Here is a 45980-nt window from a genome sequence, read left to right as displayed (position 1 = left end):
CCGTACTGCTGGTAGACGCCGACTCCGCGTACGGTCGGCTCGCAGACCAGCACGGAGCCGTCGAAGCGCGAGAACAGCCCCCAGGCGAACGAGTCGGCACCGGCGGTCATGTCCACCACCACGTACTCGCCGGGGCCGTCGAGCATGTGGTTGAGCAGCAGCTCCACCGCACCGACCTTGGAGTGGTAGCAGGCGACCCCCAGGTCCTCGGCGGTGAACTCGCCGGTCACCGCCAGCCGCACCTCACCGACGGGCGCCACACAGCTCGTGTAGATCGGGTTCTCCTCGTCCACCCGGAGCAGGCGTGACCCCCGCCCCGCCGGGGTGGTCTTCACCATCTCGGCGGCGGAGCCGATGCGCGGGTTGTCGCCGCGCAGGTACTCCTTGATCTCGGCGAGGTGGGCGCCCAGCGCCGGGATCTTGGCGGCCTGGTCGTCGTCCATGCCGAGCGCCGCGCCGAGGTGCTGGTTGATGTCGGCGTCGATGGCGACCACCGGCAGCCCGCGCAGCGCGAGGTGCCGGACGAACAGCGACGAGAGGGTGGTCTTGCCGCTGCCGCCCTTGCCGACGAACGCAACCTTCACGAATGCCCCCGTTTCGGATATGAAAACCGTTGCCATTTTCTCGGAGCACCGAGTCTGGCGGAGGGGCACCGGCGAGGCAACCGGAACGGCCGAAGCCGCACCGATCCGTCCGCGGATCCGGTCGGAGACCGGCCCGAAGACCAGCCCGAGAGACCGGTCGGAGACCGGCTCAGTCGAAGATCGGGTCCCGGGTGCGGGTGCGCTTCAGCTCGAAGAATCCATCGGTGGAGGCCACCGCGACGACGCCGTCCCACAGCTTCACGGCCGCCTCGCCGCGCGGGATCGGCGACACGACCGGGCCGAAGAACGCGCTGCCCTCGACCTCGATCACCGGGGTGCCGACCTCCTGGCCGACCCGGTCGATGCCGTCCTTGTGGGAGGCGCGCACCGCCTCGTCGTACGCGGTGGACTCGGCGGCGTCGGCGAGCGCCGGGTCGAGGCCAGCGGCGGTCAGCGCGGCCTCGAAGTACTCGCGGTCGAACTTCTGCTTCTCGTGGTGGCGGCGTGTGCCCAGCTCCGTGTAGAGCTTGCCCAGCACCTCGGCGCCGTACTTCTGCTCGGCGGCGATGCACACGCGCACCGGCTTCCAGGCCTCGGCGAGGCCCTTGCGGTACTCCTCGGGGACGTCCTTGTCCTCGTTGAGGACGGCCAGGCTCATCACGTGCCAGCGCACCTCGATCGGGCGCTGCTTCTCGACTTCCAGGATCCAGCGCGAAGTGATCCACGCCCATGGGCACAACGGGTCGAACCAGAAGTCCACGGGTGTGGGAGCGTCCTGCGGCAACGTCGCCTCCTACGGCTGCTCGAGCGTCATCGGTGAGATCTCCCCACCGACAACCCGGCCCCCGCCGCACTGATTCCCGTCCGCGGGCGCGGAAAGGCCGTGGCGTGCGGACCTCGTACCCGGCCGGTTGGTAGACATGAGGTCAGCAAAGAAATAAGCCGACCAAGGAGTACATGTGGCAGGCAACCTCACGCGCGACGAGGCGCGGGAACGGGCCCGGCTGCTCACCGTCGAGTCGTACGCGGTCGAGCTGGACCTCACCACCGGCGACGAGCGGTTCGGCTCCACCACCGCGATCCGGTTCGGCTGCGCGGAGCCGGGCGCGTCGTCCTTCGTCGACCTGCACGGCGCCGTCGTCCGCGAGGCGACGCTGAACGGCGAGGCGCTGGACCCCGCGTCCTACGACGGGGAGAAGGGCCGCCTCCCGCTGCCCTCCCTGGCCGCGCAGAACGAGCTGCGCGTCGTGGCGGACTGCGCCTACTCCCGCTCCGGCGAGGGCCTGCACCGGTTCGTCGACCCGGTGGACGGGAGCGTCTACCTCTACACGCAGTTCGAGACGGCCGACGCGCACCGGATGTACACGTGCTTCGACCAGCCCGACCTCAAGGCGACCTTCGAGCTGGCGGTGAAGGCGCCGCAGGACTGGCAGGTCGTCACGAACGAGACCCCCGAGACCGTCGAGGGCGGGACGTGGCGCTTCCTGCCCACCCCGCAGATCTCCACCTACATCACCGCGCTCATCGCCGGGCCGTACCACGCCGTCCGCGACGAGTACCGCCGTGACGACGGCACCGTCATCCCGCTCGGCGTGTACTGCCGGGCGTCGCTCGCCGAGCACCTCGACGCCGAGGCCATCGTCGACGTGACGCGGCAGGGCTTCGCCTACTTCGAGAAGGTCTTCGGCCGCCCGTACCCGTTCAGCAAGTACGACCAGCTGTTCGTGCCGGAGTTCAACGCGGGCGCGATGGAGAACGCCGGCGCCGTCACGTTCCTGGAGGACTACGTCTTCCGGTCCCGGGTCACCGACGCCTCCTACGAGCGGCGCGCGGAGACGATCCTGCACGAGATGGCGCACATGTGGTTCGGTGACCTGGTCACCATGCGCTGGTGGGACGACCTGTGGCTGAACGAGTCGTTCGCCACCTACATGAGCGTGCTGTGCCAGTCCGAGGCCACCAAGTGGACGGGCTCGTGGACGACGTTCGCGAACCTGGAGAAGGCGTGGGCGTACCGGCAGGACCAGCTGCCGTCCACGCACCCGATCTCCGCCGACATCCCCGACATCCGGGCCGTCGAGGTGAACTTCGACGGGATCACCTACGCCAAGGGCGCGTCCGTCCTGAAGCAGTTGGTGGCCTATGTCGGCCGCGAGAACTTCCTTGAGGGCGTGCGCCGGTACTTCGACCGGCACGCGTGGGGCAACACCGTCCTCACCGACCTGCTGGACGCGCTGGAGGAGACGTCCGGCCGCGACCTGGCGTCCTGGTCGAAGGAGTGGCTGGAGACCGCCGGCGTCAACACGATGCGGCCCGAGTACGAGGTCGACGCCGACGGGAACTTCTCCTCGTTCGCCGTGTTGCAGGAGGCCAAGGCCGACTACCCGACGCTGCGCTCGCACCGCTTGGCGATCGGCCTGTACGACCGGACCGGTGACGGGCTCGTCCGGCGCGAGCGCGTCGAGCTGGACGTGGTCGGCGCCCGCACGGAGGTGCCGCAGCTCGTCGGGCAGAAGCGTCCCGACCTGGTGCTGGTCAACGACGACGACCTCACCTACGCCAAGGTCCGGCTGGACGAGCACTCGCTGAAGACGCTGGTGGAGCACATCGGCGACATCAAGGAGAGCCTGCCGCGGGCGCTGTGCTGGTCGGCGGCGTGGGACATGACGCGCGACGCGGAGATGGCGACGCGCGACTACGTCCGGCTCGTCGCGAAGGGCATCCGCGGCGTCACCGACATCTCGGTCACGCAGACGCTGCTGCGGCAGGCGCGGACGGCCGTCCAGCAGTACGCCGACCCGTCCTGGCGCAAGGAGGGCCTGGCGCTGCTCGCCGACACGCTCTTCGAGCTGGCCCGCGAGGCCGCGCCCGGCTCGGACCTGCAGCTGGCGTACACGCAGGCGTTCGCGGCGTCGGCTGTCAGCGAGGAGCACCTGGCGTACGTCCGGGCGCTGCTGGACGGCTCGCAGTCGCTCGACGGGCTGACGGTCGACACCGACCTGCGGTGGGCGCTGCTGCGCCGCCTGGTCGTCACCGGCAAGGCGGGCGAGGCGGAGATCGACGCCGAGCACGAGCGGGACCGGACGGCGGCGGGCGAGCGGCACGCCGCCGGCTGCAAGGCCGCGATCCCGACCGCCGAGGCCAAGGCCGCCGCGTGGGACCGGGTCATCGGCGGGACGCTGCCGAACGCCGTCTACCGGGCGACGCTCGGCGGCTTCGTGGAGCCGGACCAGGCGGACCTGCTCGTCCCCTACGTGGACAAGTACTTCGCCGAGGTCGGCCGGGTGTGGAAGGAGTGGACCAGCGACATGTCCCAGACGTTCGCGGAGGTCGCCTACCCGTTCCTGGTGATCGAGCAGTCCACGATCGACCGCACCGAGTCCTACATCGCGGAGGAGAAGCCGCCCGCGGCGCTCGCCCGGCTGCTGTCGGAGGGCCGTGACGGCGTGGCGCGCGCGCTGCGCGCGCGGGCGAAGGACGCCGCCGCGGGCTGACGCCGCCGCCCCTGTCGCAACCCCCGTGGCCATGCGATCGTTGCAGGGTCACGGGGGTCCGCGGAGAGGGGATGGTGGCGTGGAGACGGCGCGGGACGTGCTGACGGCGCTGGCACGGCGGTACGCGTTCGGGGACCTGGAGGCGCTGATCGCCGACGGGACGCTCGTCCCGGACGGGCGGGCGAAGGCCGTCGCGCCGCTGTGCGCGTTCGGGCAGCGCGTCCTGGACCTGGACGCCGAGGACTTCGGGATGCCCGAGGCCGCCGGGGAGGTGCCGCGCGACCTGCTCGACCGGGCCCGCGCGAGCCGGATGCCGCAGGCGCCCAAGGAGCGGCCGCGCGGCGCGCTGGCGAGCCTGCGGCCCGCCTACGCGCTGCTGCTGGAGGTCATCGCGATCCGCTGGCACCGGCGCGACATGGCCGCGCTGGTCGCCGCCGTGCACATCGCCAGCGAGTACCTGCCGCTGCTGGCGTGGGAGCCGGTCCTCGGGCACGCCGGCGACCCGGCGCTGATCGGCGCGTCGGTGAACGGGGACGGCAGCCGGTTCGGCGTCCCGATCGCGCCGGGCTCGCCGCGCGAGTGCGACCACACCCGCCCGGAGCGGTCGGCGTGCGAGCGGACGCTCCGCGTCGCCAAGGAGCCGCCGCCGGGCTGGCGCGCCTACCTGGACCGGCAGCACAGCCAGGTCGCGGCCGCCCTGGGCGACTGCGCGGCGCGCTGCCGCACGCCGTGCACCGTCATGACGCGGCTGGACGACCGGGTCCGCGAGGACCTCACCGAGCGCTGCCGGCTGGCGGCGGAGTTCACCGACGGCGCGCTGGTGAAGCTGCGGCACGCCGCGCCGGTGGGGCACGGCTTCGGCGTCCCCTCCCCCGAGGAGGTCGAGACGGCCTGGGCGCGGGCCCGCAGGTCCCTGTCCCACCAGCCGCTGGGGAAGGCTGCCCTGGACGGCCCGGACGACGACGGCTACCCGCTGCCGGGGCTGCCCGCGCTGTTCTCGGCGATCGCGTCGGCGCCGATCGTGCCGGACACGCTCCTGCACGACGTCACCAGGCGGATCATGAAGAGTCTCGGCTGATCCGTTCCAGCACGTCGCGGACCACCGGGTCCTCGACGAGGTCGTCCAGAAGGACGGGCCGGCCCTGCGCGTCGGCGAGGGGGACGCGCCAGTTCGGGTACTCGTCGATCGTGCCGGGCTGGTTCTGGGTGCGGCGCTCGCCGACCACATCGGCGAGCGAGACGCCGATGAGGCGGGCCGGGGTGCGGCCGAGGAAGGCGTGCAGGGCGGAGACCACCTGCCGGTCGTAGGCGTCCGAGCCGTCCGCGAGCGCCCGCAGCACCTCGCCGGGCGGGTCGGGCAGCAGGCCCTCGGCGTGGAGCACGCCGAGCCAGGCGGCGAGCTGCTCGCGGTGGTCGGCGGTCTCGTCGGCGAGGGGGCGGGTGAGCAGGCCGAGGCGGTCGCGCAGGGCGATGTGGTCGCCGTGCAGGAACCCGGTGATCGGCGGCATGTCGTGGGTGCCGACCGTCGCCAGCGACGGCTCCCGCCACTGCTCCGCCGGCTTCGGGCCGCCCTTCGCATCGCGCTCGAACCAGAGCAGCGACGTGCCGAGGACGCCCCGGTCGGCGAGGTCGTCGCGGACCTCCGGCTCGACGGTGCCGAGGTCCTCGCCGACGACGAGGGCGCCCGCCCGGTGGGCCTCCCACACCAGGCAGCCGAGCATCGCGTTCCGGTCGTAGCCGACGTACGTCCCCTCGGCGGGCGAGGCGCCCTCGGGGATCCACCACAGCCGGGACACCTGCATCGCGTGGTCGAGGCGGAGCCCGCCGCCGTGCCGCAAGGCCGCCGCCAGCATCTCCCGGTAGGGGACGTAGGCGTTCTCGGCGAGCGTCGTCGGCCGCCATGGCGGCTGCCCCCAGTCCTGGCCGCGCTGGTTGAACTCGTCCGGGGGCGCGCCGACGCTCATCCCCGACGCGAGCTCGTCCCGGTAGATCCAGGCGTCGGCGCTGCCCTGCGCCACCCCCACGGCCAGGTCGTGGACGATCCCGGCGGGCATCCCCGCGTCGCGAGCGGCCTTCTGGGCACCGGCGAGCTGCTGGTCGAGGCGCCATTGCAGCCACGCGTGGAAGTCGGCGCGCGCGTAGTGGCGCGGCTCGTCCAGGACGGCGCGCCCGTGCGCGTCCTGGAGGGCGGACGGCCATCGCCGCCAGTCGGTCGTCCCCTGCTCCTCGCTGATCGCGCACCAGGTGGTGAAGTCGCGCAGCGCGGCGCCGTGGCGCTCGCGGAAGGCGGCGAAGGCGGGGTCGTCGCGGACGCCCGGCGACGACCGGTACATCGCCTCCAGCGCCTCCAGCTTCGCCGTCCACACGGCGTCCCTGTCGAGCGGGCCGTCGAGCGAGCGCAGCCGCGCGGCCATGGCCGCGAACCGTTCCCTGCCTTCGGGGGGCAGTGCCGCGTACTCCGGCATGTCCTCGATGCGCAGGTAGAGGGGGGCGGGGAAGCGGCGGCTCATCGGCGAGTACGGCGACGGGCTGACGGGCGGCATCGGCTCCGCGGCGTGCAGCGGGTTCGCGACGACGAAGCCCGCGCCGAGGTCGCGGCCGGCCCAGGCCGCGAGGTCGGCGAGGTCGTGCAGGTCGCCGAGCCCCCACGACCCGCGCGACCGCAGCGAGTACAGCTGGACGGTCAGCCCCCACATCCGCGGCGGGCGCGGCAGGGACGCGGGCGCCACGAGGAGCGCCGCGCCGTCCTCCCGGTCCCCCTGCCGGACGCGGATGCGGTGCCATCCGAGCGGGACGTCGCCTTCGCTCCCGTCCAAGGGCACAGGGCTTCCCGGGGCGTGCTCGGCGGACGGCTCCGACAGGACGTCGGGCCCGCCGGGCTCGATCCGCACGTCCAGGTCACCGGCGGGCCGCAGGGTCCGGCGCAGCAGCGCGAGGATCCGGTCGGCGGTGCGCCCGCCGCCCGGGTCGCGGCGGACCACGATGGTCGGCGGCAGGGTCCGCGCCCGTTCCCGGTGCCGCTCCAGCTCGGCGCGGACGGCGGACGGGGACGAGGCGTCCACCCCGAGCGCGCCGAGGACCGCGACCAGGGTGCCGGGCGGGACGTCCGCCGCCCGGCCCCGCCAGTCGGTGTACCGCGTCGCGACCCGGTGGAGCCCGGCCAGCCTGTTCAGTTCGTCGTCAGCCACGCCTGCACCCATGCCCCGGCGGCGCCGGGCCAAGCGCGGGCCGGGACGGGCTCACGCGTCCCAGATGGGCGGCTTGCGGCCCGACCAGGGGCGCGCCTCCTCCAGCTGCGCGGACAGCGAGATCAGCGTCCCCTCGCCGCCGAGCCGCCCCGCGAGCATGATCCCGATGGGCAGCCCGTCGGCGTTCCAGTGCAGCGGCACGTTGACGGCGGGCTGCCCGGAGATGTTGTAGGCGGCGCAGAACGGGGTGAACAGCGTCTGGCGCCGGAAGTTCTCCTCGGGCTCCTGATCGTGGAAGTGGCCGACGGGGACGGGCGGCTGCGCGAGCGTCGGGTGCAGGATCGCGTCGAACCCGTCCATGACCGGGAACGCGGCGCGCAGCGCGCCCTGGAGCGCGGCGTGCGCCCGGAACAGCTGCGGCGCGGTCGTGGCGTTCCCGCGCTCGCGGAGCCACCGCGTGAGCGGCTGGAGGAGGTGCTCGCGCCCGTCCGGGACGGGCGTCATCGTGGCCATGACACCCCAGAGCAGCTCGAAGTGCGGGACCATCTCGGGCCCGAGCACCGGCGGCAGCTCCACGACCTCGTGCCCGAGCTCCTCCAGCAGCGCGGACGCCTCCTCGTAGGCGGCGACGCAGTCCGGGTGCACCTCGGCGCCGGGCACGGCGGGCCGCAGGCTGCGGGCGATCCGGAGCCGTCCCGGCGGGCGGCCGGCGTACGACAGGAACGTGCCCTCGACGGGCGGGGCCGCGTAGAGGTCGCCGGGCATCGGCCCGGCCATGACGTCCAGCAGCAGCGCGGCGTCCTCGACGCTCCGGGCGATCGGCCCGTTGGTGGACAGCCCGAACAGGTCGGGGACGATCGGCCCCTGGGAGATCCGGCCGCGGGTCGGCTTGATCCCGAACAGGCCGCAGACGCTGCTCGGGATGCGGATGGAGCCGCCGCCGTCGCTGCCCTGGGCGACCGGGGCCAGCCCCGACGCGACGGCCGCGGCGGCGCCGCCGCTGGAACCGCCCGCCGACCTGGCCGTGTCCCACGGGGTGCGGGCGGGCGGCGCGACGTCGCCCTCGGTGTAGCAGGGCAGCCCGAATTCCGGCACGGCGGTCTTGCCCGGCATGACCGTTCCGGCCGCGCGCAGCAGCCGCACGACGCTGTCATCCGCAAATCCGGTCAAATCGGCAAAAACGGATGAACCAGAAGTCATCCGCACGCCGTCCACCATGTTCAGATCCTTGACCGGAACCGGCACCCCGAGCAGCGGCGGCAGGTCCGCCGGGTCCGCGGCGTCCAGCACCGCCTTCTCGGCCCGCGCGGCCTGCTCGCGCGCCGCCTCCGCGGTGACCGTCACATAGGCGCCCACCTGCGCGTTCAGCCGTTCGATGCGGTCCAGGTAGTGGTCGGTCAGCTCGACCGGGGACAGCCGCCCCGAGCGGACGGCGTCAGCCGCCTCCCTAGCGCCGAGGTCATGGAGATGTGTCACGAACCGGAACGCTAGACCGCTCGACCGCGGGCATCAAAAAGCAGAGACTCTCTGCCAGGGAAGAGGTGGTAGAAGACTCACGTACCCGCCGTGCGCGGAAGTCAATCACTCACGTCCGGCGACAAAAGATTAACCCTGCATGACTAGTCGCCGACGCGCATGATGATTACTCTGCGCTCGGAGGATCATGCCCCCGATAGGAAAGGGATACGGAGCGTCACTTATGGCGATCACGGAGCGGGGCGACACGCAGCAGGCGCGGGGACAGCCCGTGGACGACCCCGAGCAGCTGGACGAGGCGCAGGAGCAGCCCCCCATGCAGGAGCCGGAGAAGCGTCCCCCCGGCGACCGGACGCCCACCGCGATGCTCGCCGACCCCCGGGTCCGGACCTGGGCGTGGCGGATCGGCGTCGCCGTGGCGGTGCTCATCGTCGTCACGCTGGTGTTCGGCGGCAGGCTCGGCATCACCGCGGCGGTCCTCGCGGTCGTCGTGGACGTCGTCCGCCGGTCCCGCCGGAACTCCAGCATCCCGGCCTGGCAGAAGTCCTCGGCCGCCGAACGGCGCACCGAGAAGCAGCTCAGGTCGCTGCAGCGCAACGGCTACCTCGTGCTGCACGCCCGGGCCGTCCCGCGCGACGACGAGGGCGTCAGCGACGGGCGGATCGACCACCTGGTGATCGGGCCGAGCGGCGTCTACGCCATCGACTCCGAGAAGTGGGACAAGCGCCTCCCCGTGCGCACCCTGTCCCACCGCAAGCTCTTCCACGGCCCCTTCAACAAGAAGGACCGGCTGGACGAGGCGCGCTGGGAGGCCGACCAGGCCAGCAAGATCATCGGCGGGCAGGTCGGGTTCGAGGTGCCCGTGCAGCCCTCGGTGGCCATCTACGGGCCGTCCATCCCGTGGAAGGTCATGCGGGTCAGGGACGTCGACGTGTACGCGGGCAACCGGGCCCGCTCGTACCTGCGCCGCCGCCCCAAGATCCTCACCGACACCGACGTCCAGCGGATCTTCCAGGCGGCGGAGAAGGCGCTGCCGCCCAAGTACGGCTGATCCCGCGGCGGCGGACCCCGTCACGACACCGGATCCCGCAACGGCGCGGGACTCCGTCACCCGGGGCGGCCCTGTCCCTGGGCCGCCCGAACGCTCGAAGCCGAGCCCACCGGGCCCCTCGCGGGCCCGGCTCCTTCCCGCCGGCCCACCGAGCCCACCGGCCCGCCGAGCACCCGGCCTCCGGCCTCCGGCCCCCTGACCCGATCGTCGCCGTGCCCGGCTTTTCCAAGCTCCGGCCCCGACCTTGTAGCATCGGATGACACAGGCCGGCCCGCGCGCGACCTCCGCTGAGCCGGCGGCAGCGTCGCGATCCGCCGCTGAGAGCTTCCACCGCGCACCGCTCGCTCCCGCCCGCCGACCCCGGCGCGGCGACGCGTCCGGCGGCACGGCACCACGGCACAGGTTGGAGAGGTCTTAAGATGCCCCCGCTCAGGTCACGTACGGTCACCCATGGCAGGAACATGGCGGGCGCCCGCGCGCTCATGCGGGCCAGCGGCGTCGAACGCGAGGACTTCGGCAAGCCGATCGTCGCGGTGGCCAACAGCTTCACCCAGTTCGTGCCCGGCCACGTCCACCTCGACGAGGTCGGCAAGGTCGTCGCCGGCGCCGTCCGCGAGGCCGGCGGCGTGCCCCGCGAGTTCAACACGATCGCGGTGGACGACGGCATCGCGATGGGCCACGACGGCATGCTGTACTCGCTGCCGTCCCGCGAGGTGATCGCCGACGCCGTCGAGTACATGGTCCAGGCGCACTGCGCCGACGCCCTCGTCTGCGTCTCCAACTGCGACAAGATCACTCCGGGCATGCTGCTGGCCGCGATGCGGCTGAACATCCCCACCGTGTTCGTCTCCGGCGGCCCGATGGAGGCCGGCAAGCCCGTCGAGGGCGTGATGGACGGCAACAAGCTCGACCTGATCGACCCGATCATCGCCTCCGCCGACGCGTCGCTGGCCGACGACAAGCTGCTCGAGATGGAGGAGAGCGCCTGCCCGACCTGCGGGTCGTGCTCCGGCATGTTCACCGCCAACTCGATGAACTGCCTCACCGAGGCGATCGGGCTGGCGCTGCCCGGCAACGGCACCGTCCTCGCCACCCACACCGCCCGCCGCCGCCTCTACGAGGACGCCGGCCGCACCGTCGTGGAGATCGCCCGCCGCTACTACGACGGCGACGACGAGTCCGTCCTGCCGCTGAACATCGCCACCCGCGACGCGTTCGAGAACGCCATGACCCTCGACGTGGCCATGGGCGGCTCCACCAACACGATCCTGCACCTGCTGGCCGCCGCCTACGAGGGCGGCGTCGACTTCGGCCTCACCGAGATCGACGAGCTGTCCCGCCGCGTGCCGTGCATCTGCAAGCTCGCCCCGGCGACCGGCAAGTACCACGTCGAGGACTGCCACCGCGCCGGCGGCATCCCCGCCCTGCTCGGCGAGCTGCACCGCGCCGGGCTGCTGCACGACACGGCGCGGTCGGTCCACTCGGCGTCGCTGACCGAGTTCGTCGACAAGTGGGACGTCCGCTCCCCGAACGCGCTGCCCGAGGCCGTCGAGCTGTTCCACGCCGCGCCCGGCGGCGTCCGCAGCACCTCCGCGTTCTCGCAGAGCGCCCGCTGGGAGGAGCTGGACCTCGACCGCGAGAACGGCTGCATCCGCTCCGTCGAGCACGCCTACACCGCCGACGGCGGCCTCGCCGTGCTGCGCGGCAACATCGCCCCCGACGGCGCGATCGTCAAGACCGCCGGCGTGGACGAGGAGCTGTGGACCTTCACCGGCCCCGCCGTCGTCTTCGAGTCGCAGGACCAGGCCGTCGAGGGCATCCTCGGCGGCAAGGTCAAGGCCGGCGACGTCGTCGTGATCCGGTACGAGGGCCCGAAGGGCGGCCCCGGCATGCAGGAGATGCTGTACCCGACGAGCTTCCTGAAGGGCCGCGGGCTCGGCAAGGCGTGCGCGCTGGTCACCGACGGGCGGTTCTCCGGCGGCACGTCCGGGCTGTCCATCGGGCACGCCTCCCCCGAGGCCGCCGGCGGCGGGATCATCGCCCTCGTCGAGGACGGCGACCGGGTGGTGATCGACATCCCGAACCGGACGCTGGAGCTGGACGTCCCGGCCGACGAGCTGGAGACCCGCCGCGAGAAGCTGCTCGCCGACCTCGGCGGCTACCGGCCCCGCAACCGGGACCGCAAGGTCAGCGCCGCGCTGCGGGCCTACGCCGCGATGGCGACGTCGGCGTCCACCGGCGCGGCCCGCGACGTCTCGCAGCTGGACTGACCGCGATCCCGGCGCAGGGGGCCTGGCCTGGCGGCCCGGCCCCTGGCCGTGCTCGGGCGAGCACGGCCGCCGGGGCATTACCCGTCGGGTAATCGCGGCCGTTCCCTTCCTGGCGGATAGTGGATCATGTCAGCGGGGCCGCCCCTCCGGGCGGCCCCGGGATCCACGTCCCGGAGGAGTCACGATGACCGCCTACGCCCTCGGCCACCTGCGCACCCAGTCGCCGATCCACGACGACGTGCTCACCTACATGGAGCGCATCCAGGCCACCATGGACCCGTTCGGCGGCCGCTTCATCGTGCACGGCGAGACCCCCGACGTGCGGGAGGGCACGTGGGAGGGCGACCTGATCCTGCTGGAGTTCCCGGACATCGAGAGCGCCCGGGCCTGGTACGACTCGCCCGCCTACCAGGAGATCAAGCACCTGCGCGCCGACCACGTCCCGGGCACGATCATGCTGATCGACGGCTGCGGCCCCGACCACGACAGCGCCGCCATGGCCGCCGGGATCCGCGCCGCGCTCGCCCAGCAGGGCTAGCGCGCCGTTGGACCGGGACAGCGCAAGACCGGGACAGCGCAGGGTCAGGGCAGCGCGTGGCCAGGACGGCACAGGGCCGCAGGGCCGGGACGGCGCGGGCGGGAGCGGGGGCTAGGAGCAGCAGCCCCCGCCGCAGCAGCCGCCGCCCGCGCTCGGCGGAGGCGCGGGGGCGCCGCCGCGGGACGTGCCGGTCACGGCGACCGTGGACAGCAGCTTCACCGTGTCGTCATGGCCGGCCGGGCAGGTCGCCGGGTCCGACGCGTTGATCATCGGGCGGGAGACCTCGAACGTCGACCCGCACGCGCGGCAGCGGTAGTCATAGCGTGGCACGAGGACAGGATACGGTCACGCGGCCGCCCCGGTCACGCCGCGGGCTCGGTCACGTACGGCGCCCACTGGGGGTCGCCGTCGTGGACGATGCCGATCAGCCGCCAGTGCGCCCCGCGCGGGACGCCGGGGGTCATCCCGAGCGTCCAGCCGAGTTCGGACAGCAGCCGGTCGGCCTTGCGGTGGTTGCAGGTCATGCAGGACGCGACGCAGTTCTCCCAGACGTGCTTGCCGCCGCGGCTGCGCGGATGGACGTGGTCGATGGTCTCGGCGCGGCGGCCGCAGTAGACGCAGCGGAAGTTGTCGCGGCGCATGAGGGCGGCGCGGGTGAGCGGGACGCGGGTCCGGAACGGGATCCGGACGTAGCGGCGGAGCCGGATCACCGACGGGACCTCGACCTCCATGGTCGCCGAATGCAGGGTGGCCCCCGAGACGTCGTGGTGGACGATCTCGGCCTTCTCCCGGAGCACGAGGCAGACCGCCCGCCGCAGCGGGAGCGTGGTGAGTGGTTCGTACGTCGCGTTCAGGAGAAGGACCTGTCTCATCAGACGGCCTCCGCCGGCGTGTCGGGTTTCGCCTCGGCGGACGCGGCTGACCGCGCCTCGCACCGAGGCCCGAATATTGTCTCCGGCACCTGCGCACTCGCCATGAGGACCTCCCCAGAGGCGAACCGACCTGGAATCAGTGTGGCGGCTGAGGGAGCCCGACCGCTACCCCAAATATCCCCATCGAAGGGCCAGATCGAACGCAAAAACCCAGGCATTGCGCGCCGGGCGCCCTGCCGGACGCCCTACAGACCGCCTTGCCGAGCCCTGCCGACCGCCCCGCCGGCCGCCGTGCCGGGCGGTTTGATCGGGCGGATGGCCCGCACCGGTGAATACAGTGCATCCATGACCGGAACGCCTTATCCGCCCGCGCGGCGCCAGGACATCGTCGAGGACATCCACGGCCACCGGGTCGCCGACCCGTACCGGTGGCTGGAGGACGCGGAGAGCGACGAGACCCGGGAGTGGCTCGCCGCACAGGACGAGCTGTTCCACAAGGTCACCGACGCGTACCCGGGCCGCGAGCGGCTGCGCCGCCGGCTCGGGGAACTGCTCGGCGCGGGCAGCGTCGGCTCCCCGGTCTGGCGCGGCGACCGGCGGTTCTTCACCCGGCGGACCGCCGAGCAGGAGCACCCCGTGCTCTACACCGTCGACCCGGACGGCTCCGAGCGGGTCCTGGTCGACCCGATGGCGCTCGACCCGGCCGGCACGACGACGCTGGACGGCTGGCAGCCCGACAAGGAGGGCCGGCTGCTGGCGTACAAGATCTCGACGGGCGGGGACGAGGAGTCGCTGCTGTTCGTGATCGACGTCGCCACCGGCGAGCGGGTGGAGGGGCCGATCGACCGGACCCGGTCGTCCGGCATCGCCTGGCTGCCCGGTGGCGAGGCGTTCTACTACGTGCGGCGGCTGCCCGCGCGGTCCGTCCCGGAGGGCGAGGAGCAGTACCACCGGCGCGTCTACCTGCACCGGGTCGGCGCCGAACCGGAGACCGACGACGTCCTGATCTTCGGCGAGGGGATGGACAAGACCAACTACTACGGCGTCGGCGTCAGCCGCGACGGGCGGTGGCTGACGGTGTCGGCCTCGCAGGGCACGGCGCCGCGCAACGACCTGTGGCTGGCGGACCTGTCGGCCTCGCCGCTCGAACGCCCCGAACTGCGGCCGGTGCAGGTCGGCGTCGACGCCGAGACGTGGCTGCACGTGGGGCGGGACGGGCGCGCCTACGTCTTCACCGACCGGGATGCGCCGCGGTCCCGGCTATGCGTGACCGACCCGTCCGACCCGTCGTACGAGTCGTGGCGGGACCTGGTCCCGCAGGACCCCGAGGCCGTCCTCACCGACTACGCCGTCCTCGACGATCTGGAGGCGCCGGTCCTGCTCGCCGGCTGGACGCGGCACGCGATCAGCGAGATCACCGTGCACGACCTGGCGTCCGGCGAGCGGCTCGGCACGGTCCCGACGCCGGGGCTCGGCTCGATCGGCGGGATCGTCGAGCGGCCCGAGGGCGGCCACGAGGCGTGGTTCGGCTACACCGACAACGTCACGCCGTCGTCGGTGCTCCGCTACGACGCCCGGACCGGGGAGACGAGCCTGTGGGCGAACGCGCCGGGCAGCGTGGAGGTCCCCGAGATCGAGACCCGGCAGGTGACGTACGCGTCGGCGGACGGCACCGAGGTGCGGATGCTGGTGGCGTCCCGTCCGGGCGCGTCCGGCCCGCGCCCGGCGATCCTGTACGGCTACGGCGGCTTCAACATCTCGCTGACGCCGTCGTACTCGGCGAGCATCCTGGCCTGGGTGGAGGCCGGCGGCGTCTACGCGATCGCGAACCTGCGCGGCGGCTCCGAGGAGGGCGAGGAGTGGCACCGCGCGGGCATGCGCGAGCGCAAGCAGAACGTGTTCGACGACTTCCACGCCGCCGCCGAGAAGCTGATCGCCGACGGCCTGACCACCCCGGCGCAGCTGGCGATCTCCGGCGGGTCCAACGGCGGGCTGCTCGTCGGGGCCGCGCTCACCCAGCGTCCCGACCTGTACCGGGCGGTGGTCTGCTCGGCGCCGCTGCTGGACATGGTCCGCTACGAGCGGTTCGGGCTCGGCCAGACGTGGAACGACGAGTACGGGACGGCGGACGACCCGGTGGAGTTCGGCTGGCTGATCGGCTACTCGCCGTACCACCACGTCCACCCGGGGACGGCGTATCCGGCGACGCTGTTCACCACGTTCGGCAGCGACACCCGCGTGGACCCGCTGCACGCCCGCAAGCTGTGCGCGGCGCTCCAGCACGCGACGGCGTCGGACGCGCCGATCCTGCTGCGCAACGAGTCGGAGGTCGGGCACGCCGCGCGGTCCGTCAGCCGGTCCGTGGACCTGATGGCCGACACCCTCGGCTTCATGGCCGCGCAGACCGGCCTCGACCTGGCCTGACCTGGGCGCGGAGGCACCGGGGCGTGGGCCGGGTCACAGCCACCGCGCCTGGCGGGACGAAATTGACGGGTGATCTAATAAGGGGGTGAACGTGTCGATGGTGCGCAGTCCGTCCGCGGTGGACCGGGTGCTGGGGCTCCTGCGCGAGCCGCCCGCCGAGCCGGACCTGTCGGCCGGCTACCTCGACCTGCTCGGTCCCGCCGAGGAGCGGGCGCCGTCGCTCGCCCAGTCCGTCATGGAGTCGACGTTCCTGCCGCGGATCTACGAGAAGGTCTGGCGGCCCGTCGGGTTCAACCTGGCCAAGGGCTGGCCGCTCGGCCCCGACACGGCCGCCGAGCAGGCCACGGCCCGCGACTGGCTGGGGCTCGGGCAGCCGGGCGAGGCCGGCCGTCCGGCCGCGACCGTGCTGGACGTGGCGTGCGGGCCGGGCAACGTGACCCGCGCGCTCGCCGAGGGGGTCGGCGAGGACGGTCTCGTCGTCGGGCTGGACGCCTCCGCCACCATGCTGGCCCGCGCCGAGGCCGACACCCCGCCCGGCGGCGAGGTCTGCTATGTCCGCGGCAACGCCGTCGACCTGCCGTTCCGCGACGCGACGTTCGACGCCGTCTGCTGCTTCGGGGCGCTGTACCTGTTCGACGACCCGTGGACGGCCGTCGACGGGATGACCCGGGTGCTGCGCCCGGGCGGCCGGTTGATCATCCTCACCTCGCGGCGGCTGACGCCGCTGCGCGCGTCCAGGGTCGGCGGCGAGCTGATCCGCCGCGCCACCGGGTACACGGTGTTCGGCGACCGGGAGATCACCGGGGCGCTCGCCGACCGCGGGTTCACCGGCGTCCGCCGGCACCGCTACCCCCTCATGCAGCTGGTGGGCGGGACCCTCCCGGCCGCATGAGCCTCCGCTCCCCCGTCCTCCCGGTGGGGTGTGAACACGCCCCGAGCCGCGGGCGCTCGCGCGCCGCGCCGCGCCGCCGGCGCGCCGTCCCGCGGCTCGGGTGTCCTCAGCGGTGTTCCTTCTCGATGTAGATGTTGACGATGCCGCCGATCACCTCGCGGCGCGTCTCCCTCCAGCCGAACTTGCGGTACAGGGCGAGCGCCGGGGCCTGCAGCTCGGTCGTGTCGCCGCGCAGGACCCGGTACCCGTACTCCGCGGCGCGTTCCTCCAGCGCGGAGACGACGGCGGCTCCGTAGCCGCGCCGCTGCGCGGCCGGCCGCACCCGCAACCGCACCATCTCCACCGCGTCGAGCACGCAGGCGCCCGGCGCGTAGCCGCCGAACGCCCGTGCCCGGCCCCCGGGAACGAGGTCGGCGCGCCGCAGACCGCCCATGGCGACGATCTGCCCGTCCACCTCGCCGACGAGGAACTCGCCGTCATTGCGCAGGTAGATGTCCTCCATCCGGAAGAAGTCGTGGTCGTAGTAGACGCCGTCGCCGGGACGCAGGCCCACCTGCGCCAGGCCCTCGCGGTGCAGGGCGAGGACGGTGGCGTGGTCGGAGGCCCGGTAGCGGCGCAGCCGCAGTTCGCCGAAGCTCCAGACGGGGGGATCGTCCTGCAGCCGCACCAGGGCGCGGCGGCGGGGACGAGGATCCGCGGTGGACGGCGCGGAGGGCCCGGCCTCGGGGCCCGGGGTCGGCGCGGGCCCGGCCTCCGGGCCCGCGGGTTCCGCTCCGGGCGCGGAACCGTCCTGCCAGGAGGCGCTGTCAGGCGTTCCCATCCCCGGTCAGACCTGCTCGGTCGGGGGAACGGGGGGCCGCTCCCCGGTGGGGGCGGGTTCCTTGGTGGGGCTGGTGACCCAGGGCCCCGCGAGCGCCTCGCGAAACTCCCGCAGCCCGGGGATCTCGCCGTGCTTGGCCTGCACGGCGGCGCCGATCTGGCGGGCCCGGTGCACCAGGATGTCGGACCGGTGGTCGGGGGGCAGGTCGAGGATCGCCTCCTGGCCGCCGGCCAGCGCCGCGTCCGGGTTCCCGGCGTGGAACCTGCACATCGCCCGGTCGAGGCGCACGAGAGTCAGGTCGACGCGGTCGGTCGGCGCGTACAGCGTCAGCGCGTGGCTCAGCACCTCGTCGCCGTGCTTGTGGTCGCCGAGATTGGTGAACGTGTCGCCCTCATAGAAGGCCATCTGCCGGTCGGTGAAGCCGAAGACCAGGTCGTTCGTGTCGGTCTTGGACAATTGGTCGAACACCGAGCGCCCGCGTACGAGCGCCCTGCGGGCGCTGGGCGCGGCGTCGCCGCGTCCGCGCATCGCCAGCATGCCGAGCGCGCGGGCCTCCACCGCGGGCGCCATGGCCGCCGCCACACCGGGGGTGCGGCCGGCCAGGTCCTGCGCCTTGCGCGCCAGGTGCAGCGCCTCGCGGGGGTCGCCGTAGTACATCGGGACGAGCGACTCGCGGACGGTCACCCAGGCGCGCAGCTGGCGGTCCCCGGTCTCGTCGGCCGCGGTGCGCGCGGTCCGGAAGAACGAGCGGGCCAGCCGGTGGTCGCCCAGATTGATCATGATCAGCCCGGACAGCCCGGACAGCTGCGCCGCGATCCGGCACAGCCGCTCCTGCAGCTCGACCGGCTGCCGCTTGTCGCACATGCGCCGCACCTCGCTGAAGTCCAGCAGCACGTCGCACAGCATCCGCAGCGACGGCGTCGCCTGGTACTGCCGGCCGTAGCCGTAGGTGGTCTCCTCCCATTGGTCGAGCATGGTCGGCGAGACCGTCGCGCCGACCAGCGTGTCGTCCATCTTGCGCCGAAGGTTGTCGACCGCCCCAAGGAACTGACCGTCGAGCGCCACGCCCGCTCCGGCCAGCAATTGCAGAAGGGTCCTACGAAGCACGATGTCCTCCTCTCCCACATCAATGGACAGGGGGCCGTCGGCGCGGTCGGGGCCCCGTAGGTCGTTGACGTCCACCCAGTGGCGGTCCTCCGCCCTGGGGATGATCGACCCGACGAGCGGTACGTCGGGCTGCTGTGCGGCGAGCCGTTCCGGCGCCCGCGGCTGCGGCACCGTGGCGGCCCCCGGCCGCACGGCGTGTCCCCGGCCGCAGATGCAGGGGCTCTTGTAGTCGAGCTGATCGGGCTCGACGCGGTACACGGCGCACAGGTAGTGCAGATACTCGGGACCGGGTCTTTTGTACCCGCTCTCATAGGCCGACAGCAGCGTCTCCCCGAGCCGGGGCGGCGGCTTGCCGTCGACCTCGTACAGGGCCCTGACCTGGGCCACGATGTCGGACAGCGCGACCCCGTGGGCCAGGCGATGCGCCTTGACCCGGCTGGTGCCGAACAGGGGGCCGCACTGCTCGTGGATCTCGTGCGCGATCTCCTGCGGGCTGCGCCCTCGGGCCAGAGCGTGCGCGCGGATCCGGCGAGCCACGTCCGTTTCTTTCCGAGGGGGGTCCGACATCGATTCCGGCCTCCTCACCGTCGGGCCGGAACGGCGCCCCTCCGGGGGAAGGGCGGTCGTCCAGGCCACGGCGACCGGTCAATAGATGGCCACGACAGATAATCTCTCGCGCACGCAGCGTAACCCTCACGGCGGGACGGGCCAAGCGGTTCCGGAGAAAGACGGGGGCTTCGGATGCGTCCTGACACCCCAGGGTAGAGATTCTTCCTCCGAGGGGTGTGAAGCTTCCTCTGAGGTGGGGTAATCCGGTACTTCGCCGGACAGTGACTCCCTTGACCCAGCACTGTGAGAGTTGCAATTCTCACCGGGAGCGACAGTACGGATCCAGAGGGTTGATCATTTGCCGGCCGTCCCGGCGCCGCGCGGTCACGCGCCGCGCACGCCGGGGCCGGCGACGAGGGATCGGCGATGCAGACGTCAACGCAGGAACCGGCGGTACAGGAGCGCACCGGCGCAGCGGCGCCGGGCACGGCCGAGGGAGGGGGAACGCAGGTGGTCAGCGACGGACGCGTCGGCCATCTCCGGGCGCTGGAGCGCGAGCTCGACGCCCGCGGCCTGGTCGCCCGCGTGGTCCGGACCCGCTCGGGCCCGGCGTTCCTGCGGGTGGTGAACCCGGCCGCGGCGAGCCTGGCCGAGGACGTCACCTGCGCGCCCGCCCCCGGATCCCACGAGCACTACTTCTGGTGGTCCTGGGGCGAGCGCATGCACCGCGCCGACGACGTGGACGGCGCCGCCGGGAAGCTCGCGCACGTCCTGCAGCCCCTCGATCAGCGGCCCGCCCGCGCGATGCGGCCGGCGGGCCGCCCCTAGAGCCGGGCGTGCCCCGCGCGGCCGTGGCCGGAACGGCGCGGCAGCCGCGGACCACGCGGGGCACGCTCGCCGAAAGTCCCTCCCCGGCCTTGTCAAGACACGTAGCCCGCGGAGTACGAACCGGTCGTTACCGTCCCCTACGATCGGGCTCGTACCCGCCGCAGGTCCACGGCGAGGTGTCGAGACACCCACAAAGGCCGGGGAGGGTCTGCCCGAGATGTTGGTGGATGCGCAGTCGCTGCTGCCCTGGGCACAGGACGGCACGCCGGAGGCGGCCTGCCGCGACCAGACGCCGAGCACCGGCTGCCGGCTGGTCTGGAACGTCTCCCACAGCACCGACTTCACCCACTTCTACGCCACGTGGCTCGACAAGCCCCTCGGCACCGTCCTGTCGATCATCCTCACCTTCGCGTTCGCGCTCGTCGTGCGGAACATCGCGCACCGGATGATCACCAAGGTGACGGTGCGGATGTCCGAGGGCACCATGTCCGAGAAGGTCAGGGAGCGGTCCCGGACGGTCTTCGAGGGCAGCCCCGCGCTGCTGAACCAGCGGCGGGCGCAGCGCGCCAAGACGCTCGGCTCGGTACTGCGCTCGGTCTCGTCCATCGTGATCATGGGGACGGCGGCGTTCAGCATCCTCGGCTCGCTCGGGCTGAACCTCGCCCCGATCCTGGCCAGCGCGAGCGTGATCGGCGTGGCGGTCGGCTTCGGCGCGCAGAACATCGTCAAGGACTTCCTCGCCGGGCTGTTCATGCTCCTGGAGGACCAGTACGGCGTCGGCGACATCATCGACGTGGGCTCGGCCAAGGGGACGGTCGAGGCCGTCACCCTGCGGGTCACCCGGATGCGCGACGTCAACGGCGTCGTCTGGTACGTGCCGAACGGCGAGATCAAGAAGGTCGGGAACGAGTCGCAGAACTGGGGCCGCGCCGTCCTGGACATCCCGGTCGACATCCGCGAGGACACCGAGAAGGTCAAGGAGATCCTCCAGACCACGGCGGACGAGCTGGCGGCCTCCCCCGGCTGGGAGGACATGATCCTGGAGAAGCCGTCGGTGTGGGGCGTGCAGGCGCTCGCCGGCGACGCGCTCGTGATCCGGGTCGTCCTCAAGACCGCGCCCGGCAAGCAGGGCGAGATCGCCCGGGAGCTGCGCGAACGGGTGAAGAACGCGTTCGACGACGCGGGCGTGGCGGTCGCCACCCCGGCGACGACCTGACCGCCCGCGGCCGCGGGCCGGTCCGTGCGGCTGATCACCGGGCCGCCGATCGCATAGGGTGGGCAGCGCCATGACTGAACAGGTGACCTTCTACGAAGCGGTCGGCGGCGAGGAGACCTTCCACCGGCTGGTGCACCGCTTCTACCAGGGTGTCGCTGAAGACCCCGACCTTCGCGCCCTCTACCCGGAGGAGGACCTCGGCCCCGCCGAGGAGCGGCTCCGGCTCTTCCTCATCCAGTACTGGGGCGGCCCGAACACCTACAGCCAGCGGCGGGGCCACCCCCGGTTGAGGATGCGGCACGTCCCCTTCGTCATCGGCGAGGCCGAGCGGGACGCGTGGCTGAAGCACATGCGGGTCGCGGTGGACGAACTGGAACTTCCCGAGCAACTGGAGAAGATGCTCTGGGACTACTTCACGATGGCCGCGCGAAGCATGGTGAACGCGCCCTCCTGAGCGGGTAGATCGCTGTACATGACGCGAACCCCCTGGTGGCGCAACGCCGTCGTTTACGAGGTCTACGTCCGCAGCTTCGCCGACTCCGACGGGAACGGCGAGGGCGATCTCCAGGGGATCAGGTCGCGGTTGCCGTACCTGCGCGACCTGGGCGTGGACGCGCTGTGGCTGACGCCCTTCTACACCTCGCCGCTCGCGGACGGCGGCTACGACGTGGCCGACTACCGGGACGTCGACCCCCGGTTCGGCACGCTGGCGGACTTCGACGCGCTGGTGGCGGACGCCCACGCGCACGGCCTCAAGCTGATCGTGGACATCGTGCCGAACCACTCGTCCGACCGGCACCGGTGGTTCCAGGAGGCGCTGGCGTCACCGCCGGGATCCCCGGAACGGGACCGCTACATTTTCCGCGCCGGAAGGCCAGGGGAGAATCCCGACGAAGTGGACCCGCCGAACGACTGGCCGTCCGCGTTCGGCGGGCCGGCGTGGACGCGCGTCCCCGACGGGGAGTGGTACCTGCACCTCTACGCCGCCGAGCAGCCGGACTTCAACTGGCGCAACCCGGAGGTGCGGGCCGAGTTCGAGGACGTCCTGCGGTTCTGGCTCGACCGGGGCGTGGACGGCTTCCGCATCGACGTCGCCGCCGGGCTCGTCAAGGACGCCTCCCTCGGCGACCTGAACGGCCGCGGCCGCCGGGTCGCGAACGGGCCGATCTACAGCCGTCCCGAGGTCCACGAGATCTACCGGCGCTGGCGCCGCATCCTGGAGGGGTACGGCGACGACCGGATGGCGATCGGCGAGGTGTGGACCGACGGCCCCGAGGACCTCGCGCTCTACCTGCGTCCGGACGAACTGCACCAGGTGTTCCAGTTCGACCTGCAACTGGCGCCGTGGTCGGCGCCGGCGTTCCGCGACGTGGTGGAGGCGGCGCTGAAGGCCGTCGCGCCGACCGGCGCGGCCCCCACCTGGGTACTGTCCAGCCACGACTCCGTCCGCCACCTCACCCGCTACGAGCGGCCGGGCGGCGTGCCCGGGATGGAGTACGCGCGCGCGAAGGCGGCCCTGCTGATGCTGCTGGCGCTGCCGGGGTCGGCGTACCTGTACCAGGGCGAGGAACTGGGCCTCCCGGAGGTCCGCGACCTGCCCGACGACGCCCGCCAGGACCCGATCTGGAAGCGCAGCGGCGGCAGCCAGCCCGGACGGGACGGCTGCCGCGTGCCGATCCCCTGGTCCGGGACGGCGGAACCGTACGGCTTCTCCCCCGACGGCGTCCGCCCGTGGCTGCCGATGCCGGCGGGATGGGCGTCGCTGACGGCGGAGGCGCAGGCCGCCGAGCCGTCCTCGATGCTGGCGTTCTACCGGCGGGCACTGGCGCAGCGCCGCGAACTGCTGGAAGAGCTGCCCGAGGAACTGGAGTGGCTCGAATCCCCCGAGACCGCCGTCTTCTTCACCCGCGGACCGCTGACCTGCGCGGTCAACTGCGGCGATAACCCCGTCCGGCTCCCACCCGGACGGACGCTGCTGACGACCATGCCGATGTACGGCGACCTCCTCCCCGGCAACGCCGCAGCTTGGTTGCAATCACGGCCCAAGGGCCTCGCCTAGCGGCTCGGCCCTTGACCGGGATTGGGCGAGCGCGACCTCGCTTCGCGAGCTTCGCGGTGGGGGCTCGCCTTCGGCTTCGCCCCCACCGCTCAGATAACGCGCCCGCGCGACACCTCAGGTCTCGCCCCCCGCTACGGGCTGTCGCTCACTGACCAACACACTCAGGCAGGCACACGGAGCAAGGGCTTCCGGAGGGTCACTCCCCGGCCCGATACCCTCATGACCAGGCACCCGGAGCGAGCCGAAGCGAGTTGGTTCCAGGATCCGCTATCCGGGCAGGCACGCGGAGCGAGCAATTCCGGAGCATCGCTCCCCGGCCCGACACCCTCATGACCAGGCACGCGGAGCGAGCGCCAGCGAGTTGGTTCCAGAATCCGCCTTCTAGGCCGCCACTCACGGGCACGCACGCGGAGCGAGCGCTAGCTGTACTGACCTGAAAGGTTGGTGACGCGGCTGGCGGGTGGTTGTCCTGCCAGTGCGGTGTGTCGGCGGTGGTGGTTGTAGAGGTGGAGCCAGGGGGCGAGTGCGGCGCGTCGCTCGTGTTCGCTGGTGTAGGGGCGGGCGTAGGCCCATTCGTCTAGGAGAGTGCGGTGGTAGCGCTCGACCTTGCCGTTGGTCTGGGGGCGGTAGGGGCGGGTGCGTTTGTGGGTGATGCCGTCTGCGGCGAGTTGGTCGCGCCAGGGGCGTGAGCGGTGGCAGGCGCCGTTGTCGGTCAGGACGCGGCGGACGGTGATCCCGGCGTCGGTGAAGAACCGGTGGGCGCGGCGCCAGAACGCGGCGGCGGTTTCCTTGCGCTCGTCGGTCAGGATCTCGGTGTAGGCCAGGCGGGAGTGGTCGTCGATGGCGGTGTGCAGGTAGCCGTAACCGATCACGGCGCGCCCGTTGCGGCGGTGTGGGGTGGTGGCGCGGGCGTTGCGGTCGCCTTGTCGTTTGCCGACGGTGCGCCAGCCGCCGCCGTCGGGGATGTTGCCGAGTTTCTTGATGTCGACGTGGACCAGGTCGCCGGGGGCGGGGTGTTCGTAGCGGCGGACGGCGGTGCGGCGTATCGGGCGGCCGGTGGCGCGGTCCAGGTGTGCCAGTGGCGGGCAGTGGTAGCGGGTCAGGACGCGGTGCACGGTGGAGGCGTGCAGACCCAGCCGGAAGGCGATGCGGGCCGGTCCCAGCCGGGCGGTGACGCGCAGGCCGATGATCCGCCGCTCGGTCCGCTGGGGTGTGCGGGCCGGGCTGTGGTGGGGGCGGCTGGAACGGTCGGCCATCCCCGCCGTCCCCGACTGCCGGTAGCGGTCGGCCCAGCGTTTGGCGGTGGTGGGTGAGACCTGGAACCGCTCGGCCGCACGCCGCAGCGGCCAGCCTTCCTCCACGACACAACAGGCCAGCTCCAACCGCCCGGCCGGCGCGAGTTTGGCGTTAGCGTGGACCACGAGGACCTCCCGGACGAGATGTGCATGTTGTGGTGACACACACCTCGCCAGGAGGTCCTCATCCTTTTCAAGCTCATCAAGCCGTGTCGCCGTCACCAACGTCCGTGGTCACTACAGCTAGCGAGTGGAGCGGGCATGCCCGACGACGGAGGGGCTGTTTCGCCGCGGAGCGCTAGCGGAGCGGGGAAACAGCCCCTCCGTCGCAACGGGGGGTTCCAGGGGGGTCGTCCCCCTGGGTCACATGGGCGGGCGCTGGAGCTGGAGCGGGTCGTCGGCGGACGGGCCGGTGGTGAGGGTCTTGGCCTGGGCCTGGACGCCGGCCCAGCGCAGCACGTCGGCCTTCGCCTCGGCCTGCTGCGCGCCGGGCAGGTGCGCGATGAGGCGGCCGCTGTGGTTCATGCCGGGGGCGACGTAGACGGCGGAGTCGCGGCTGCCGTTTCCGAGGCGGAACGGCTCGGCTCCCCACGGGTCGTTCTGGCCGTAGAGGAACAGCATGTGGTCGGCGTGCCCCTTCACCCAGCCGTCGATGTCGCGCATCGCCTTACCGCCGTCGAAGCGCATCGGGATGTCGCGCGGGACGTAGGTGCGCGGCTGGTAGCTGCTCTCGTACCGCAGCAGGGGGCGCAGGTACTTGAACTTCGGCGATGGCCAGCCGAGCTGGGTGCCCGCCTGGTAGTAGTACGGGATGTAGGGGGCGAGGCCCTGGTCGGTGTAGAACGACAGCCCCGAGATGTCGTCGAGCGTCTTGTAGAGGTCGTCGTCCGAGGCGTTCACGGCGGGCAGCGAGGCGCAGTCCGACTGCAGATGGTACTGCCAGAAGCCCCACACGTAGTCCATGACGGAGTTCTCGAACGCGCGGTCCGGGGTGCGCAGGATGTCGAACGTCCAGCCGTTCTGCGCGGCGGCGGCCTTGAACCGTTCGAGCATGGCGGGGCGGCGCTTGAGGAACTCGCGGGCGAGGGCCTCCACGTGGGTGCGGCACCCGGGGTCGGTTCCGACGGTCTTGAAGAACTTGTCGTAGGCGCCGTCGGAGTTGTTGTCGACGTCGTTGGGCGCCACGTAAACGACACTGCCGTCGACGTCGCGGGGGTAGAAGCGCTTGTGGTAGACGACGGTCATGCCGCCCTTGCTGGCGCCCGTCGAGATCCACTTGCCCTTGTAGATCGTCTTGAGCGCGCCGACGATCCGGTGCTCGTCGGTGGCGGCCTGCCAGATCGTGTCCTTCTTCCAGTCCGTCGGCTCGGGCCGGGACGGGGTGAAGTAGCGGTACTCCACGGAGATCTGGTTGCCGTCGACGAGCGCGGTCGGCTCGGCGGTGAACATGGTCTCGGGGGTGTCGTAGCCGCTGGTGTAGAGCACCATCGGGCGGTCCGCCGACTTGTGCTGGAGCATGATCCGCTGCTCGAACCACTGCCCGTTCGGGTTGCGGTGGTCGACGGGCTGCCGGTACTCGAGCCAGAACCAGCGGTAGCCGGGGATCGTCGAGGCCTTCTCCGTCACCTGCATGCCGGGGATGGCCTTGAGCCGGGCGAGGATGTCGTCCGGCTGAGCCGCCCTGCCCGCCGTCGCGGGGGTCGCCGCCTGCGCCGCGGTGGCGCCGGTGCCGGCCATGCCCGCGGCGAGCAGCAGGGCGATCGCTCCTCGTGAGATGCGCCGCATTTCGTCCCTTCCACGTGGGTTCGCCACATTTCGCGACGCGACCCTAGAGGGATATGTGCGGCGAAAACGGATTGCTGTTGCGCTTGTTATTTATCCGTGACGCCATGGTCATCACGCGAACGGCCGCGGGCGTCGCGCATGCGGCTGGGACGGGCGGCGGGACTCACTCCGCGGGGACGACGTACCGTCCGATGAACTCGCGCTCCTCCGGCGTGAAGCGGCGCAGCCGGTTGGCCTCCACGTCGAACGCGACGAGCGTCGAGGTGGCGGTCGCGTACACGTTCTCGTCGTCGCGCACCTCGTAGGCCAGCTTGAACGACGCGGCGCGCGCCTCCGTCACCCACGTCTCGACGCGGATCGGGTAGACGGTCGGCAGCAGCGGCAGCCGGTAGTCGATCTCGTGCCGGGAGATCACCATGCCCCGGACCGGCTGCTCGCCCTTGCGCACCGGGTCGCCGTGGAACATCTCCAGGCGCGCGTCCTCGAGGTAGCCGAGGAACTTGACGTTGTTCACATGGCCCTGGGAGTCGATGTCCCCGAACCGGATGTAGAACTCGTAGACGTGCCGGTACTCGGCCGCGGGCAGGTCGGTCTGCTGCATGTCCTCGCCTGGGGGTCGGGTGCCTGGGGTCCGGGGGCGGGGGTCTCCACCGGTCGGCCCGATGGTACCGGCCGGCGGCCAAGCCCTCGGTGCCCGCCCCGGGCCACCACCTCGGAGGGGGCCGTCTTGGGCGGGCGGCTCAGGCGGCCCTGTCAGGCCGGGGCGTCCCGCACCAGGCAGGGTCGCTTCGGGTCGAACGTCCAGCCCGGTACGAGGTACCGCATCGCCGCCGCGTCGTCGCGGTCGCCGAGGCCGTGCTCGACGTACAGCCGGTGCGCCGCCTCGACGCGCTCCTCGTCGATCTCCACGCCGAGCCCCGGCGCGTCCGGCAGCGCGACCTCGCCGCCCTCGATCCGCAGCGGGTCCCGGGTGAGGCGCTGCCCGTCCTGCCAGATCCAGTGCGTGTCGATCGCCGTGATGTCGCCGGGCGCGGCGGCCGCCACGTGCGTGAACATCGCCAGCGACACGTCGAAGTGGTTGTTGGAGTGCGAGCCCCAGGTCAGGCCCCACGCCTGGCAGAGCTGCGCGACGCGCACCGAGCCGCGCATCGTCCAGAAGTGCGGGTCGGCGAGCGGGATGTCCACCGCGTCCAGCCGGATCGCGTGCCCCAGCTCCCGCCAGTCCGTCGCGATCATGTTGGTGGCGGTCCGCAACCCGGTCGCCCGCCGGAACTCCGCCATCGTCTCGCGTCCCGAGTAGCCGCGCTCGGCGCCGCACGGGTCCTCGGCGTAGGCCAGCACATCGGACAGGTCCCGGCCGATCCGGACGGCCTCCTCCAGCGGCCACGCGCCGTTCGGGTCGAGGGTGATCCGCGCGGACGGGAACCGGACGGCCAGCGCCCGCACCGCGTCCGCCTCCTCGTCGGGGGGCAGCACCCCGCCCTTCAGCTTGAAGTCGGCGAACCCGTACCGGTCCCGCGCCGCCTCCGCCTGCCGGACGATGGCGTCCGGCGTCAGCGCCTCCTCGTACCGGACGCGCAGCCACCCGTCCGCGCCGTCCTCCGGCTCCGGGTAGGGCAGGTCGGTCCGGCGCCGGTCGCCGACGTAGAACAGGTAGCCGAGGACCGGGACCCGCGTGCGCTGGACGCCGTCGCCCAGCAGCGCCGCCACGGGCACCTCCAGGTACTGGCCCATCAGGTCGAGTAGGCATGACTCGATCGCGGTCAGCGCGTGGACGGCGACCCTCGTGTCATGCGTCTGCGGGCCGCGCCCGCCGGCGTCCAGGTGGCCGAACGCGGCGCGCACACCGTTGAGCACCTCGTCGGACCGGCCGATCCGGCGCCCCACGACCAGTTCCCGCGCGTCCTCCAGCGTCCGCCGGATGGCCTCGCCGCCCGGGACCTCGCCGACGCCGGTGGCGCCGGACTCGTCGGTGAGCAGCAGCAGGTTGCGGGTGAAGAACGGCGCGTGCGCGCCGCTGAGGTTGAGCAGCATGCCGTCGCGCCCGGCGACCGGCACGACCCGCATCTCCGTGATCCTGGGCGTGCTCATCGTCGTCCCGACCTCCCGGCTGCCCCCGTCGACCCCACCTCAGGGACGATAGGAGCCTGCGGTGATACCCGTCCAACACTGTTTGCGCATCGTCCGATGCGCGGGCTGAATCAATCGGCGTCGCCGCCCCCTGCCGAACAGCCGAACGGCCGCGCCGGCACCCGGGTGCCCGCGCGGCCGTTCACCGCCGATCAGCCGATCAGTCGCGGGTGAGCTTGCGGTGCGTCACCCGGTGCGGGCGGGCGGCGTCGGCGCCCAGCCGCTCGATCTTGTTCTTCTCGTAGTCGGCGAAGTTGCCCTCGAACCAGAACCAGTTCGAGCCCTCCTCCCACGCCAGGATGTGCGTGGCGATGCGGTCCAGGAACCACCGGTCGTGCGAGGTGATCACGGCGCAGCCGGGGAACTCCAGCAGCGCGTTCTCCAGGCTGGACAGCGTCTCGGTGTCGAGGTCGTTGGTCGGCTCGTCCAGCAGCAGGACGTTGCCGCCCAGCTTCAGGGTCAGCGCCAGGTTCAGCCGGTTGCGCTCACCGCCGGACAGGACGCCCGTCGGCTTCTGCTGGTCGGGGCCCTTGAAGCCGAACGCCGCCACGTACGCGCGGGACGGCATCTCGACCTGCCCGACGTTGATGTGGTCGAGGCCGTCGGAGACGGCCTGCCACACGGTCTTCTTCGGGTCGAGGCCGCCGCGGCCCTGGTCCACGTAGGAGATCTTGACGGTCTCGCCGAGCCGCAGCTCGCCGCTGTCCGGCTGCTCCTCCCCCACGATCATGCGGAACAGGGTGGTCTTGCCGACGCCGTTCGGGCCGATGACTCCGACGATGCCGTTCGGCGGCAGGTTGAACGACAGGTCGTCCATCAGGGCCCGGTCGCCGAACCCCTTGCCCAGCTTGTCCGCGACGATCACGGTGTTGCCCAGGCGCGGGCCCGGCGGGATCTGGATCTCCTCGAAGTCCAGCTTCCGGGTCTTGGCCGCCTCGGCCGCCATCTCCTCGTAGCGCTCCAGACGCGCCTTGCTCTTCGTCTGCCGCGCCTTCGGGTTCGAGCGGACCCACTCCAGCTCGTCCTGCAGGCGCTTCTTGCGCTTGGCGTCCTTGTTGCCCTCGACCTTCAGCCGGTCGGCCTTCTTCTCCAGGTAGGTGGAGTAGTTGCCCTCGTAGGGGTAGCAGCGGCCGCGGTCGAGCTCCAGGATCCACGTCGCGACGTTGTCCAGGAAGTACCGGTCGTGGGTGACGGCCAGGACGGTGCCCTCGTACTTGGCGAGGAACTGCTCCAGCCACTGCACGCTCTCGGCGTCCAGGTGGTTGGTGGGCTCGTCCAGCAGCAGCAGGTCGGGCGCCTCCAGCAGCAGCTTGCACAGCGCGACCCGACGCCGCTCGCCTCCGGACAGCTTGCTGACCTCGGCGTCGCCGGGCGGGCAGCGCAGCGCGTCCATCGCCTGCTCGAGCTGGCTGTCGAGGTCCCAGGCGTTGCGATGGTCGAGCTGCTCCTGCAGCTTGCCCATCTCCTCCATCAGCTCGTCGGAGTAGTCCGTCGCCATCTTCTCGGCGATCTCGTTGAACCGGTCGACCATCGCCTTGGTCTCGGCGACGCCCTCCTCGACGTTCCCGAGGACGGTCTTCTCCTCGTTCAGCGGCGGCTCCTGCTGCAGCATGCCGACGGTGAAGCCCGGCATGAGGCGCGCGTCGCCGTTGGACGGCTGTTCCAGACCGGCCATCATGCGCAGCAGCGTCGACTTACCGGTGCCGTTCGGCCCCAGAACGCCGATCTTGGCGCCTGGAAGGAAATGCAGGGTGACGTCGTCCAGGACGACCTTGTCGCCATGTGCTTTGCGCACACGCTGCATCGTGTAGATGTACTCGGCCATGTTTCAAGACTAGGGGGTCGCCGCCACCATTTCGTCGCCCTCCCGCCCCTTGCCCCGGCCCGCCACGGCGAACCACGGCCCCCAAAGCCCGCCCCTGCCCTCACCACTACCAAGGCAAGGAACCCAGGCCAACAGAACCAGGCCCCGCAAACCCCCAAACGATCTCGCCCCAAAGCCTCAAAACCCCGCCACCACCGCCCAAGAAGAAACCGCCGGGACGCACCCAACGACCGCGAGGAGCCAAGACAAGCACAGGCCGACAAGCACAGGTTGGCAGGCGCGAGCGGGCGAAGCAGGCGAGCACCGGCAGGCGGCGCCGAATAGCCGGGGCTAGAGAATCCGGTGTCGACGGACGGGCAGCCGGTCGTCCTCGCGGCTGGTCGGGGCGGGCTGGTCGGGGCGGGCTGGTCGGGGCGGGCTGGTCGGGGCGGGCTGGTCGGGGCGGGGGGTCGGGGATCAGGTGTCGTCGGGGCGGGGGGTGTCTACGGCGGGGAGGCAGACGCGGTCGCGGCCGGATTCCTTGGCGCGGTAGAGGGCGAGGTCGGCGGCCGCGAGCAGTTCGATGAGGTCTTCGCCGTGGGTGCGGAACAGCGCGACGCCGACCGAGACCGTGACCGTGACGGTGCCCTCCTCCGCGGGGACGGCGAGGCGGCGGACGCGGCCGCGCAGGCGCTCGGCCACCCGGCACGCCTCGACGGTGTCGGCGCCCGGCAGCAGGACCACGAACTCCTCGCCGCCGAACCGGCCCACCACGTCGTAGTCGCGCAGCTGGTGGCAGAGGGTGCTGGCCACGCCGACGAGCACCTGGTCGCCGATCAGGTGGCCGTGGGTGTCGTTCACCCGTTTGAAGTGGTCGATGTCGATCAGCAGCAGCGCGAGGGCGTCATGGGTGCGCTGGGCCCGGGACAGCTCGGTGTCGGCCTCCCGCTGCCAGGCCGCCGCGTTCAGCAGGCCGGTCTTGGCGTCGGTGCGCGCGGCGGCCTGCAGCTGCTGGTGCATCAGGCTGCGCTGCAGCAGCATCACCGGCGGCAGCGCCAGCACCAGCAGCCCGAGCGTCAGCGCGCTCGTGATCGCGACGAGGATGCCGACGCACAGCTCGACCACGTCCAGCAGCAGGCTCTCGCGCGTCCAGAGGACGTCCCGCCAGCGGCTCTCCGGGTTGGCGGCGTGCGCGGCCACCGCGACCAGCGCCGTGTTCACGATGGTGAACAGCGCCGCGCACCCGACCGCCGCCGGGATGCCCGGATACGCCTCCACCACCCATTGCGGCGCGCCCGCCAGCGGGTGTGGCACCACGACGTGGAACACCAGCGACGCGCATGCTCCGGCTATGCCGAGCGCCGAGGCGACCAGGCCCCTCCGGTAGACCAGGGTCCGGCGCACCCGGAACTGCAGGAGCGCCTGCAGGGGGATCGGGATCAGCAGCGCGTACAGCGGCGGCAGCAGCAGCGCCACGGGCAGCCACCAGGCCGACAGCAGGTCCCGCGCCACCCCCGCCGGCATGCCGAGGCGGCGGGTGGCCTCGATGCAGACCGCGCCGCACGCCAGCAGCGCCGCGAAGGTCGCCAGGTCGTGGAGCCGGAAGGGCGTGCGGAACAGCAGGGCGACGATCAACCCCAGATGGACGGCGACCACCGCCGGCACATAGACCACGAGCAGGGACGGACGCCCCAGAAGCGATCGGCGGCGGGGCACGCGGGTGAGTTCCCCGCCCCGGTCCTCGGCGGACGACTGCACTGCCGTCATCCTTCCCCCTTACACGCATCACGTTGTGTAACACGATAGTTGCAACGTGTGCGGAACGGGCGGGAAACAGGTACCTTCGGTAGGGCACATGCTGGTGACCGTTCTGGGCACCATGCATAGGAGGCCGCGGATCGGCGGACCTCGGCACATCCTGAGGGGGGCAACACCATGCGCGGCGTTTCCTGGATCTAGCCGGGCCGCAGGACCCCGACGGTGCGGGGGCGAAGACCGGCAGCGATCGATCTGCCGGCCCCGCCCCCGTCCGCTCAAGTCCGGTACCCCGAATCCCGGACGCCCAGGCGCCCGCCGCCGCATCGCGCATACTTCACCTCACTCATCGCATGGGCGCCTTCACGCACCGCCACCCTCATCGAATCGATGCCTCGCCCTTATGAGCTTTTAGGGCGGTGCTGTGGTGGCTTTCCGTTCGCAGAGGCCGGCCGACGCCTGGGTACTGACGGCCGGCCTGGTCAGGCGGCTTGGGGGGCGGGTTCGGCGGGGATCCCGCCTTCGGCGTCGGGCGGGGCCGTGAGGGCCCACTGGTCGGCGGCGTCGCGGGCGGCCTGGCGGTCCTCGTCGGTGAGGGCGCCGCCCCGCTGGACGGGGCGGAAGTCGGCGGTGCCCCGGCCCAGGTCGTGCCCGACGGTGTTCGCCTCGATCTCGGCGGAGAACCGCCACTGGCCGTCGCGCTCGTACTGGCGGACGCGGAGCCGGCCGGTGACCAGGACGGGCGTGCCGCGCCGGAAGTCGGAGGCGTTGACGTTGTCGGCGAGGCCGCGCCAGCAGTTGACGGTCAGGAACATGGTGTCGAGGTCCTGCCAGGAGCCGGCCTCGCGGTCGTAGCGGCGGGGCGTGCACCCGACCCGCAGGGACAGGAACGGCGTGCCGTTGCCGGTGACGGTGTAGTAGGGCTCGGCGGCGGTCCAGCCGATGACGGTGACGTGCGCTTCGTTCACGGGTCCTCCGTTGGTTCGCGACTTACGGAACCAACGGTGCCCGAGCCGTCACCGTCCGCGACAGCCTTGCGGGAAATGTGGATAACTATGCGGGCGGGCGCCCCAGGGCGATGTCCACGTCGTGCCGGAAGCCCGCGTAGACGCGCAGGTCGGCGGCGACGGGTTCGAGGACCTTGTCGCGGGCGACGCGCTCGATGCCCTCGCGCATGTGCTCTTCCATCTTGTCGCCGTGCTTGGCGGAGGAGAGCGCGACGAGGTTGCGGCAGGCGGACGAGGTGAGCCAGCCCATGCCGAGGGTGCAGGCGACCAGGACGGCGACGTACGGGATGAGCCCCGACCGGCCGATGAGGCCGCTCGGGTCGTCCCCGCCGACCTTGAGCACGCCGTAGGCGACCAGGACGCCGATCCAGACGACGCTGAGGACGGCGACCAGGATCAGGAAGTACTGCCAGGTCTTGACCAGCCACCACCAGCGCGGCACCTGGTTGAAGGTGGGCAGCGCCTCCTTGAGGGAGTCGCCGAGCGCCTCGGGGATCTCGGTGGCGTGCGAGCGGGCGGCGGCGCGGACGGAGCGGGCCCAGTGCACGGGCAGCTCGCCGGTGATGCCGTCGGTGACGCCGGCCAGGGCGTTGTCCACGTCGCCCTGCTGGGCGCCGATGGGGCCGGTGAAGGCGTTGCGGAGCTCCTCGCGCAGCTCGGTGAGGCGCATCCGGCGCAGCGGGTCCGAGCGGAGCCGGGTGATCAGGGCGCTGACGGGCCAGCCGACGAAGTCGGCGGCGCGCAGCTCGTAGGCGCTCTCCATGGCCTCGGCGACGGCGGGCGCGCCGGCGGCGTCGGTGAGGGCCTGGACGAGTTCGGTGCGGCGGCCCTCGTCGACGCTGGTGGGGGGCTCGGCGTCGAAGCGGTGCTCGGCGAAGCGCTCGGCGATCCGGTCGACGTCGGCGGCGAGGCGTTCGCTGCGGGCCCGGCGGGCGGCGACGGTGTCGACGAGGACGTCGCGGAAGCCGTGCACGCCGTCCTCGGCGACGGCGGAGGTGGTGATGATGCGCGGCTGGGCGAGGCCCTCGGCCTCCAGGAGGCGGCGCAGGTCGGCGACGCAGTCGTCGATCTCGTCGGGGGCGAGCCGGTCGACCTGGTTGAGGACGATCAGCGTGACGCCGGCGTACCGGGCGAACGGGACGATGTAGTTGCGGTGCAGGGCGGCGTCGGCGTACTTCTGCGGGTCGACGACCCAGACGAGCAGGTCGGCGATCGCCACGAACCGGTCGACCTCGGCGCGGTGCATGGCCTGGATGGAGTCGTGGTCGGGCAGGTCGAGCAGGACGAGGCCCTGCAGGGAGCTGTCGGCGCGCTCCAGGTCGAGGGCGCTGGCGCGGGCGTAGCGGTGCCGCTTGTCGACGTCGAGCCAGTCCAGCAGGGGGCCGGCGCCGTCGAGGCCCCAGACGCAGGCGTGCGCCTTCGAGGTCATGGGGCGGCGCATGCCGGTGGGCGAGAGTTCCAGCCCGCAGATGGCGTTGAACAGCGAGGACTTGCCGCTGCCGGTGCCGCCGGCGAGGGTGACGACGGTGTGCTCGCCGGAGAGCCGCAGCCGCTGCCCGGCCCGGTCGAGCAGCGCTCCGGCGTCGTCGAGGAGCGGCCGGTCCAGCCGTCCGGTGCCGGCCTCGACGAGGCGGTCCAGGCCGTTGAGCCGGTCGGTGAGGGTGGGGGCGGCGGGCTCGGCGCGCTCGGCGGGCACCTCCGGGGGCCCGCCGGGGACGTCCGTGGCGGGGACCGGGATGCCGCCGGGGCTCGTCGGCGAGCCGGCGGGCAGGGCCGAGGTGGTCATCGGGCGACCTCGAGGTTGTAGGTGGCCTGGTACAGCTGGACGGGGACGGTCTCGTCGGGGAGGCCGGCGCCGTCGAGCACCTGCCCGAACCGGATGGCCTCCTCGTCGAACAGCATCCCGATGCGGCTGCGCAGGTCGGCGCGGGCCTTGGCGCCCATGCCGCGCAGCGACTCGGCGCCGAACAGCGCCTTCAGCAGCCGCTGCGGGACGGCGCTGTTGCCGCCCTCGACGGCCACGTCGGAGGTGCCGTAGCCGAGCAGTCCGATCATCAGGACGAGGGAGACCGCCTCGGTGTCGAACGAGACGAGCTTGGCGACCGAGCGCTTGGTCACCCCCTCGGTGCGGATCAGCTCCTGGACGTGGTCCTGCCAGGCGCTGACGGCCCGGGTGACGCGGCGCGACAGCTCCGGGGAGACGTGCCCGATCTCGTCGCCGCGCCCGGCGAGCACCGTGCCGCCGGCGGGGTGGGCGCGCCAGCGGGCGACGACCTGCTCGGCGCCGTGCTCGGCGGTCGACATGATCAGCGATTCGAGGCCGCTGCGCAGCGCGGCCTTGAGCGCGCGCACACGGGCGGGGCTGCGGTGGCGCCGGTTGGAGCCTCGGCCGCGGCGCGCGCGCTGGACGTGCAGGGCGCGCAGCAGGTCGCCGGTGCCGGCGAAGTCCTGCCAGCGGGCGAGGACCTCGCCGCGCAGCAGGGAGCCGTTGCGGGTGGCCTCGTCGAGTTCGGCGAGGGCGGTGCCGTAGGCGGCCTCGACCTGCTGGGCGAGCTCGGCGCGCTGCTCGACCTGCGCCTCGACCTGGCGGGCCAGCTCGGGGACGCGGGTGCGGAAGCTGTCGAGGACGGCGGCGAGGGTGTCGCTGATGACGACCTCGCGGTCCTCGACGTCCTCGGCGACGCCGGTGAGCCAGTCGCGGATGTCCTCGACGGTCTCCTCGGGGAGCCGGCTCTCCTCGATCCGTGTCTCGGGGATCGTGAAGCGGCGGGCGTCGCCGACCTCGTGCTCGTCGAGCATCTCGCCGAAGTGCTCGACGACGTCGGAGCTGCCCTGCCCGACCGATCCGGCGCGGCCGCCGGGGCCGTCGCCCTGCGGGACGCGGGAGAGCACGACGCCGATCGTGGCGCCGTTCTCCTTGGCGCGCTGGAGCATCTGCCACACCTGCGCGTCGGCGTAGCGGGCGGCGGTGGTGACGCACAGCCACAGGTCGGCGGCCGCCATCAGCTTGGTGGCGAACTCGTAGTGGTCCTCGAAGACCGAGTCGAAGTCGGGGCTGTCGAGCAGCGCCAGGCCAGGCGGGAGGGCCTCGCTGGCGATGATGACCAGCTGGTCGCCCGCGATGGCGTCGGGCGCCGGGCCGCGGACGCGGCCCATCCCGGGCAGCAGCGGCCCCTCCATGAACCACTGCACGTGGTCGGGATGGCAGACCAGGATCGGGCTGCTGGTGGTGGGGCGGAGCACGCCGGTGGCGCTCACGCGGGCCCCGACGAGCGTGTTGACCAGCGTGGACTTGCCCGCGCCCGTCGACCCGCCGAGCACCACCAGCATCGGCGCGCCCGCCGCCTGGAGGCGGGGCAGGACGTAGTCGTCGAGCTGGTTGCGCAGCTCGTCGCGGGCCTCGCGGGCCTCCTCGACGCCGGGCACGTCGAGCAGGAAGTCGAAGGCGCCGAGCTGCTCGCGCAGCGCGGTCAGCGCTCTGACCAGCTCGCCCTGCCGGACCGTCGCGGCGCCGGACGGCGCGTGCTCTTCGGGCATGGCTTTCCGGGACGCGGGCTTCGCGGAGTCCTCGCCTCCGCGTCCGGTGCCCGCCTCCTCGTCGTGGACCGCGCTTCGCTCTGCGGGGGGTGTCACGGATCCCGTCCCAAGTCGGCTCGAATCATGTCGATCTCTCGCGCCACGTCGACCACGTCGCCCACGACCACGATCGCCGGGGGCCGGACTCCGCCGGCGGCCATCTCGTCGGCCACGGTGCCCAGCGTCGCGGTCAGCGTCCGCTGGCCCGGGAGGGTGCCGTCCTGGATGACGGCGACCGGCGTGTCGGACGACCGACCATAGCGCACCAGGGCGGGCGCGATGAGCGCCATCCGCTCCACCGCCATGAGCAGGACGAGCGTCCCGTGGGCGCGGCCGAGCGCCTCCCAGTCGACGGTGGACTCGGGGTGCCCCGGCGGGACGTGCGCGGAGACGACGTGGAACTCCTGCGCGACGCCGCGGTGGGTCACCGGGATGCCGGCCGCGGACGGCACCGCGACCGAGCTGCTGATCCCGGGGACCACCGTGACCGGGACGCCGTTGCGGGCGCAGTGCAGCGCCTCCTCGCCGCCGCGGCCGAAGACGAAGGGGTCGCCGCCCTTGAGGCGGACGACGAACTTCCCCTGCTTCGCGTGCTCGACGAGGTAGTCGTTGATCGTGTCCTGGGTGACGGTCCGGCCGTAGGGGATCTTCGCGGCGTCGATGACCTCGACGTCGTCGGCCAGCTCGTCCAGCAGCCCGCCGGGGGCGAGCCGGTCGGTGACGACGACGTCGGCCATCGCGAGCAGCTGCCGGCCGCGGACGGTGATCAGGCCCGGGTCGCCAGGGCCGCCGCCGACCAGCGCTACGCCGGACGGCTTGCGCCGGGAGTGCCGGGACTCCAGGGCGCCGTCGCGGAGCCCGTCCACGACGGCGTCGCGGATGCCGGCGGCGCGGCGCGGGTCGCCGCCGAGCAGCACCCCGACGGTGGCGTCGCCGGCCTGCCCGCTCGCGGGCGTCCAGGCCGGGGACGACTCGGCGTCGTCGGCCCGCACCGACCAGATCCGGGCGGCCTCCGCGTCGGCGACGACGTCCCCGTTGACCTTGGCGTCGTCGGTCACGGCCTGCACCAGCCAGGCGCCCGCGCAGTCGCCGCGCCGGTAGGGGCGGGCGTGCCAGGCGATGCGGCCCGCCTCGGCGAGGCCCTGCAGCGAGGCGGTCACCTCGGGCGAGACGAGGACGACCTCGGCGCCCGCGTCCAGCAGCGCGGGGACGCGGCGCTGCGCGACCCGGCCGCCGCCGACGACGAGGACGCGTCGCCCTCGAAGGCGCAGACCTAGCAGGTACGGGGGCACGTGGTGATTCTTTCGGACGCCGGTGACGGACAAGTGTCTTTGCGGAACAAAGGTACTCGGGTTGGCGAGTTCATGGAGAGGGGCTCCGGCCGTTCGATAGCCGAGCGTGACTCATTCCGAGATCAGCTCGTTACGGGGCGCCGCCTCCTTCTCGGTGACGCCGGCCGAGTCGAACGTGGCGACCTCGTGCAGCACCCGTACCGAGCCCTGGACCAGCGGCAACGCCAGCAGGGCGCCGGTCCCCTCGCCGAGCCGCAGCTCCAGGTCGACGAGCGGGCGCAGCCCGAGATGATCGACGGCGGCGGAGTGGCCGGGCTCGGCGGAGCGGTGCCCGGCGACGCAGCCGGCGAGGGCGTCGGGGCTCAGCGCGGCGGCGGCGAGGGCCGCCGATCCGGCGATCACCCCGTCCAGCACGACCGGGACGCGCAGCGCGGCCGCGCCGAGGACGAACCCGGCGATCCCGGCGTGCTCGAAGCCGCCGACGGCCGCCAGGACGTCCATCGGGTCGCGGGAGCCCGCGCCGTCGAGGAGGCCGTGCCGGGCGAGGGCCGTCCGCACGACCTCGACCTTGCGGGCGTGGGTGGCGTCGTCGATGCCGGTCCCGCGGCCGGTGACCCGCTCGGGCGGCAGGCCGGTGAACGCGGCGATCAGCGCGGCGGACGCGGTGGTGTTGGCGATGCCCATGTCACCGGTGATCAGGCAGCGGGCGCCCCGGCCCGCCAGCTCGCGGGCCACCTCGATGCCGGTGGCGACGGCGCGGCGGGCCTCGTCCGCGGTCATCGCGGGTCCGGCGGTCATGTCCGCGGTGCCGGGCGCGATCTTGCGGGAGAGCAGGCCGGGCGCCGGTTCCAGCGGCGCGGCGACGCCGATGTCCACGACGGTGACGCGGGCGCCGACCTGCTTGGCGAACGCGTTGACGACCGCCCCGCCGGCCACGAAGTTCGCGACCATCTGCGCGGTGACCTCTTGTGGCCAGGGGGTGACGCCCTGTGCGTGCACGCCGTGGTCGGCGGCGAAGACGGCGACGGCCGCGGGCTCGGGCAGCGGCGGCGGGCACCGCCCCGCCAGCCCGGCGAGCCGGACCGAGACCTCCTCCAGCACGCCGAGCGACCCCGGCGGCTTGGTCAGCCGGCCCTGCAGGTCGCGGGCCTCGTCCATCGCGGCCCGGTCGGGCGGCGCGATGGCGGCCAGCGTCTCCTCGATCACGCCGCCTGCTTCCTTGTCCGGCACGTCGCCTCCCTCAGATTCCCAGCTCACCGAGCACCTCCAGCAGTGCGTCGTTGGACGCGCGGTCGCGCACGGCGATGCGCAGCCAGTCGGTGCCGAGGCCCGGGAAGGTGTCCCCGCGCCTGACCGCGTAGCCGCGCTGCCGCAGCAGCGCCCGGATGCCGAGCGCGTCGGGCACGCGCAGGCACAGGAACGACGCGCGCGCCTCGGGCACCACGTACAGGCCCCGGGCGGTCAGCTCGCCGGCCAGCCGGTCGCGTTCGGCGGCGAGGTCGGCGGCCCAGGCCCGCGCCTCGGCGATCGCGGCCGGTTCGCAGCACGCCTCGATCGCCACCAGCGCGGGCGTGGACACCGCCCACAGCGGCTGCGCGTCCGCCAGCCGGCTCACCAGGTACGGGTCGGCGAGCAGGTATCCGGCGCGCAGCCCGGCGAGGCCCCACGTCTTGGTCAGCGAGCGGATCACCACGATCCCGGCGGGCAGCCGGGTCGCGAGGGTCTCCGGCTCACCCGGGACGCAGTCCATGAACGCCTCGTCCACCACGACGGTCCGGCCGGGCCGGGACAGCGCGGTGATCGCGGCGGCCGGGTGCAGCACCGAGGTGGGGTTGGTCGGGTTGCCGATCACGACGAGGTCGGCGTCGTCCGGCACGGCGGCCGGGTCGAGGGTGAAGTCCTTGCCGAGGACGACCCGCTCCACCGCGTGCCCGGCGGACCGCAGCGCCGCCTCCGGCTCGGTGAACTGCGGATGCACCACGACCGCCTTGCGGGGCGTCAGGACGCGTGCCAGCAGCACGAACGCCTCGGCGGCGCCGGCGGTGAGGAGCACCTCCTCGGCGGCCCTGCCGTGCCGCCGCGCGACGGCCCGCCGGGCCGGGCGCGGGTCGGGGTAGCCGGCCAGGTCGGCGACGGACGCGCGGAGCCGGTCGGCGAGCCACGCGGGCGGCATGCCGGTGCGGACGTTCACGGCGAAGTCGGCGAGCCCGCCGCCGACCTCGGCGTCCCCGTGGTGGCGCAGGTCGACCTCGTCGGCGCCGTCGTCGGGTCCGGCGATCACCGGCCTGTGCCCGATCACGGCGCCCCCTGCTCGTACGACGGAGCGCCCTGCCCGTACGACGGAGAGCCCTGGCCGTACGACGGAGAGCCCTGGCCGTACGACGGAGCGGCCCGGCCCTGCGAGGGCGCGCCCTGGCCGAAGGGCTGCGGGGCCTGCTCGTAGTAGAGCAGCGCGTTGACGGCCGCGGCGGCGACCGCCGGGCCGCCCTTCTCCGAGACGTTGCTGAGCTGCGGAAGCCCGCTGGCCCGCAGCGCCTCCTTCGCCTCGGCCGCGCCCACGAAGCCGACGGGCGTGCCGACGACCAGCGCGGGCCGGACCCGGCGCGCGATGATCTCGAAGATCGCCTCGGGTGCGGACCCGACCACCCAGACCGCGCCCGGCCCGACCTCGGAGTAGGCGATGCGGACCGCGGCGGCCGGCCGGGTGATCCCGGCGGCGCGCGCCATCCGCGCGGCGGCGGGGTCGTCGGCGTGGCAGGCCGTCTCGCGGGCACTGATCCCGGCGGCGGTCATGTGCTCGTCGGTGACGATCGGGGCGCCGGAGCGCAGCGCGGACCAGCCCTGGACGAGGAAGTCCTCCGAGGTGACCAGGTCCACCGCGTACTCCAGGTCGGCGGTGGCGTGGATCACCCGCTCCGCGACGGCCCGCCACAGCGGCGGCATCGGCGACAGGTCGACCCGCGAGCGCAGGATCTCGTAGGACCGGACCTCGATCGGGTGGGGCTGGCGTACGGTCACTGCGCCTCCAGATTGATCATGGTCGGGTGGGTCACGGTCGGTCCTCGTGGTCGCCGGGAGGTTCGTCGTCGGGCACCTAGGGTTTCACGGGTCGCCGGTCGCTATGACCCGGCTTCGCCGGGTTCACCGGGTTCGCCGGTGATCCCGCGGCCGCCCGCGGCGGCCGGAGCGCCCGCCGCACGCGGCGCCGCCGGGACGATCCGGGCGACCGCCGCCGTGGCGCGCGCGGTCGCGCGCTTCGCCACGACGAGGCGTGCGCCGCCGCCGAGCGCACGGGCCCCGTGCAGGGCCGCCGCCTCGGCCACGCTCGCCGTCCCGGTCCGGGCCCGTACGCCCTCCGCCGGGTTCGGCACCGCCACCTGCGCCAGCACGCCCACAGAGTAGGCGACGAGGTGAAATCCGAGCATTTCGGCGGCATCGCGGACACCGCCCGCGCCCGCGCGGGCCTCCACGGTCGCCAGGCACGCGACGTCCTCGCCGCGCAGGTCGTCGCGGGCCAGCACGGCGCCGATCAGCGCGCCGATCTCGCGCGCGTCCGCCCGGCTGGACGCGCCCACCCCGATGACCAGCGTCACAGGACCGAGCGTCCGGGCGGGGGCGGGAGCGTCTCGATGCCCCTGATCCGCTTAGGTGCGGGCGTTCCGGCGACGGGGGCGGGGCGTTCGGCCCAGAGGAGGGTGATCGGGGACGGCAGCTCCGCGTCGCCGGAGAGCGGGATCGTCTGGAGGGTGGTGGCGTGCGCTATGAAGCCGTGGCCTGCGACGACGTCCATGAGCGCGGGGACGGCCCCGGCCGGTGCCGTGGCGACGAGGCGGTGCCGGGCCTGCGCGGCGCAGGTCGCGAGCGCCTCCGGGGACGGGTCCGCCAGGAAGACGGCGTCGGGAACCGGCAGGTGGTCCACGACCGTGCCGATCTCACCCCTGGACACCGCGACCCGGACGCCGTGCCTGCGGACGTTCTCCCGCAGCCGGACGCAGACGGAGTCGTCGCGGTCGAGGGCGACGGCCGCCGCGCCGAACCGGGCGCACTCGATCGCCACCGAGCCGTCGCCGGAACCGATGTCCCACACCATGTCCCCTATGCGGGGACCCAGTTTGGCCAAGGCGAACGCACGCGCCTCGGGTGTCAGAGCCGGTTCCCCACCGAAGGCGTCCTGAGCCAGCGCCCAGACCGGTTCCCTTAGAACGGGACCCGCGATCCATGTGGGCGTGTCCGCCGCTCGCCGGTTGTCCAGTACGAGGACCACGTCCGGCTTGTGCCACGGCCGCGTGGTCGCCTCCGCCGGACGGACGTGGACGACGCGCTGGGAGGGCCCGTCCACGTCCTCGCACACGACGAACGAGCGCGGCGTCTGCGGGAACAGCGCGCGTCCCAGCTCGGCGGGCCCCGCGCCAGGGGCGGTCAGGACGGCCACCTTGGGGTGCGCACGGCAGACGTTCACCGCGCGCCGGAACTCTGCGGCGGACACAACGAGCGCGTCGTCCCGGGACACGCCCGCCAGCGCGAACGCCCGTGCCGCAAGCGCCGTCCCGGAGCGCGGCGCGCCGTCGCGGCCGCTGACCGTGAGCACGGCTACCGCGCCATCCGCCCGAACATCCCCACCATGCGCTCTCCCTTCGCGTCGACCAGCACGACCTGCGCCGCCACCGGGCTCTCGGCCGACCCGGCCGCCTCGGCGGCGAGGCGTTCCAGCTCCCCGGCGGTGCGGCGGCACAGCTCCCGTCCGCACGGGCCGAGCCGTCCGGCGGCCTCCCACAGCTCGTAGGCGCGGCGCGGCGTCCCGGCCGCCTCGACCTCGGCCGCCAGCGCCGGGCCGCCGTCCATGTCCGCGGTGATCGCGGCCAGCGCGGGGACGCCGCCCGCGATCGCGGCCTGCTCGTCCACGCCGGAGACCAGCACGACCTGCGCGAGCCCCTCCCCGACCGCGGTCCGCAGCGCGTCGCGGCCGGCGGGGACGAAGCAGTCCTCCGGCAGTTGCGGCAGCATGCGGCGGGCGGTGTCCGCCGCGTCCGCGCCGTGCATCACCAGCGTCCGCCGTACCGCCGGCGCTTCCGTCGCCTGTATCCCGGTCATGGCCGTCCCTCCTGGTCGTGGGCGTCGAGCCTCCCGGAGGCCGCGCCCGGCCCGGGACGCGGCGCGCCGCGCGGCCCCGGATCGGTCAGCATGCCGGACCACCTTGCCGGAGATCGGGCGCGATGCGGCTGAAGACGAACATGTCCCGGTTGACGCCGTCGGCGTCGCGTTCCGCGCCGCGCGCCACCCCTTCGCGCAGGTAGCCGGCCTTCTCGGCGACCCGGATCGAGGCGTGGTTCGTGGTCAGGGCGCGCAGCTCGACCCGGAACAGCCCGCAGTCCCGCAGCGCCCAGTTCGAGACGAGCGTGAGGGCCTCGGTCGCGTACCCGCGCCCGCGCGCGCTTGACCGCACCCCGTATCCGACCTCGCAGGTCAGTTGCGCCCAGTCCACTTTGAAAAGCCCGATGGTGCCGATGAGGCCGCCCGTCTCGCGATCGGTCACCGCCAGGTGGATGCCGAGACCGAAGCGGTGCACCTTGTGGACGCCTTCGCGCAGGAACCAGGCGAGCGGCTCGGCCTCCAGCGCGTCCGGGAAGTTCGGCGGCAGGAAGTCCTCGCCAGCGCGGATCACCTCGATCAGGTCGGGCGCGTCGTCGAGCCCGAACGGGCGCAGGACGAGGCGCCCGGCCTCCAGGCGCACGTCCCCGGTGAAGACGTCCACACCGCTCCCTTCCCTGCCCGCAGGCGGGACCGTCACAGGCAGGCCGCGACCATCCGGCTGGCGAACCAGGGCGATCCGGCCCAGTGCACGTGAAGGTAGGACGCGACGCAGTCGCCCCGCACGAACCCGACCGGGCCGGACGTGGACCACTGCCAGGCGGCGGTCTCCCCGCGTTCGGGGTCCGTCACCGTGCGGTGGAACTCGTGCCCGTGCACCCGTTCGCCCGCGCGGGCGACGACCGAGTCGGCCACCGCCACCGCGGCACGATAACCCAGCGTCAGCCGCGGGGCCATGGCCGCTCTGGCGCCATTCAGCACACCGCACATGGGCGCGCCGTCGAGTTCCTCCGCGAGGTAGAGGAGTCCGGCGCACTCGGCGTACACGGGCCGGGACGCGTCCGCAAAGGCGGCCAGTTCCTCGCGCAGCGGCTCGTTGGACGACAGCTGCGCCGCGTACACCTCGGGGAACCCGCCCCCGACGACGACTCCGCGCGTCCCCTCGGGCAGGCCCGCGTCCTGCAGCGGATCGAACCGGACGACCTCCGCGCCCGCCGCTTCGAGCAGTTCCTCGTTCTCCGCGTAGCCGAACGTGAAGGCGGGCCCGCCCGCCACCGCGATCCGGGGGCGTCCGGGGTGCTTCTCCGGCACGGCGTCGGCCGGGTCCCAAGGCGCGGCGTCCAGCTCCGGCGCCTCCCGGGCGAGCGCGAGCAGGGCGTCGAGGTCGCACGACGCCGCGACCAGCTCGCCCAGCCGCCGGACGGTGTCCACCGCCTCCGCGCTGCGTTCGGCGGCCGGGATCAGGCCGAGGTGCCGGGACGGCGTCGCGGCGTCGTCGCTGCGGCGCAGCGCGCCCAGGACGGGCAGCCCGAGCTCCTCGACGGCCGCGCGGCACATGCGCTCGTGGCCGTCGGAGCCGAGCCGGTTCAGGACGACGCCGCCGACGCGGACCGTCCCGAACGACCGGAACCCGTGGACGAGCGCCGCCACGGACCGCCCGGCGGCGGCGGACGCGTCCACGACCAGCACGACCGGCGCGTCCAGGAGCGTCGCGACGTGCGCCGTGGACGCGTAGTCCCCTCCCCCGGCCGAGTCGGACGGCCCGAGGCCGGCGGCGCCGTCGTACAGGCCCATGACGCCTTCGACGACCGCGATGTCCGCGTCCCGCGCGCCGTGCAGGAACAGCGGCACGACGAGGTCCTCGGACGTCAGCCAGGGGTCCAGGTTCCGGCCGGGACGGCCCGTCGCGAGCGCGTGGTAGCCGGGGTCGATGTAGTCCGGGCCCACCTTGTGCGGCGAGACCCGCAGGCCGCGCGTCGCGAGCGCGGCCATCAGCCCGGTCGCCACGGTCGTCTTGCCGCTTCCCGACGACGGCGCCGCGACGACGAGCCGCGGGACGCTCACCACTCGATGCCCTTCTGCCCCTTCTGGCCGCTGTCCATCGGGTGCCGCACCTTGGCCATCTCCGTGACCAGGTCGGCGGCCTCGATCAGCCGCGGGTCGGCGTCCCGGCCGGTGATCACCACATGCTGGTTGCCGGGCCGGTCCGCCAGCGCGGCGACGACGTCCTCGACGTCGACCCAGCCCCACTTCATCGGATAGGTGAACTCGTCCAGCACGTAGAGGCGGTACTTCTCGGCGGCCAGGTCGCGCTTGATCTGCTCCCAGCCCTCGCGGGCGTCGGCCTCGTGGTCGGCCTCGGTGCCGGGCCGCTGGATCCACGACCAGCCCTCGCCCATCTTGTTCCAGGACACCGGCCCCCCTTCGCCGGTCCGCTCGTGCAGGCGGCCGAGCGCGAGCAGCGCGTTCTCCTCGCCGATCCGCCACTTCGCCGACTTGACGAACTGGAACACCCCGATCGGCCAGCCCTGGTTCCAGGCCCGCAGCGCGAGCCCGAACGCGGCCGTCGACTTCCCCTTGCCCGGTCCGGTGTGCACCATCACCAGCGGCCGGTTGCGGCGCTGCCTGGTGGTGAGCCCGTCGTCCGGCACGTATTCCGGCTTGCCCTGCGGCATCTCAACCCCTGCTTCCTGGATCGGCGGCGGTCTCCCCGGCGGTCACGCGGATTCCCCGGCGGTCACGCGAGGTCTTCTCCGGCGGTCGCGGGAGGTCCTCTCCGGCGGTCACGCGACGTTGCGCGCGCCGCCGCGCGCGTCACGGACGACCCCGGCGAGCGCGTCGGCGGCGAGGCGGTCGAGCCGGACGACCTCGGCGCCGAGC

At 73.0% G+C, this 45980-nt stretch carries 38 protein-coding genes; 11 read left to right on the top strand and 27 right to left on the bottom strand.

Features of this window, described 5'->3' with window-relative positions:
• Positions 1-584: ATP-binding protein (locus tag ABZ914_RS07920; RefSeq protein WP_500192303.1), on the bottom strand; the 584-nt coding region annotated here is incomplete at its 3' end.
• Between the two features lie 169 nt (positions 585-753).
• A complete protein-coding gene (locus ABZ914_RS07915; protein WP_500192302.1) occupies positions 754-1368 on the bottom strand; it encodes a mycothiol-dependent nitroreductase Rv2466c family protein in 615 nt (204 codons plus the stop codon).
• Between the two features lie 175 nt (positions 1369-1543).
• Here ABZ914_RS07915 and pepN point away from each other — a divergent pair, with 175 nt between their 5' ends.
• Positions 1544-4078: an aminopeptidase N gene (gene pepN / locus ABZ914_RS07910; RefSeq protein ID WP_500192301.1), complete on the top strand. Its 2535-nt coding sequence runs from the start codon at positions 1544-1546 to the stop codon at positions 4076-4078.
• 79 nt (positions 4079-4157) lie between these two features.
• Complete coding sequence (locus ABZ914_RS07905) at positions 4158-5156, top strand: hypothetical protein (protein WP_190864194.1); 999 nt, start codon at positions 4158-4160, stop codon at positions 5154-5156.
• Here the strand turns inward: ABZ914_RS07905 and malQ are convergent.
• Positions 5137-7266 carry a 4-alpha-glucanotransferase gene (malQ, locus tag ABZ914_RS07900; RefSeq protein WP_500192300.1) on the bottom strand — a complete coding sequence of 710 codons (2130 nt, stop codon included), beginning with the start codon at positions 7264-7266 and terminating at the stop codon, positions 5137-5139. The two genes, ABZ914_RS07905 and malQ, sit on opposite strands and share 20 nt — an antisense overlap.
• A 51-nt stretch (positions 7267-7317) precedes the next feature.
• A complete protein-coding gene (locus ABZ914_RS07895) occupies positions 7318-8742 on the bottom strand; it encodes an amidase (protein ID WP_500192299.1) in 1425 nt (474 codons plus the stop codon).
• A gap of 223 nt (positions 8743-8965) precedes the next feature.
• Here ABZ914_RS07895 and ABZ914_RS07890 point away from each other — a divergent pair, with 223 nt between their 5' ends.
• The 3 genes from ABZ914_RS07890 to ABZ914_RS07880 all read left to right on the top strand — a co-directional run bounded on the left by ABZ914_RS07890 (position 8966) and on the right by ABZ914_RS07880 (position 12601).
• The gene (locus ABZ914_RS07890) at positions 8966-9793 is read left to right on the top strand and encodes a nuclease-related domain-containing protein (protein ID WP_190864207.1); all 828 of its coding nucleotides are present in this window, start codon (positions 8966-8968) and stop codon (positions 9791-9793) included.
• 419 nt (positions 9794-10212) lie between these two features.
• Positions 10213-12063 (top strand): dihydroxy-acid dehydratase, encoded by a 1851-nt coding sequence (ilvD, locus tag ABZ914_RS07885; RefSeq protein ID WP_500192298.1) that lies wholly within the window; start codon positions 10213-10215, stop codon positions 12061-12063.
• 184 nt (positions 12064-12247) lie between these two features.
• The gene (locus ABZ914_RS07880) at positions 12248-12601 is read left to right on the top strand and encodes a DUF1330 domain-containing protein (RefSeq protein WP_190864211.1); all 354 of its coding nucleotides are present in this window, start codon (positions 12248-12250) and stop codon (positions 12599-12601) included.
• A 111-nt stretch (positions 12602-12712) separates the two neighbouring features.
• On the opposite strand, the gene ABZ914_RS07875 is transcribed toward ABZ914_RS07880, so the two are convergent.
• Together ABZ914_RS07875 and ABZ914_RS07870 are read right to left on the bottom strand one after the other, a co-directional pair.
• The gene (locus ABZ914_RS07875; RefSeq protein ID WP_190864213.1) at positions 12713-12931 is read right to left on the bottom strand and encodes an FmdB family zinc ribbon protein; all 219 of its coding nucleotides are present in this window, start codon (positions 12929-12931) and stop codon (positions 12713-12715) included.
• A gap of 32 nt (positions 12932-12963) precedes the next feature.
• Complete coding sequence (locus ABZ914_RS07870) at positions 12964-13473, bottom strand: HNH endonuclease (RefSeq protein WP_173095744.1); 510 nt, start codon at positions 13471-13473, stop codon at positions 12964-12966.
• 345 nt (positions 13474-13818) lie between these two features.
• Between ABZ914_RS07870 and ABZ914_RS07865 the strand changes: the two genes are divergently transcribed.
• Entirely contained in the window at positions 13819-15897 is a 2079-nt protein-coding gene (locus ABZ914_RS07865; RefSeq protein WP_500192297.1) for a prolyl oligopeptidase family serine peptidase, read from the top strand.
• Positions 15898-15982: 85 nt separating this feature from the next.
• Positions 15983-16789: a methyltransferase domain-containing protein gene (locus ABZ914_RS07860; protein ID WP_433149806.1), complete on the top strand. Its 807-nt coding sequence runs from the start codon at positions 15983-15985 to the stop codon at positions 16787-16789.
• 106 nt (positions 16790-16895) lie between these two features.
• On the opposite strand, the gene ABZ914_RS07855 is transcribed toward ABZ914_RS07860, so the two are convergent.
• Both ABZ914_RS07855 and ABZ914_RS07850 read right to left on the bottom strand, forming a co-directional pair.
• The gene (locus ABZ914_RS07855; RefSeq protein ID WP_500192296.1) at positions 16896-17609 is read right to left on the bottom strand and encodes a GNAT family N-acetyltransferase; all 714 of its coding nucleotides are present in this window, start codon (positions 17607-17609) and stop codon (positions 16896-16898) included.
• Positions 17610-17615: 6 nt separating this feature from the next.
• Positions 17616-19283, bottom strand: coding sequence for an NsdA family TPR-like regulatory protein (locus ABZ914_RS07850; RefSeq protein ID WP_500192295.1), 1668 nt, complete (start codon positions 19281-19283; stop codon positions 17616-17618).
• A gap of 408 nt (positions 19284-19691) precedes the next feature.
• Between ABZ914_RS07850 and ABZ914_RS07845 the strand changes: the two genes are divergently transcribed.
• From ABZ914_RS07845 to ABZ914_RS07830, 4 genes are all read left to right on the top strand, one after another.
• Positions 19692-20093 carry a hypothetical protein gene (locus ABZ914_RS07845; protein ID WP_500192294.1) on the top strand — a complete coding sequence of 134 codons (402 nt, stop codon included), beginning with the start codon at positions 19692-19694 and terminating at the stop codon, positions 20091-20093.
• A 217-nt stretch (positions 20094-20310) separates the two neighbouring features.
• Entirely contained in the window at positions 20311-21309 is a 999-nt protein-coding gene (locus ABZ914_RS07840) for a mechanosensitive ion channel family protein (protein ID WP_500192293.1), read from the top strand.
• Between the two features lie 70 nt (positions 21310-21379).
• On the top strand, positions 21380-21763 hold the full coding sequence (locus ABZ914_RS07835) for a globin (RefSeq protein ID WP_151541436.1): 384 nt from the start codon (positions 21380-21382) through the stop codon (positions 21761-21763).
• Between the two features lie 18 nt (positions 21764-21781).
• Positions 21782-23368 (top strand): glycoside hydrolase family 13 protein, encoded by a 1587-nt coding sequence (locus ABZ914_RS07830; protein WP_500192292.1) that lies wholly within the window; start codon positions 21782-21784, stop codon positions 23366-23368.
• A 419-nt stretch (positions 23369-23787) separates the two neighbouring features.
• Here ABZ914_RS07830 and ABZ914_RS07825 read toward each other — a convergent pair whose 3' ends face one another.
• The 19 genes from ABZ914_RS07825 to cobO all read right to left on the bottom strand — a co-directional run bounded on the left by ABZ914_RS07825 (position 23788) and on the right by cobO (position 45775).
• The gene (locus ABZ914_RS07825; RefSeq protein WP_500192291.1) at positions 23788-24789 is read right to left on the bottom strand and encodes an IS481 family transposase; all 1002 of its coding nucleotides are present in this window, start codon (positions 24787-24789) and stop codon (positions 23788-23790) included.
• Positions 24790-25026: 237 nt separating this feature from the next.
• Positions 25027-26448 carry a S28 family serine protease gene (locus ABZ914_RS07820; protein WP_500192290.1) on the bottom strand — a complete coding sequence of 474 codons (1422 nt, stop codon included), beginning with the start codon at positions 26446-26448 and terminating at the stop codon, positions 25027-25029.
• Between the two features lie 163 nt (positions 26449-26611).
• Positions 26612-27049 carry an acyl-CoA thioesterase gene (locus ABZ914_RS07815; protein ID WP_190864228.1) on the bottom strand — a complete coding sequence of 146 codons (438 nt, stop codon included), beginning with the start codon at positions 27047-27049 and terminating at the stop codon, positions 26612-26614.
• 152 nt (positions 27050-27201) lie between these two features.
• Positions 27202-28539: an enolase C-terminal domain-like protein gene (locus ABZ914_RS07810; RefSeq protein ID WP_500192289.1), complete on the bottom strand. Its 1338-nt coding sequence runs from the start codon at positions 28537-28539 to the stop codon at positions 27202-27204.
• 199 nt (positions 28540-28738) lie between these two features.
• Positions 28739-30403, bottom strand: coding sequence for an energy-dependent translational throttle protein EttA (ettA, locus tag ABZ914_RS07805; RefSeq protein WP_190864232.1), 1665 nt, complete (start codon positions 30401-30403; stop codon positions 28739-28741).
• 456 nt (positions 30404-30859) lie between these two features.
• Positions 30860-32149 carry a sensor domain-containing diguanylate cyclase gene (locus tag ABZ914_RS07800; protein ID WP_190864234.1) on the bottom strand — a complete coding sequence of 430 codons (1290 nt, stop codon included), beginning with the start codon at positions 32147-32149 and terminating at the stop codon, positions 30860-30862.
• A gap of 470 nt (positions 32150-32619) precedes the next feature.
• Positions 32620-33105 (bottom strand): single-stranded DNA-binding protein, encoded by a 486-nt coding sequence (locus ABZ914_RS07795; RefSeq protein ID WP_387029043.1) that lies wholly within the window; start codon positions 33103-33105, stop codon positions 32620-32622.
• Between the two features lie 85 nt (positions 33106-33190).
• On the bottom strand, positions 33191-34930 hold the full coding sequence (locus tag ABZ914_RS07790) for a GTPase family protein (RefSeq protein WP_500192288.1): 1740 nt from the start codon (positions 34928-34930) through the stop codon (positions 33191-33193).
• Positions 34927-36777: a GTPase family protein gene (locus ABZ914_RS07785; RefSeq protein WP_500192287.1), complete on the bottom strand. Its 1851-nt coding sequence runs from the start codon at positions 36775-36777 to the stop codon at positions 34927-34929. The genes ABZ914_RS07790 and ABZ914_RS07785 overlap by 4 nt, the downstream gene beginning before the upstream one ends.
• A complete protein-coding gene (gene cobA, locus ABZ914_RS07780) occupies positions 36774-38012 on the bottom strand; it encodes a uroporphyrinogen-III C-methyltransferase (protein ID WP_500192286.1) in 1239 nt (412 codons plus the stop codon). Before cobA ends, ABZ914_RS07785 begins: the two co-directional genes overlap by 4 nt.
• Before the next feature lie 111 nt (positions 38013-38123).
• Complete coding sequence (cobT, locus tag ABZ914_RS07775) at positions 38124-39242, bottom strand: nicotinate-nucleotide--dimethylbenzimidazole phosphoribosyltransferase (RefSeq protein WP_500192285.1); 1119 nt, start codon at positions 39240-39242, stop codon at positions 38124-38126.
• Between the two features lie 10 nt (positions 39243-39252).
• A complete protein-coding gene (gene cobC, locus ABZ914_RS07770; protein ID WP_500192284.1) occupies positions 39253-40311 on the bottom strand; it encodes an Rv2231c family histidinol phosphate aminotransferase CobC in 1059 nt (352 codons plus the stop codon).
• A complete protein-coding gene (locus ABZ914_RS07765; RefSeq protein ID WP_500192283.1) occupies positions 40308-41030 on the bottom strand; it encodes a precorrin-8X methylmutase in 723 nt (240 codons plus the stop codon). The genes cobC and ABZ914_RS07765 overlap by 4 nt, the downstream gene beginning before the upstream one ends.
• Before the next feature lie 101 nt (positions 41031-41131).
• Complete coding sequence (locus tag ABZ914_RS07760) at positions 41132-41605, bottom strand: cobalamin biosynthesis protein (RefSeq protein ID WP_500192282.1); 474 nt, start codon at positions 41603-41605, stop codon at positions 41132-41134.
• Complete coding sequence (locus ABZ914_RS07755; protein ID WP_500192281.1) at positions 41602-42600, bottom strand: hypothetical protein; 999 nt, start codon at positions 42598-42600, stop codon at positions 41602-41604. The genes ABZ914_RS07760 and ABZ914_RS07755 overlap by 4 nt, the downstream gene beginning before the upstream one ends.
• Before the next feature lie 2 nt (positions 42601-42602).
• Complete coding sequence (locus ABZ914_RS07750; protein WP_500192280.1) at positions 42603-43103, bottom strand: hypothetical protein; 501 nt, start codon at positions 43101-43103, stop codon at positions 42603-42605.
• A gap of 85 nt (positions 43104-43188) precedes the next feature.
• Positions 43189-43764: a GNAT family N-acetyltransferase gene (locus ABZ914_RS07745; protein ID WP_387029059.1), complete on the bottom strand. Its 576-nt coding sequence runs from the start codon at positions 43762-43764 to the stop codon at positions 43189-43191.
• A gap of 32 nt (positions 43765-43796) precedes the next feature.
• Positions 43797-45167 (bottom strand): cobyrinic acid a,c-diamide synthase CobB, encoded by a 1371-nt coding sequence (locus ABZ914_RS07740; protein WP_500192279.1) that lies wholly within the window; start codon positions 45165-45167, stop codon positions 43797-43799.
• On the bottom strand, positions 45161-45775 hold the full coding sequence (gene cobO, locus ABZ914_RS07735) for a cob(I)yrinic acid a,c-diamide adenosyltransferase (RefSeq protein WP_500192278.1): 615 nt from the start codon (positions 45773-45775) through the stop codon (positions 45161-45163). The genes ABZ914_RS07740 and cobO overlap by 7 nt, the downstream gene beginning before the upstream one ends.
• Positions 45776-45980 lie beyond the last annotated feature (205 nt).

This window comes from Spirillospora sp. NPDC046719 (genome assembly GCF_040645715.1).
Classification (GTDB): domain Bacteria; phylum Actinomycetota; class Actinomycetes; order Streptosporangiales; family Streptosporangiaceae; genus Spirillospora.
The sequence above is the reverse complement of the archived record's forward strand: the minus strand, read 5'-3'. Positions and strand labels throughout refer to the sequence as shown.

Coding starts and splice junctions, on each gene's coding strand:
- ABZ914_RS07890 (WP_190864207.1), top strand. CDS start 8,966: ATGGCGATCACGGAGCGGGGCGACACGCAGCAGGCGCGGGGACAGCCC.
- ilvD (WP_500192298.1), top strand. CDS start 10,213: ATGCCCCCGCTCAGGTCACGTACGGTCACCCATGGCAGGAACATGGCG.
- ABZ914_RS07880 (WP_190864211.1), top strand. CDS start 12,248: ATGACCGCCTACGCCCTCGGCCACCTGCGCACCCAGTCGCCGATCCAC.
- ABZ914_RS07870 (WP_173095744.1), bottom strand. CDS start 13,473: ATGAGACAGGTCCTTCTCCTGAACGCGACGTACGAACCACTCACCACG.
- ABZ914_RS07865 (WP_500192297.1), top strand. CDS start 13,819: ATGACCGGAACGCCTTATCCGCCCGCGCGGCGCCAGGACATCGTCGAG.
- ABZ914_RS07855 (WP_500192296.1), bottom strand. CDS start 17,609: ATGGGAACGCCTGACAGCGCCTCCTGGCAGGACGGTTCCGCGCCCGGA.
- ABZ914_RS07850 (WP_500192295.1), bottom strand. CDS start 19,283: ATGTCGGACCCCCCTCGGAAAGAAACGGACGTGGCTCGCCGGATCCGC.
- ABZ914_RS07845 (WP_500192294.1), top strand. CDS start 19,692: ATGCAGACGTCAACGCAGGAACCGGCGGTACAGGAGCGCACCGGCGCA.
- ABZ914_RS07840 (WP_500192293.1), top strand. CDS start 20,311: ATGTTGGTGGATGCGCAGTCGCTGCTGCCCTGGGCACAGGACGGCACG.
- ABZ914_RS07835 (WP_151541436.1), top strand. CDS start 21,380: ATGACTGAACAGGTGACCTTCTACGAAGCGGTCGGCGGCGAGGAGACC.
- ABZ914_RS07830 (WP_500192292.1), top strand. CDS start 21,782: ATGACGCGAACCCCCTGGTGGCGCAACGCCGTCGTTTACGAGGTCTAC.
- ABZ914_RS07820 (WP_500192290.1), bottom strand. CDS start 26,448: ATGCGGCGCATCTCACGAGGAGCGATCGCCCTGCTGCTCGCCGCGGGC.
- ABZ914_RS07815 (WP_190864228.1), bottom strand. CDS start 27,049: ATGCAGCAGACCGACCTGCCCGCGGCCGAGTACCGGCACGTCTACGAG.
- ABZ914_RS07810 (WP_500192289.1), bottom strand. CDS start 28,539: ATGAGCACGCCCAGGATCACGGAGATGCGGGTCGTGCCGGTCGCCGGG.
- ettA (WP_190864232.1), bottom strand. CDS start 30,403: ATGGCCGAGTACATCTACACGATGCAGCGTGTGCGCAAAGCACATGGC.
- ABZ914_RS07800 (WP_190864234.1), bottom strand. CDS start 32,149: ATGACGGCAGTGCAGTCGTCCGCCGAGGACCGGGGCGGGGAACTCACC.
- ABZ914_RS07790 (WP_500192288.1), bottom strand. CDS start 34,930: ATGACCACCTCGGCCCTGCCCGCCGGCTCGCCGACGAGCCCCGGCGGC.
- ABZ914_RS07750 (WP_500192280.1), bottom strand. CDS start 43,103: ATGACCGGGATACAGGCGACGGAAGCGCCGGCGGTACGGCGGACGCTG.
- cobO (WP_500192278.1), bottom strand. CDS start 45,775: ATGCCGCAGGGCAAGCCGGAATACGTGCCGGACGACGGGCTCACCACC.